The sequence below is a fragment of the Mycobacterium pinniadriaticum genome (genome assembly GCF_026242045.1).
In the GTDB taxonomy this organism is placed as follows: domain Bacteria; phylum Actinomycetota; class Actinomycetes; order Mycobacteriales; family Mycobacteriaceae; genus Mycobacterium; species Mycobacterium pinniadriaticum.
The window spans coordinates 1-56644 of the sequence record NZ_JAPJDO010000028.1 but is presented as its reverse complement, the minus strand read 5'-3'; the positions used below and the strand labels follow the sequence as shown (position 1 = coordinate 56644).

Below are 56644 nucleotides of genomic sequence, written 5' to 3'. Positions count from 1 at the left end.
TGCTGATCATCACCCGCAGTGCGGTCGCCGCCACTGTAATCGTCGGGACGGTGGTGGCATCCCTGGGTGCGTCGTTCGGCCTGTCGATGTTGGTTTGGCAGTATCTGATCGGTATCGAGCTGCACTTCATGGTGATGGCGATGTCGCTGATCATCCTGCTGGCGGTCGGGGCGGACTACAACCTGCTGTTGGTGGCGCGCTTCAGGGAGGAGCTGCATGCCGGGGTGAAGACCGGCATCATCCGCGCCATGGGCGGAACGGGTTCGGTGGTGACTTCTGCCGGCCTGGTGTTCGCCTTCACGATGATGTCGATGGCGGCCAGTGAGCTCAAGGTGGTCGCCCAGATCGGTACCACCATCGCCTTGGGCTTGCTGTTCGATACGTTGGTGATACGGGCGTTCATGACGCCGGCGATGGCGGTGCTGCTGGGCAAGTGGTTCTGGTGGCCGCAAGCCGTCCGGCCCAGGCCCATCCCGGCTCTTTGGCCGAAACCCGATGATGTCGTGCGAGATTCCGACGCTCCGGTATCCGACTGGGAGTCAGCCGAACTCGACGAGGTTCGTCGGGGCGCGCAACCGGCTCAGCATGGGGAGCCGGTATAAGGTACGTGCGGTCCATCGCAGAACCGTGCCGCGTCCCGCCGGCATCGGCAGTTCGCGCACTCCGCGGATGCCCGGACTGCTGCGGAGATCGCCATAGTCGTTGGCAGTGAACCAGAACGGCATCGGCGGAGCGGTGTAGTGCGGGCTCAGTTTGATACCGCGACGGCGCGAGTACGCGCTCAGAAACCGCGGGACGCTGTCGAACACCAGCCGGCCTCCGGGGAACCGGCTGGCGCAGGCGGTGATCAGGTCAAGGACCGCGTCGCGCTGCAGGTACTGGAACAGGCCTTCGGCGGTGATCAACACCCCGGCGCTCGTGTCGACCCGATCCATCCACGAGTGGTCGAGCGCGGACTGGGCACAGTAGTGCAGCCGATCTGAAGTCGGCAGTAACTGCCGGCGCAGCTCGATGATCGGCTCCAGATCGACCGATAGCCAGGTCATCTCACCGTTGTCGACCCGCCAGAAGCTGGTCTGCAGCCCTTCGGCGAGGGATATCACGGTGGCCCGCGGGTTTGCGGCCAGGAATCCGCGGGTGTACTCGTCGAATGCCAACGCCCGTAGGGCGGTCGCTTGGTGGGTACGGCCGAAATGGTGGTAGTCGTAGTCGAGGCTGTCGCGTAACGCGATCGCCATAGGGTCCTCGATGATGCCGTCCGGCCGAGCCGCCTCGGCCGCGCGCTGATACAGCGTAAGCACTGCCGTTTCAGACATTCCGTCGAGATGACGGGCGTGGATGACTGGCATGGACCCCACCGTACTAGCGCGCCCACCGACGGCAGGGCCCAGTTCCGCGGGAACTTTCCCGCGGACCCAACCGACTACCTGACGGATGAGAGGCGACGGCGATCCAGCTTGTCGCGCAACGAATGCTGGGATTTCGCTCAGCGCGCCAGGCAGGAGGTGACGTCGTGACCGCCCCGGTCTGGATGGCTGTTCCGCCCGAAGTGCACTCGACACTGCTGAGCGGGGGCCCCGGACCTGGATCACTGCTCGCTGCCGCCGGGCAATGGCAAGAGCTCAGTCTTGCCTACGGTGAGGCGGCAGCCGAACTGGCGCGGCTGCTGGCCGAGGTGCAGGCCACCAGCTGGCAGGGTCTTGGCGCCGCGCAGTATGCGGCAGCGCATGCGCCGTACCTGGCCTGGCTCGAGCGGGCTTCGGTCGACAGTGCGGCAACTGCGGCTGCGCACAACACGATCGCGGCCGCCTACGGCAGCGCGCTGGCGGCGATGCCGACCTTGGCCGAGCTGGCCGCAAATCACCTCGCACACGGTGTGCTGATCAGCACGAACTTCTTCGGCATCAACACAATCCCGATCGCCGTCAACGAAGCCGACTACGTGCGAATGTGGATTCAGGCCGCCGAAACGATGACCGTGTACCAGGCCATCACCGACGCGGCGACCGCGACGATTCCCCCGGCTGTCCCGGCACCCCATATCCTCGCGCCCGGCGGAGAGGCCGTGAGCGCGAGCCGAACCACGTCGAATTCGATCAGTCAGCTCATCAGGGACATTCGCGATTTCATCGCCGACCCGTACAAGTACTTTCTGGACTTCTTTGAAGGTCTCGGGTTCAGTCCGGCGGTGGCGGCCTTTCTCACCGCGATCGCCGCGGTTCTCTACGAGATTCTCTGGATTCCCTACTACGCCTCGTACGGTCTGCTGCTGCTGCCGTTCTTCCTTCCCGCGTTGAGCGCGTTGAGCGCCCTGAGCGCGCTGGCTCTGCTGCTCAACAGTGACGCGATGGCCGAGCCGCTTCCGGCTCCGGCGGACGGTGACGCCGGTCAACGTGTCGAGCCCAACTTCGGTGCGGGGGTGATGCTGGCTCCGTCGGCGGCCCCGAGCGCCGTCCCGCAGGCCGCCAACCCCGCGCCGAACACTTCGGCCCCGGCCCCGGCCGGCAGTCCCACTCCGTCGCCGGTGATCAGCTACGCGATTCCGCCCCTGACTCCGCCCGTGCTGGGCGCCGGACCCAGGGCGGGCGCCAAGGCGTCCGACTCGATAGGTGAGGAGGCCGCCGCCCTCGCCGCGGCGCGGGCGGCCACGCTCGCCCGAAGCCGCGGAAGCAAGACCAGCAGGCGCCGTACACGGGCACGCGGATACCGCTATGAATTCCTCGACGAGCCCGTCACTGTGGACGCCGATACCGCCGCCGACCGGTCACCCACGCCCGCGGCCAGCGGCCACGGGGCCGGCCCCCTCGGCTTCGCGGGGGCCGCGCCGAAGTCTGGTATCGCCGCTGCCGGATTGGCGCAGTTGTCCACCAACGGCGAAACCACCACAGTTCCATTGGTTCCCAGCGGCTGGATGGCCGACGACGCCGGCGCCCGGGAGCAGGAGTCGTGGCCAGTCGTGAGTTCTGGCGTCAACGCAGATGAAGGAGACGAGAGGGCAGATGACACTCAATGTCAAGGGTGAGGGTCTCGGTGCGGAAATCATCGGCATCGATCCCAAGAATCTCGACGAGATCACCAGAGGCGAGATCCGCGATGTCGTCTACCGGAACAAGCTCGTGGTCCTCAAGGATGTCCATCCCTCCCCGGAGGAATTCATCCGACTCGGACGAATCATCGGCGATATCGTCCCGTATTACGAGCCCATGTACCACCACCAGGACTATCCGGAGATTTTCGTGTCCTCGACCGAGGAAGGCCGGGGAGTCCCGAAAACCGGAGCGTTCTGGCATATCGACTACATGTTCATGCCCGAGCCCTTCGCCTTCTCGATGGTTCTGCCGCTCACGATGCCGGGACACGACAGGGGCACCTACTTCATTGATCTGAACGAGGTCTGGGAATCACTGCCGCCGGCCACACAGGACCCGGTCCGGGGAACGTTCAGCACCCATGACCCGCGACGCCACATCAAGATCCGCCCGACGGACGTCTATCGCCCGATCGGAGAGGTCTGGGCCGAGGTCTCCAAGACCACACCACCGATCAAGTGGCCCACGGTGATACGGCATCCCGACACCGGTGAGGAGATCCTCTACATCTGCGCCTCGGGAACCACGAAGATAGAGGACAGGAACGGCAACATCCTCGATCCCGCGATCCTGCAGGAACTCATGGCCGCGACCGGGCAACTGGATCCCGACTTCGCGTCCCCGTTCATCCACACCGAGCACTACGAGGTCGGCGATATCATGCTGTGGGACAACAGGGTTCTCATGCATCGGGCGAAGCACGGCACGGCGTCGGGTACGCTGACGAGCTATCGGTTGACGATGCTGGACGGCCTGGCGACACCGGGATACGCGGCATGAGCACCGCTGACCTGACACCGGTCGACGAACCCGCCACCACGACAGCCATCCCCGAGGATCTGCTGGTTCGGGTCTTGGAGCCATACTCGTACAAGGGATGTCGCTACCTTCTTGATGCGCAGTACAGAGCCACCGAAGACTCGGTCCTGGCGTTCGGCAACTTCTGCATTCCAGAGTCCGCGTACATCCGAAGCACCGGTCACTTCAATGCTGTCGAGTTGTTGCTGTGTTTCAATCAGCTCGCGTACAGCGCCTTTGCGCCTGCCATCATCAATGAGGAGATTCCGGTGTTGGTGGGCTGGTCGATCGAGGACTACTTCGACTACCAACTCCCGAGCATGCTGATCAAGACCAACTCGTCACGATTCAGAAGGCCGATCAACGCGCACAACTTCTCCGCACGGCTACTGTGCAAAGACTTCGAGGTCGTCGAACGAAGCTGGCGCTATCTGAGGGTCCCGTGCCTCATCGAATTCTGGGACTCCGACGGTGGCGCCGCTTCCGGCGAGGTCGAGCTAGCCGTCCTGAATATCCCCTAGTCCGCTGGACAGAGGTCGTCTCACAAAAATGTCTCAGCTATCACCTTCCGTCTTGAGTCGGATTCTCGAGCAGGCGAGGCAACGACCCGATGCCGTGGCGCTGCGGCGCTGCGACGGTGCGAGCATGCTGACCTATCGCGAACTCGTCGCCGAGATGACCGTATTGGCGGCTGAACTCTCGGCACAGTCGGCGACGAGGGGATCGAGGGTGCTGGTCGTCTCCGACAGCGGCCCCGAGACCTATCTGTCGGTACTGGCGTGCGCGAGAATCGGCGCCATCGCAGTCATGGTGGACGCTCGTCTGCCGGTGGCAACAATGGAACGATTCGCTCAGATCAGCGAACCTGCGGCGACTCTCATCACACCCGGGTCTGCGTTGCCAACCGAGGGCCTACCGGGTGTGCTGGGCGCCCTTCCGGCGATCGGTGTTCGGGCGCATTCGCCCGGTTTGGCCTCGGCACAATCAACGACCCTGCCCGACCAACCGGACACGGGTGCCGATGATCCGCTGGCGATGATCTTCACCAGTGGAACGACGGGGGAGCCCAAGGCCGTACTGCTGCCCAACCGCACCTTCTATGCGATCCAGGACATCCTGCGAGAAGAGCAGCTCGACTGGGTGGACTGGGTCGACGGGGAAACCACGTATTCACCGCTGCCGGCCACCCATATCGGTGGGCTGTGGTGGATCATCACCTGTTTGATGCGAGGCGGGCAGTGCATTACCGGAGGCGAGGGCACGTCATCCTTCCTCGGGATACTTGCCGACAACGAGGTCGCCACGACATGCGTTGTTCCGACCCTGCTGGCGCGACTGGTCGCCGAGATGAAGACCATGGGTGCCGGGCCGCCTTCGCTACGACTTCTGGGATACGGCGGCTCTCGCGCCATCGCGGCTGATGTCCGCTTCCTGGAAGAGACCGGCGTCAAGACCGCACAAGTCTACGGTCTGAGTGAAACCGGTTGTACCGCATTGTGTCTACCGACAGACGTCGGGTCGATCACGAAGATCGAAGCCGGCGCGGTGGGACGGCCGTACCCCGGCGTCGAGGTCTACCTTGACGACGCGGGCGCCGGTCCGCCTGCGCAGTCCGGTACCACGAACTCGGCGGCCTCGGGGACGCTCTGGATCAAATCGCCCGCGAGCATGCTGGGGTATTGGAACAACCCGGGTCGCACCGGTGAGGTCCTGGTCGATGGCTGGATCAATACCGGTGACATCCTGGAGCGCCGCGAGGACGGGTTCTTCTACATCAGGGGGCGATCATCGGAGATGATCATCTCCGGGGGCGTTAACGTCGCGCCCGACGACGTCGATCGTATCGCCGAGAGTGTCCCGGGTGTCCACGAAGCCGCCTGCTACGAAATCCCCGACGCCGAGTTCGGCGCTCTCGTGGGTCTGGCTGTGGTTACGTCGAAGCCCCTCGACGAGAACGAGACCCGTGCAATCAAACAGGCGATCGCGGCTGTCTTTCGACGTGAAGCCGAGTCGATGGCGCGGCCGTCGACCATCGTCATCGTCGCCGATATTCCCAGGACTCAGTCCGGCAAGGTCATGCGGGCATCACTGGCCACGTCGATCGGCCAAGACAGGACCGGAACGGTCGCTCGTGGTTGAGGCGTTGAGGGACCGGATCGCTGCCGCCGTTCGCGACGTGTTGTATGTCGAGGATTCGGATTTCTTTGACGGCGACGACACCGATCTACGGGAATTAGGCTTGGACTCGGTGCGATTCGTGCTGGTGATGAAGCAGCTCGGGGTGGATCGCGAATCAGATGCAGTGCCCCGGTTGGCCGATGAGTTGACGGTCGCGGCGTGGGTTCGGGTGCTGGGAAACCTCGATGGTCTCGGGTGAGGGTAGGAGTATCGACAGGATCCCACTGAGCAGGTCCCAGCAGAACATTTACCACGGTGTACTCCAGGACGATGATCCGGAGCTGTATCTGGTGGCCAGGAGCTACCGACTTCGTCCACTGGCGACGCCGGTAGTTCTGGCGGCCTTGACGGCGACCATCCTGAAGCATTCCATTCAGCTTTGCGTCCTGAGTGAAGGTCACGCCGCCGCGGACTACCCCGATCTCGTCCCCCGGCTGACGGCCGGCGACATCGTCACCGTCTGTCAAGGCGGGCCGGCGCCCGACGGGGATGCAGGCGAACTGCAACGCTGCTGGGCAGGAGGGATTCTGGACACGCCGCTCGTTCGGTATGTCGTGTGGACCGACCCGAACGGGCGGGCGTGCAGGCTTGACGCCTTCACCCACCACATTCTGCTCGACGGCGGTGCGACGGGGATCATCGAGAGCGATCTCGGGGAGTACCTCTCGAACGGTGTCCCAGCGGAAATGCCCTGCAGTGAAGCTGGTCTGGCCAGGATCGCGGTGGCCCACCAGCGTGAGGCGAGCAAGGTGGCGCAGGCTCATGAGCGGCTCGCCGCCACCGTGCAACGAGAGCTGGCCGAGGACGCGCGCCGAGGTGGCTACGGTCAGACCTCGGGCCAGACACCAGGCGCCGCCGCACGAGGGGTTCTCGGCGAGTCGGTCCGGATCTGCGGCCGCGCCTACGAGGAACTCGTCGAGCTGAGCGAGGCCGAACAGATCCCCCTCAACGTCCTGGTGACCACCGCGGCCGTTGCCGTCGATGCGAGCATCAAACAAGGCACCGTGAATCTGCTGATCCACGCGGCGGACAACCGATTCGGAGAACCCGATCTCGACGTCGCCACCTGTCTGGTCAACTCGGTGGCTCAACCGTCGCGCTTCGCCCCATTCGCCACGGTCGAGGAAGCGGTCCGAACCATTGACCGCGGTTACGTTCAGGCCGCCCGCCGCAAGTGGCTTCGCGAAGAGCACTATCGCAGGTTGTACATCGCGATCAACCGATCGGTTCAGGTAGAGGCGCTGACACTCAATTTCCTCGCCCAACCGTGTGCACCCGCGCTTCGTCCGCACTTGAGCGAGACCCCGGTGACAACGGCGATCGGCCCGGTCGAGAGCCTGACGGTGGCTTGCGTGCTGGACGAGGAACGTCGGTGTCTCGACATCGCCGTCTGGAGCCGAGCTGATCTGCCCGAGCAGGGCGTCGCGGTGGCTCCCCGGATCGCCGCCGCGCTCGAGGCGATGCCGTCGAGATGGCGTCAACCGATCGCATCGACGGTCGGCGAATGGTTCGGGGTCGACACCGACGGTGCACGGTGCCGGGCCATTCCGGACAGCCCGCCCGCACGGTCGACCAAGCCGGCGTGGTTTCTGGAGTCCACCGGCGAGCTCGCGCAGGATGTACGGCGACGCGAACACGTCGACCGGTGGATTGCCTGGCTGGTGACGAGCGGCGCGAACGTAGGCGATGTCCTGGTGTTCACCGACGACAACACCGATAAGACCGTCGGACTGATGATCGCGTGTCATCTCGCCGGCTGCGCATACAGTGCGTGCGACACCGACGGTGAGGTATCGGCTCGGGCGGAAGCCGTTGCGGCGCACAGTGACGGTGCCACGGCGCACATGATCGACGTAGACGCCGCAGATCTGCCGGACGACCGGGACGCCGGGCTCCGCGCGTTGATCGACCAGCGCATCGAGGAGGTGGCGGCCGACCCCGAGCTGGCCGACAAGACGGCCTACATCATGCCGACATCCGGTTCGACCGGGCAGCCGAAACTCGTGCGGGTGTTGCACCGCTCACTGGCCTCGTTCTGCGAGGCGGTGCGCGCGAACTACGGATGGGGGCGTGAGGACACCGTTCTGCAGTGCGCACCGCTGACATCCGATATCAGCGTCGAGGAGGTATTCGGGGCCGTGCGCTGCGGAGCGCGACTCGTCCGATCCGCAGCGATGAAGAACGGCGATCTCCACGCCCTCGCCGGGGATATCGTCGCCCGGCAGGTCACCGTCGTCGACTTGCCGACCGCGATCTGGCAACTGCTGTGCGAGGACGCCGCGGCGGTGGCGACGGTTCGACGCTCCCGGCTTCGGCAGGTCATCGTCGGGGGTGAAGCCATCCGATCGGGCGTGGTCGACAGATGGGTCGAATCGGTTGGTTCACAAGAGATCGCGCTCATCTCCAGCTACGGTCCGACCGAGGCCACCGTGGTAGCCACGTCTCTGCCGATCATCTCTGCCGGGGCGGTCGCGCCCGCGGCCACGCGGTTGCGGCTCGGCCGGCCGATGGTTCCGGACTCGGTGTTCATCGCCTTCGGCGAAGTCGTCATTACCGGAGACCTGGTCGCGTCGGGGTACCTGGGCGTTGACAGCCCTAGCTTCGGCACCGTGGCCGTCGGCCACGCTGAACCGCGCCCCGCCTTCGCGACAGCCGATCGGGTCTTCGTCGACGGTGACGGCTTTCCCGTCCTCGCCGGGCGCCGGGACGCCGTCGTCAAGATCGGCGGCACGCGCGTGGATACGGCCGACATCGTCGAGCGGGTCTGCGCAGAACCCGGTGTCACCGACGCGGCCGTCGAGCAGCGCAACGGAAGTCTCGGAGTCTGGTTCGAGACTCACCGGACCCGCGCCGGCTTCGAGGATGTCGCAGCAGCGACGCATATCAGAGCCATCTTGAGCGGTATGCGAGTGCCGTCGTTCTTCGTGGTCGGTTCGCCGAGCATTCCGCGGAAACCCAACGGCAAGGTCGACAGCGGCAGGCTTTCCGGTGTAACCCGAGGCACCGATACCGCGCACGGCGATCCGCGGGCGGTCGGGTTGGCCGAGATCTGGAGTCGTCAACTCGGGCGGGCGATCCGGTCGGACTCGTCGCTGTTGGGTGAAGGTATCGGTTCGCTGGATCTCATCAGGATCCTGCCCGAGACTCGTCGGTACCTGGGCCGGCACCTCTCGATCCTGGATCTGATCAGCGCCGACACCGCAGCCGACCTCGTTGTCGATACCCGGCCCGGCTTCGCCTGGATGGACGACGCGACGGCCGCCGAGATCGAGGGTGATCTCGCGGCGCTGCCTGATCAACGTCCGGCGGATCGGCAAGGGGACCGTCGGCACCCGATCAGCGAGCGGTCGCGCCCGATCGTCGTGTTGGGCGGGTCGGGAATCCTCGGGACCGGAATCGCTGAGGCGATCGTGGAGTCCAAGCGGTCCGGACGGCTGCGGGCCGATGTCATCATCGCCACCAGATCGTCACTGCCCCAACGAGATCCCTGGGTGTCCTTGGCCGCCATGGCCGGTGTGCGCATCGAAGCTGTGCCGGCCGGCTTCGGCCCCGCCGAACTGGACAGCCTGCTGCACGACACCGATCCGGCGACGGTGGTGAACTGCATCGGCAATACCAATGTGCTGGTGCCGTATCGGGAGCTTCGCGCCGCGAACATCGATCTTGTCGCGGCCGCGGTCCAGGGATGCGCCAGGAACGCCACCAGATTCGTGCATCTGTCGACGTTCGTCGTCAATGGCGACGTGTCCGTGCCACGGGTGACCGACCCGCGGGAGGCGCTCTATCCCTATGCGGCATCCAAGGCCGTTGCCGAGCTGCTGGTGGCTCGGTCACCGGCAGCGCTCGATTTCACCATCGTGCGGCTGCCCAGGGTGCTCGGCCAACCGGAACAGCTGGCCGATTCCGCCGATATCCTGACCGCGGTCGCCGATGCTTGTACCGCGTTAAATGCGTATCCATCAACAACATTGGCGGAGGAAGTGACCACGGGCCGAATGGCAGCCACCGCGATCCTGGGCCTGCTGCCCGAAGCCGGAGGGCCGCCGGCGCTGGGCGGCGGGATCACCGTATTGCGCGGTCAGACGGTGCCCTACGCGGAGTTTCTCAGTGAGTGCGGCCGCGACGAACTCGGCGCCGCAGAGTGGAAGGAACTGCTGGACCACAGCGAATGGGCAAGGAGCAATCCGCACAGGTGGTCGGCCATCGATGCCTGGATGACGCTGGGTGGGCGACTGGGGAGACGGACCTACGCCGAATATCTGACTGACCTTCCGACCATCGGCCTGGGCACGGAATCCGTGGGTGAACTCACGGTAACGGCCGAGCCACTGAGGGAACTGCTGACAGCAGAGTTCGCCTACCGGATGGCGGCAGACGCCCCGAGGAGTGAGGAATGACAGTGACGGAAGTGTTCGAAGGCCAGGACCGACGGATCCAACTCGACGTGACGGGCATGACGTGTCGGATGTGCGCGTCGCATATCGCAAAGCGACTCAACAAGGTCGACGGAGTCCGCGCGTCGGTCGACCTGACGACCAGGATCGCCACGGTCGATGCCCGTGCCGATGTCGACGTCGCTGAACTGTGCGACGTTGTGCGCAAGGCCGGCTACGGGGCCACGGAACGGCTGGCGGGTGCCGGCGATGTCGTCTCCCCGATTGATGCCGGCGTTCGTGGTCCGGTGCGGCAGCTGATCGAGTTCGCGTTGATGTTCCTCGGCTGGCTCGGCATTCGCCGACGCTAGCGGCCACATGTCCTGATCTGTGGGGTCCATGTCCTAGACGCCATGGCCGGGTTGGCCGACACTGAACCCATGGTGCGGTCGGTGGTGATTCTCGGCTTCCCCGGCGTGCAGGCGTTGGACCTGGTCGGGCCGCACGATGTGTTCACCGGTGCTGCGATGCTGACCGAGGGCGGGTACCGGGTCAGCGTCGTCTCGGTCGGCGGCGAGCCGGTTTCGACCGGCACCGGTCTGGCGTTCGTCGCCGAGGAAATGCCCGAGCCAGCGGGAATCGACACCCTGGTATTGCCCGGTGGTGCCGGTGTCGACGCCGCCCGCGCCGACCCGGCCACGATGGCCTGGATCCGCGGTGCGGCCGCCAGTTCGCGCCGGGTGGTCAGTGTGTGCACCGGTGCATTCCTGGCCGCGCAGGCCGGGCTGCTCGACGGCTGCCGGGCGACCACGCACTGGGCGTTCGCCGATCAGTTGGCCCGCGAATTCCCGGCTGTGCTGGTGGACCCCGAGCCGATCTTCGTCCGCAGTTCGGCCGGCGTGTGGACTGCGGCCGGCGTGGCGGCGGGCATCGACGTCTCGCTGGCGCTGGTCGAGGACGATTACGGTACCGAGGTCGCCCAGACCGTCGCTCGCTGGATGGTGCTGTATCTGCGCCGGCCCGGCGGACAGACACAGTTCGCCGCTCCGGTCTGGATGCCGCGGGCGCGCCGCCGGCCCATCCGCGAGGTGCAGGAGTCCATCGAAGCCGCCCCCGGTGCGGCACACAGCATCTCCGAGCTGGCGCGCCGCGCCTCGATGAGCCCGCGGCATTTCACCCGGGTGTTCACCGATGAGGTTGGTGAGGCCCCCGGCGCTTATGTCGAACGTGTCCGTACCGAGGCGGCTCGTCGTCAGCTGGAGGAGACCGACGACACCGTCGTCGCGATCGCCGCACGGTGCGGATTCGGATCGTCGGAAGCCATGCGCCGCAACTTTGTTCGGAGGATCGGCGTTTCACCCCACCAATATCGGAAGACCTTTGCGTAAGGATTGTCATGACTCAGATCGCAATCGTGCTGTATCCCGGTGTCACCGCGCTGGACTTCGTCGGCCCCTACGAGGTGCTGCACAACCTGCCCGACGCTCAGATCCGCTTCGTCTGGCACGAACCCGGGCCGATCGCCACGGATTCGGGGGTACTCGTCGTCGGGGTGACACATTCGTTTGACGAGACTCCGGCCCCAGACGTCATCGTTGTTCCCGGCGGTATGGCGACGATGGAACACACCCGCGACCAGAAGCTGCTCGATTGGCTCCGCCACGCGCACGAGACGGCAACCTGGACGACATCGGTGTGCTCGGGCTCAGTCATCCTCGCCGCGGCAGGCTTGCTGAAGGGCAAGCGGGCGACGTCACATTGGATGGCGTTGGCCGCATTGAAAGCGTTGGGCGCCACGCCGATCAACGACGAGCGGATCGTGCGCGACGGCGACATCGTCACCAGTGCCGGGGTATCCGCCGGTATCGACCTGGCGTTGTGGCTGGCGGGTCAGATCGGGGGCGACGAGCGCGCCAAGGTGATTCAGCTGTCGATCGAGTACGACCCGCGCCCGCCGTTCGACTCGGGGCATATGTCCAAGGCCTCGGCGACCACCAAGGCGACCGCCGGTGTCCTGATGACGAAGGGGTTGGCCAATCCCAGGCAAGTCAAAGCGATGACATCGTTGCTGTGGACGACCGCCATTGATACGGCCCGATCCCGGGTCCGCCGGAGTCGTACGGCCAAGGTGCGCAGCGCGATCAGTTGATCTGCCGTTCCAGGCCCGTCCAGAACCGCTCCCGCAGTGTGCGCCGAAGGATCTTGCCACTCGGATTCCGCGGTATCGTCTCGACGAAGTGGAACCTGCCCGGCACCTTGAAGCGGGCGAGGCGCTGAGCCAGGAACTGCTCGAGGTCATCGATCTGCAAGTCCGCACCCGGCTCGGCAACAACGAACGCGTGAACGCATTCGCCCCGCCGGGCATCGGGAGCGCCCACCACCGCGCTGTCGTGCACGTGGGGATGCGCGTTGATCGTCTTCTCGACCTCGGCGGGGTACACGTTTTCGCCCGCGACGATGATGAGATCCTTGACGCGGTCCCGGATCACGAGAAAGCCGTCGGGGTCCAGATATCCAGCATCGCCGGTGCGAATCCAGCCGTCGACGATTGTCTCGGCGGTTGCGACCGGGTCGCCGAAGTACTCGACCATTTGCGCCGGGCTGCGAAGGTAGACCTCACCGGAGCCTCCCGGTGGTAGTTGATGTCCGCGGGTGTCGCGGATGGTGACCCCGACTCCCGGATATGGTCGGCCGGCCGCTTGCAGACGTGCCCGGCCTGGCAGGTGTTCGATCGGCGGCAGACAGACTGCCGTGTTTCCGGTTTCGGTCAATCCATAGATCTGTGCGAATTCGCAACCGAAGGTCCGGATCGCCCGGGAGAGCAGGTCCGGGCCGATGGGGGAGCCGCCGTAGACGATCTTGCGAAGAGTGGCGAAATCGTAAGCCGATGAACCCGGCTCAGACAACATCATCAGCAGCATTGCCGGAACGAAGCAGCTAACGGTCACTCCGTTGTCGTGGATCGTCGCAACTGCGTCCGAGGCGTTGAACCGGGGGATCACTACGCTGGGTATCCCGCGGTTGAGTGCCTGCGTCGCCCACCACATTCCGCCGATGTGAAATCCGGGCAGGGCGATCAGACTGACATCGGAGTCCAGCCAATCGATCCAGTCCAGACCCGCGTCATCGAGGAGTTCCCGTACCGCCGCGAAGGTCCGGTGCGCCAGCACAACACCCTTGGGTCGGCCGGTCGTGCCACTGGTGTACATCTGCACGACCGGAGTGTCGCGATCGACCACGACCTCCGGAGTCGGAAGATCGGGTACACCATTCCGCCATGCGTCGAAGTCCGCTACGTGGATTACTCTTTCGGCTCCCAGATCGGTCCGATCGGTGACGAGGACACGGGCGCCCGCATGGTCGACGATGTAATCGACCTCCTCGGCGGCCAACCGCCAATTGACCGGAACCAGGACAGCGCCGATACGTGCGCAGCCGTAGAGCAACTCGTACAACGCCGGTGAGTCCTTGGCGACGTAGACGACCCGGTCGCCAGAACCCAGACCGGCGCCGGTCAATGCCCGGGACACGGCAAGCGATCGTCGGAGGAGTTCGATGAACGAAATCCGGGCCACCCCGCAGATCAAGGCGGTTCGTCCGCCCCCGATTCGCGCGTTTCGCTCGAGGGTGGACACCAGGTCGAAATGGCGTCCCACTAACGTGATTTCGCGGGCAGATCCACCAGCACGATTTCGAGATCGCCGAGAACACTCCCCGCGTTGTCGTCAGTGAACTCGATCGTGGTCTGCAGCGCCAACAGCGGGCGGGACCGGTGCCGAAACTCTATGTCGGTGATCGTCAGAGTTCCGTGATACGACCTCGCGTTGATCGGTTGCCGGAAGCGACTGGCCATCTCGCTGATCAGTACCGAGGGCAGCTGCCGCTGCCAGTAGTCGTCCAATGTCCAGCCGGTCAGCTCGGGGATCAGTCGGTCGCGGACCGAAGCCGCGAGTGTGTAGTAGAAGAGCTGGTTGTAGGAGATGATGAACTCGACCGCATTGAAGTGTCCGGTTTCCTCGATGTAACAGGACTGTTCGAACCCCAGATCGCCCTTACCGACGATCCGATCACCGTGGCGCGCGACCGTCGCCCGCTTGAGGTAAACGGTGTCCTTGGCGACGTACGGGGTCATTGTGCGATTGAGCAGAACCGCATCGTCATGAAGGAATTCGGTGAGGCTGGGTTCCGATGTTTGCGTCATGCCGCGACCTCGGCGCCGAGCGGGTATTCGTCCGTGACGGTGACCCGGTAGGACTCGGTGGGCTCGTTCGTCGGGTTGTGCAAGGCGCGATGGATCAGGGTCCGGTTGTCCCACAGCACGAGATCACCCGGTTCGTAGTTCCGTACGAAGATATTGGGATGTTCGTAGGTCTCGTCGAGTTGTCCTGACACAAAGAGAAGTTCGTCGATCAAGGATGGCGGGAGCGCGTTCCCGCCTGAGTCTTGGATCGCGTAGGTGAAGGCCTCCGATATGTAAAGAATCCGCTCGCCGGTGACGGGGTGGACGAGCACCGTCGGCCACGTTTGTGGTGGTGTTACCCGTTCGATGTCGGCGAGCACATCGCCGATCGGACGGTAGACGTCCGATGGGCGGATCTTCACGTAGCGGCGAGCGCTGTGCTTGCTGAACGTGTCAGCGATCGCATCCTTGAGCTGCGACGGGAGTCGCTGGTAGGCGTTGGCCATATTGATGAACCGGGTGCCGCGGGTGCCGGTGGGCAGTTTCTGCGGATAGAAGAATGTGAACGCGAAAGGCTCTGGCATGAACTGGTAATCGGCGTGCCAGAACCCACCTGTCTTCGGCACGCCGATCTGACCCTCGGTTCGGGTGAGGGTCGAGGAGACGAAGATCAGCTCGTTCTCCGGGTGGTGATACATGGGCTCGTAGTACGAAACCGGCGTGCCGAAGTGGCGGCCTAGTTCAACGAACGCTGCCGGCTTCAGGTCTTGGGCCTTGAGGACGATTATCTTGTCGGCGTAGATGTGGTGGCGAAGGGTCTGGATGTCATCGCTGGTCGCCACCGTCGGATCGAAGTCGTGCACCTCGATGCCGGCTTGTTCCTCGGATCTGGCGGTGAGCTGCATCAACAATCTCCCTGTCGCGGGGTGCGCCGGTGTGCGCGGGTCATGTCTGTCGTGCCGTCGGGTCGCGGAATAGAGCGGCATGGCGTCGAAGACTGTGGGAACGCATGCCACCCGCTCGGTTGTCGGTCGGCGTATTGGTCGTCACAGACTCGCGAGTAGTTCCCGGCAAGTGCGAGATTTCTCGCCGCGTCTAACCGGATGGGAAAAGTCAACGGCAGGATATACATTGAGCGTCGCGCCGAGCGTCACCAACGGTGCGGATCCTCGGCCATCGGCGCATGTCACGATTCGACCGTGGGGTGTACATCGGATCGCCGCTCGGAAGAAGGGCCCCTATGAGCACTCCAACGGACAATACTTTGGCGTACATGGACCAGGGTTCGTTTCTCGGGCTGCGGGCGCTGGGCCGCGGGCCGGTCATCCAGTACATCTGGATCTACGACGACGGTGTCGATCTCGAAGGTTTGCGTCGGTTTCAGCGCAATCTCCAGCACACGTTGGTCGCTCGCCTGATCGAACGCTCACCGCTGCCGTTCGGTAGGCATCGCTGGGTCTCCTATGCCGGGCCGTCCGACCTCGATGTCGCCGTAGCGCAGCGGCGCCGCGACGAAGTCTGGGACTGGGTCGACGAACGGTCCTTTGTCGCAATCGACCCCGAGTTCGGTCCGCCCTGGCATCTGGGGGTGCAGCCGCTCATCGGCGGTGGTGCCGCGGTGTCGCTTGCGGTTTCGCACACCACCGGTGATGCCGTGGCCGGGACGCTGGCCATCGTTGATGCAGTGAACGGCACCCGTCGTGACTACGGATTTCCGCCACCCGGCACACGGACTCGCGGACAGGCGCTTCGACAGGACATCGCCGTCACGGCACGGTCGGCGCTGAAGGTCCCGGCGGCAATCGGCGGTGGCCTACGGGTCGCCCGCGAACAGCAGGACGATGTGTCGACCTCGGTCAGGTCCTCCTCACCCGCGTCATCCTCGGCCGCGAGGACTCAGCGACTGGTGGTGCCCAGGGTCTACGGCTACGTCGACGGGCAGGAATGGGACGAACGCGCCAAAGCCCTGGGTGGCACCCGCAATGTCCTGTTCGCCGGATTCTGCGCGCGGCTCGGCTATCGTCTCGGCCGACTCGATGGCAATGGACGCATCGTGCTTTCCGTACCGGTCAGTGAACGCACCGCTGGCGATACCCGAGCCAATCCACTCAATTCCGTTACGGTGCTTGCCGACCCGAGCAGGGTCATCGAGAACCTGGCCGAGCTTCGTGTTGGGCTCAAACAGGCCCTCGTCGAACTCGGACAGAACGGCAACGCCTTACTGGCGCCCTTGGCGATGATCCCGTTCACTCCGAAGCTGGTGGTGCGCCGCCTGGAGAACCTGGTGCTGAAGGTCGGCAAGCCCGTCGGGTGTACCAACATCGGGGAATTGCCCCCCGAGGCGAACCGGCCCGACGGCACCGATGCGGACTTCTTCGGCACCCGTGGGGGTGAAGCGGGTGTCACCGCGGCGACCCTGGAACGGTTGGGTGGGCACCTGCTGGTGTCGGCCGCATCGCTGCGCGGCAAGGTGTGGTTCAGTGTGGCGTCGTGGGAGCCCGGTCGGGCCAACGACACAACCGCATTAACGGAGGTGGTGCGCGCAGCCCTCGGTGACTTCGGTTTCGAAGCGAGTCTCGAGGGTTAAACCGGCGGCATCGGATCGTATTGGATGTAGCGGCGGACCTCGCGGGCGCGGTCGGGGCTGGCGAGACGCGCGATCAGGTGCAATGCCATGTCGATTCCCGCCGAGACGCCGGCAGCGGTGATGACGTCGCCGTGATCGACGAAGCGCTCGGTGCGCCGGACATCAATGGTCGGGTCCAGCGTGGCCAGCCGGTCCAGCGAGGCCCAGTGGGTGGTGGCCGGGCGGTGTGCGAGCAGTCCGGCGGCGGCATAGACCAGAGAACCGGTGCACACGCTGGTCATCAGGGGCACTGCCGCGCGCTGACGGCGGATCCACTCCAACCAGGCGTCGTCCTGCAGGTGTGGGCGCACGCCTTGGCCGCCCGGGTGGATCAGCACCTCGAGGGGCGGCGCGTCGGCAAAGGAATGATGGGCGTGCACCACCAAGCCCTTGGCGCAGCGCACCGGGCCGCCGGTGGGTGACAGGCAGGCAACGCTGTAGCCGTCGTCGGGGAAGTGGTGAGTCCAGGCGGACAGCACCTCCCAGGGGCCGATCGCGTCCAGCTCCTCCACCTCGTCGAACAGCACGATTCCGATGCTCTTGGCCATACCCGTCATCCTTACCCGATGCTTGTCGGGAAACGCGACAAGCGCGGACCTGACGGGGGCGCGTAGCCTCTGCCAGGTGATCAACCTGGCCTACGAGGAAAACGGCTCCGGCGATCCGGTGCTGTTCATCGCCGGCACCGGCGGTGCGGGGCGCACCTGGCACATCCACCAGGTCCCGCAGTTCGCGGCGGCGGGCTATCGCTGCATCACATTCGACAACCGGGGGATCGGGGCCACCGAGAATGCCGGTGGTTTCGGTACCGAGCAGATGGTGGCCGACACGGCCGAGCTCATCGAGCAGGTCGTCGGCGGCCCGACCCGGGTGGTGGCGATGTCGATGGGCGCCTACATCGCCCAGGAGCTGATGCTGATCCGCCCCGATCTGGTCAGTCAGGCCGTGCTGATGGGCACCCGCGGGCGCTTGGACCGCATCCGCAAATCCATGCGCGCCGCCGAGGTCGAATTGTCCAGGTCAGAAATCCAGCTGCCCCCCGCTTATGCCGCGAAAGTGCGTGTGCTGGAGAACTTCTCCCCCAAGACGATCAACGATGAGAAGGCCATCGGGGACTGGATGGAGATGTTCACCGCGTTCCCGATCAAACGCACGCCGGGCCTGGCCGCCCAGCACGAGGTGTACCCCAAGGAGAACCGACTGGCGGCCTATCGGGCCATCCGGACCGAAGTGCTGGTCATCGGGTTCGCCGACGATCTGCTCACCCCGGCGGCGCTGGGCCGCGAAGTCGCCGACGCCCTGCCCAACGGCCGCTACGTCCAGATCGGGCACACGGGCCATCTCGGATTCCTGGAACGCCCGGAGACGGTCAACACCGCGATGCTGGACTTCTTCGCCGGGACGCTCGTCTAGCCACCCGCCGAGATCGACATTCTGTCGCGATCTACTCGCACTTTTGCGCCCGTTTGTGGGTTTGGGCGCATCTGGCGCGCTGTGACACGCTGTAGGAGTGAACCCATCGACGGCCCAGGCCCGTGTCGTCGTCGACGAGCTGATTCGCGGCGGCGTCCGCGATGTCGTTCTGTGCCCCGGATCCCGTAACGCCCCGCTGGCCTTCGCCCTGTCCGACGCCGACCGGGCGGGCCGGCTTCGCCTGCACGTCCGCATCGACGAGCGCACCGCCGGTTTCCTCGCGATCGGGCTCGCGGTGGCCGAGCGCGCACCGGTCTGTGTGGCGATGACGTCGGGCACCGCGGTGGCCAACATGGGACCCGCCGTCGTCGAGGCCAATTACGCCCGCGTGCCGCTGATCGTGCTGTCGGCCAATCGGCCCTACGAACTGCTGGGCACCGGCGCCAACCAGACCTTCGAGCAGCTCGGCTACTTCGGTACCCAGGTCCGGGCCGCGATCAGCCTGGGCCTCGCCGAAGACTCGACCGATCAGCTGGATGCGCTCAACGCGCAGTGGCGTTCGGCCACCTGCCGGGTGCTGGCCGCGGCCACCGGCGCCCGCACCGCCAACGCCGGCCCGGTCCAATTCGACATCCCGCTACGCGAGCCGCTGGTACCCGACGCCGAAGACCCGAGCCCCCGGTCCACCGGATTCCCGCCCGGCCGGCCCGACGGCAGACCCTGGACCTACAGCCCGCCGGTGGCCTTCGACCAGCCCCTGGACATCGACCTGACGCCCGACACCCTGGTGATCGCCGGGCACGGTGCCGGTGTGCACCCCAACCTGGCCGCGCTGCCCACGGTCGCCGAGCCGACCGCGCCACACGCCGCCAACCCGCTGCACCCGCTGGCGCTGCCGCTGCTGCGGCCCCGCCAGGTCATCATGCTGGGCCGTCCGACCCTGCACCGTCCGGTGTCGGCGCTGCTGGCCGACCCGTCGGTGCCGGTGTTCGCCCTGACCACCGGTCCCCGCTGGCCGGATGTCTCGGGCAATTCGCAGGCCACCGGTACCCGGGCCGAGACCCACGGGACGCCCAACCCGGCCTGGCTGCGCCGATGCGCCGAGGCCAACCGGCATGCGATCACCGCGGTGCGCGACCAGCTGGCCGCCCACCCGCTCACCACCGGCCTGCACGTGGCGGCCGCGGTGGCCGACGCGGTGCGCCCAGGGGACCAGCTGGTGCTCGGCGCGTCGAACCCGGTGCGCGACGCGGCCCTGGTCGGGCTGAACACCGACGGGGTGAAGGTGCGCTCCAACCGGGGGGTGGCCGGTATCGACGGCACGGTGTCGACGATCATCGGGGCGGCCCTGGCGCACCAACGGAGCCGGGAGGCCGGCGACATCGATTCCGGCAGGACCATCGGGCTGATCGGTGACCTCACGTTCGTGCACGACAGCTCAGGGCTGCTGATCGGCCCTACCGAGCCGACGCCGAAGAACCTGACGATCGTGGTGTCCAACGACAATGGCGGCGGCATCTTCGAGCTGCTCGAGCAGGGTGACCCGCGGTTCTCCGACGTATCGGCGCGGATCTTCGGCACCCCGCACGATGTCGACGTGGGCGCCCTGTGCCGTGCCTACCACATCGAGTCCCGCCAGATCGAGGTCGACCAGCTCGGTCCCGCGCTGGCCGAACCGCACGACGGTATGCGGGTGCTGGAGGTCAAGGCCGACCGCTCCTCGCTGCGTCAGCTGCACGCCGCGATCCGGGCGGCGCTGTGATCGGCAGGCTGTCCGCCCTGCTGAAATCGGCCCTGCCCCGGCGCAATCCCGACGTCGTCGACACGACCCAGCGAAAACTGTTGCGCTGGAGTAAATCTGCGGTGTGGATCATCATCGGTCTGGTCGCCCTGCAATCGGTGCTGTTGGTGGCCGGCGCCTGGCGCAACGACCGCCAGATCGAACGCAACATGGGCGTCGCGCAAGCCGAGGTGCTCTCGGCCGGCCCGCGCCGCTCGACGATCGAGTTCGTCACCCCCGACCGGGTCACCTACCGTCCCGAGCTCGGGGTGCTCTACCCCTCGGAGCTGGCCGAGGGGATGCGCATCTACGTCGAATACGACAAGAACAACCCGGATCTGGTTCGGGTGCAACACCGTACCGCCGCGCTCGCGATCATCCCGGCGGGCTCGATCGCGGTGGTGGCGTGGCTGATCGGCGGGATCGTGCTGACCGTGCTGGTGGTGGTGGAGCGCCGGCTGCCTCAGGTCGACATCAGCTTGGACAGCCAGTTGTTGTCATAGATGTCGACCTTGTCGTCGTTGGTCAGGTCGAACACCGTCGGTGTGCCGGTGTTGATCGGGTCGATCTCGTAGAGATACTCGAAGTTGGTGTCCTGCATCTCTTGCAGGTCCACTCCGGATTCACCCGCGCGAATCGCCTCGACCGCCGTGGATGAGACGCCGCTCTCACGGGCGATGTCGGCGATCTCGCTGTCCGATGGGCCCTGGCCCCGGGGATCCTGATGGCCCCAAAGGTCTTGTACGAAAGCCTGAAACGCTTTGGCCGAGGTGTCCGGTCCGGCCGCCAGGAACAGTGCGTTGCTCACCCGGTCGGAGTACCCGCCCGGCTTGTCATCCAGAAACGTCAGCGGCCGGTAGGTGACGACCAGCTGGCCGAGGTTCATGTACCTGGAGAGCTCGTCGCCGAAATCCTGCTGCAGATCGGCACAGTGGGTGCATTGCGGTTCGGTGTAGATCTCGATGTGCACCGGTGCGTCCGGATCGCCGGCGACGACGCCGACGCCGTCCTTGCTCACCGCGGTCGCCGGCCCGCGCGGATCCACCTGCGCCACACCGGTGATTTCCTTGCTGCAACCGGCGACCAGCACCACGAGCGAGAACATGAGCACAGACCAGTAGCGCATGCTCGCACGGTACCCCGTCCCACCAGTTTTTCGTGTCGTGTATGCCTGGGCGCAACCTCGCTGACAGGCGCCGCTGAGACTCTTGTTGCGTGCGCGTTGCGATTGTCGCCGAGTCGTTCCTGCCCAACGTCAACGGTGTCACCAATTCGGTGCTGCGGGTGCTGGAGCACCTCCGTCGTACCGGTCATGAAGCGCTCGTCATCGCCCCGGACACCCCGCGCGGTGAGCCGGCCGCCGAGCGTATCCACGACGGAATCCGGGTGCACCGGGTGCCGTCGAAGATGTTCCCCAAAGTGACGTCGTTGCCGCTGGGTGTGCCGCGGCCGCGAATGGTTCGAGTGTTGCGCGGTTTCGACCCGCACGTCGTCCACCTGGCGTCTCCGGCGCTGCTCGGATACGGGGGCCTGCAGGCGGCTCGGTACCTCGGCGTGCCGACGGTGGCCGTGTACCAGACCGATATCGCGGGGTTCGCCAAGAGTTACGGGATCGGCGCGGCTTCGCGGGCGGCCTGGGCGTGGAACCGGCACTTGCATTCCCGCGTCGACCGCACGCTGGCACCATCCACTGCAGCGATGGAAGATCTTGCGGCCCATGGTATTCCGCGTGTGCACCAGTGGGCCCGCGGGGTCGACGTGACCGGGTTCGCACCCTCGGCACGCGACGGCGAGCTGCGGGCGCGATGGTCGCCGTCTGGCAAGCCGATCGTCGGCTTCGTCGGACGGCTCGCGCCGGAGAAACACGTCGAACGGCTGGCTGCCCTGGCCCACCGCGACGACCTGCAGCTGGTCATCGTCGGCGACGGCGTCGACCGGGACAAGCTGAAAGCCTTGTTGCCGTCGGCGGTGTTCACCGGGGCGCTCTACGGCGAGCAGCTGGCCGCCGCCTACGCGAGCATGGACGTGTTCGTCCACCCAGGCGAGCACGAGACGTTCTGCCAGGCCGTGCAGGAGGCGATGGCCTCTGGGCTGCCGGTCGTCGCGCCCGACGCGGGCGGCCCCCGCGACCTGGTCGCGCCCTACCGCACCGGATTGTTATTGACGGTAGGGGAATTCGAAGACCGGCTGGCGCAGTCCGTCGACCATCTACTCGACGAGCGGGCACGCTATTCGCTGGCCGCCCGGCGCAGCGTCCTCGGCCGGACCTGGCCGGCGATCTGCGACGAGCTCATTGGTCACTACGAGGCGGTGCGGGCCGGGGAGCGCCGACGCCGGCGCATCCGCGCCGCCTGAGTCTTACCCGACCGTCCGATGGGGCTTGGCTAAATTGTTCCTGAGAACCCTTTCCATAGCTACCAGGCAGGGGCAGACTGAATGCCAAGCGGGGGAACGTCAACGCCGATACCAATCCCAAACCTCTCCACGACGGGGGACGTCTGATGAACGACGCGTCGTTTCGCCAAGACCTCTGTGAATTTGCCCTCGAACTCCGTAAGTTGGCTTATACCATGCCCGCTGGGCATGAGGACCGGCTGATTCACCTCAGCGAACGGATGGCCTCTCGCGCACGTCAATTACCACGCGTCGACGCGCACGCGATGTAATCAGCCCTGGGCCTCGACGGCGACCGGCTGCCACTGCTCCCAATTCGCAAGGCGGCTCTCATAGTCGGCCTTCGCCGTCTGCAACGGCGACTCTCCGAAGAACACCCGCAGCGGCGGGGTGGGCGCGTCCACGATCTTCAGGATCGCCGCCGCCGACGCCTTGGGGTTGCCGGGTTTGGACCATCGCTGGGCGCGGGCCTCGTCGACCTGGCGGTGCAGCTCGGCGTAGTCGGGCAGCTCGACCGATCGCTTCGAGGACGGGCCGGACCAGTCGGTGTCGAAGCCGCCCGGCTCGATCAGTGTCAGGTGGACACCGAACGGCGCGACTTCCTGAGCCAGCGCCTGCGAGAAGCCCTCCAGGGCCCACTTCGAGGCGTGGTAGATGCCGACGAGTGGGAAGGCGGTGATACCGCCGATCGACGACACCTGGATGATGTGGCCGCTGCGCTGGGCGCGCAGGTACGGCAGCGCGGCCTGGGTGACCCACAGCGCGCCGAAGACGTTGGTTTCGAGCTGGTCGCGTGCGTCGGACTCGGACAGCTCCTCGATGAAGCCGAAGTGGCCGTAGCCGGCGTTGTTGACGACGATGTCGAGGCGGCCGAAGCGGTCGTGCGCCTGCTTGACCGCGGCGAAGTCGGCCGCGCGGTCGGTGACGTCGAGCTGGATCGGCAGGATCGCGTCGCCGTATTTGTCGACCAGGTCGGTCAGCGTCGCGGTGTCGCGCGCGGTGGCGGCGACCTTGTCGCCGCGTTCCAGGGCGGCGATCGCCCATTCCCGGCCGAAGCCACGCGACGTGCCAGTGATGAACCAGATTTTTTCACTCACGAGTGTGTGCAACGCGTGAGCTGGCCCGTGATTCCCACTCGGGTAGCGTCGGCAGCGTGAGCCGCGCGACGCTGGACAAGGATCCCCGCGATGTGGCGTCGATGTTCGACGCCGTGGCGCGCCGCTACGACATCACCAACACGGTGCTGTCGCTGGGGCAGGACCGTGCGTGGCGACGTGCGACGCGGTCGGCGCTGGGCATCGGGCCCGGCGACCGGGTGCTGGACCTGGCGGCGGGCACGGCGGTGTCGACGGTGGAGCTGGCCCGCTCCGGTGCGTGGTGCGTGGCCGCCGACTTCTCGGTCGGCATGTTGCGGGCGGGCGCGGCGCGGCCGGTGCCCAAGGTGGCCGCCGATGCGACCAAGCTGCCGTTCGACGACGCCGTGTTCGACGCGGTGACGATCAGCTTCGGTCTGCGCAATGTCGTCGACCATCCTGCGGGCCTGCGGGAGATGGCCCGGGTTACCCGCCCCGGCGGGCGGCTGGTGGTGTGCGAGTTCTCCACCCCGGTGGTGCCGGTGTTCTCGTTCGCCTACAAGGAGTACCTGATGCAGGCGCTGCCGCGGGTGGCGCGGGCGGTGTCGAGCAACCCGGAGGCCTACGTCTATCTGGCCGAGTCCATCCGGGCCTGGCCCGACCAGGCGGCGCTGGCCCGGCAGATCCGGGACGCCGGCTGGTCGGACGTGCGCTGGCGCAACCTCACCGGCGGGATCGTCGCGCTGCACGCCGCGGTCAAGCCGTGATTTCGGCGCGTTTTCCTTCGCCTCCTGGCGGCGGGTGGGCGAACGAAAACGCGCCGAAATCGCGAGGATGTGCTCAGACGGGGAGGTCGATCCCCGTCCCGGTGTTGAAGTGCAGTGTCAACCGGCCGTCGGACTGGTCGACGAGCTCGGCCGCCAGCGCCTCCACCTTGGCGAAGTGCGCCCGGCGGGTGCTGCCTTCGACTTGGGCCTCTGACGTGGTGCTGAACCAGAAGTGGAAGTCCTTGTCGTCGGAGCTGCGCGATCCGAACACCGTCTGCAGGACCCCCAGATCGGGATTGTCGTGTTGGCCGTTGCCGCAGAACACATAGTGGTCGGCGGAGACGGTGTCGGCGAAGTTGTCGTCCATGTTGTGTTCGGAGCCGTGGTGCTGGACCTTGAGCACGTCGATGTGCAGGTGGTCGTCGCCGTGCCCCAGGAACCCGGTGCGGCGCAGTCCGTCGAGGATGAACTTCTGTTGGCAGTCTCCGGTGAGTAACAGCCGCCTTTCGCCCTCCTGCACCATGAACATCAGCGACGCGATGTTCGGAACGGTGACCCCCTCGAAGTCGGGAATCCCTTCCCAGTCGCGCAGGTCGAACGGGGAGTCCGTCAACGCGTCGGCGCTGAAGTCCTCGACGCGCTTCTTCAGCTGTGCCCGCAGCTTTGTGGCACGGTCGCGGTTGTTGCGCAGCCAGTGATTCCAGCCGTCTCGTAGATCTTTGAGCTCCTTCTCGGTGGGACCCAGCAGGGTGAAGGTCATCGAGCCCAGCGTGAACTCATCACCGGGACGGCCGGCATAGAGCAACCGGGAGGGCTTGTCGACCCCGGGGGGCTGGTTGACTGGGATGTCGAGTGCGTCCGCTGCGGTGAGACGTGAAATCTGAAGTGACTCAGAGATACCCGTAGCAATGGCCTGCATCCGGTCGGCGGCGTACATCAACTCCGGCACCGCGGTCCCGAACAAGGGTGGGACCATTGCGGTGAGCAGACTCTCGATTTCGCGTGCGGTGACGATGTCTTCGAGCCGTCGGTTGTTGGCGGTAATCTGATCGCGGAATCCGTTGTGCAGGATTCCTTTTACCACCGGTGGGCGTGGGCAGTGGGGCTCTCTGATCGGATCGTTGGTGTCGCGGTGGTGGTCGAAGACGCGCCATTCCACCTCGTCCTGCAGCAGTTGAAGGACACCATTGATGTGGTCGTTGTCGACATGCGAGATGTAGGCGAACTCAAGTTCGCGGCCCTGTTCGCGGAGTCCAGCGAGTTCGTGGCGGACCGAATCCCGCATGCTTGGCCCCATGCCGCCGTCGCATAGGACGAGCTCACCGGACTCACCTTCGAGAAGCAGGCAGTCACCCTTGTCGGATTGGAAGATCGTCAGTTTCATGGGAATACCGATCAGATTTCGATCCGCTGATTGATCAGGGCGGCCTCGTGTATCGCCGGCTCCGGGTCGATCGCCCCGAAACCCATGTCGTTGACCCACGCGTACGAGGCTCCCGGCAAAGGGGACGCGGTGCGTTGCAGGATCCCCACGCACTGTGCCGCTGTCAGGTCCTTGTTGGCCGCCAGCATCAAGCCGACGACACCGGCGACATAAGGGCTGGCCATGCTTGTCCCCGTCATGCCGGTCCACGGGGTGGTCTCGTCCGCAAATCCGTTGGCGGCGAAGATGTTCGTGCCGGGAGCGGCGACTTCCGGCTTGTAGCGCCCATCCCTCGTCGGGCCCTGGCTGCTGGAGACATTGATCCGCTCCCTGGCTTCGTCGAGGTTCGCCACCGCGATGACCCGCTGGCCGCATGCCAGTGAGGTGATCGAATGTGAGTCGACATTGGACCGTTCGCTGAAGAACGAGGGGAACCAGAACATCCGGCGGCCGCCGTCGCGGCCGATCTCCCTTGGGTCGTCGCGTTCGATCCAGGCGTCGAACCGGCCGTCGCGCACCTCGTCGCCGGTCAGACGTACCTTCCACACGCCGCAGGTAATGCCCCGGAAGTTCTTCCGGTCCAGGTTCGGGATGAGGTAAACCGAAATGTAGTTGCCGCCCGTGATCGGGTGGTAGAGCTCGTTGTAGATCGAGACGTTGACCCCGTCACGCAGCGGGCGGTTTTCTACACCCTGTCGCGGCTGGACCTCGATCCACTCCGTGGCGCCGGGCGGCTTCAGCGACACGGTGAAGCGGTCCTGCGCGCTGTACCAGATCTCCAGCTCGTTCTCCGACCAGTCTTCGATACCGTCACCGACGACGGTCCACTCGATGTCCACCTCGAGTCCACGCGCCGGGACGCGTCCGCTGGTATGAATGCGCCCTACGATCCAGCCGAGGTCGCCTTCTCCCTCGGCCTTCTCCTGACCGGCATTGCCAGCCGCCACACAGATCGCCCGGCCCGGCTGCGCCAGGTAGGCGTCGAGCCAGCGTGAGACACCGCCCGCCCCGTCGTGGGAGCCACCGTTGGTTCCCAGGCTGATGTTGATGCTGAGGGGAAGGTCCTCCTCCTTGGCGATGGCGAGCAGGTATTCGACCGCGTGGATGATCGAGCTGGTATCGCTGAACGTAGAACGCCGGCGCTCCAGGTCGTCTTTGGGTGCGGGGACGTCGAGTAGCACCGCCGCGATCTTCGCCTTCGGGCAGACACCGGAGTTCCCGGCGACGATGCTGGCTACATGGGTGCCGTGGGATCCCGGCTGCATCTGACTTTGTTGCTCAATCCAGGTCGCAGGCGGTAGACCGGGTTTCTTTGCGTCCTTGATGGCGGCGTTGAGGTGTTTTCGGCGGAACTCCGAGCCGCGCGAGAAGCCAGCCGGGGGCGGCCGGAAGTCGCCGCCCTGGTCCCAGATCGCCACGAAGCGGGTCTGGCCGTTCTCGTCGAGGAAATCGGGGTGGGCGAAGTCGAATCCGCCGACGTCGATGATTCCGATCAGCACGCCTTCCCCGCGCCCGTTCTTCTGGGCACTGCCGATCGCCTTGGAAGGTGGCCTCTTGGGGGCGGGGGCTTCGGCTGGCTGGGGATGGTCGAGCGCGAGCGGCTCCGAGGGTTGGATGAACGCGACCGCGGGGTCGCGCTGCAGACGTTCGAGTGCTGTGACCGGCACGGTGGCGCACAGCATGTTGCGCCGGGTGAGTGTCCCGGTGGCGACGGTGATCGCACTGGTCTGCAGCTGGTGGATCTCCGCTGCGACGCGCTCCATTCCGGCGGGCCTCTGATCGCCGGCGTCCTGCTGTTCGGGGAAGAAATCGATCACCACATTGACGTACGCCTCGGTCGGTTGCGGCGCTTCGATGATCTTAGGGCGCTTGGGAAGTAGACCCGACACCGATTCGATGCCGGCCGTCCAGCGCGGTTCCAGTGTTACCTGCTGGGCGAGCTCGGCATGGATCGGTGCAATCGGCACGCCTTTGGTCTCCAGTGAGATGTCGCTGGCCATCCGGGCTGATCCGTCGGAGCGGATCGCATTGACCACCTGACTGCTGTTGGCGGCGACTCGCAGCCAGGGATGCAGTTTGTGCGCGTAGTCGTCCGTGCGACGCATCGCTGTCCTCCTGCCCCGGTGCCGGACCACGACCCGGCAGCCGTCCTGGCGCTTTCGTAGCACAGCGCACCCGGCTGCACTCCGATTTCGACCAGAAGATCGATGAAATACGGCTGTCGCAGAAGTGAATTGGATCCGCTCGTGTGATTTCGGCGCGCTTTCCGCCGCTCAGCGACGGAAAACGCGCCGACACCGCTAGCGGCCGGCGTCGGCCAGTACCTGATAGCCGGCGTTGTAGCCCGGAATGAACGTGATGCCCGGCCCGCCGTGGCAGCCGGCACCGCCCAGGTAGAGGCCCTCGATCGGGATCGGCTCGTCGATGAACCCCTTGGGGCCGGGCCGGTTCGGTCCCATCAGCTCGGGCTGCAGCAGACCGTGGCAGAAGTCGCCGTTGGGCGCGGCGAACATGGTGTTCATGTGATACGGCGCGAACGTGATGTCGCGGATCAGGATGTCCTTGAAGTTCGGTGCGTACCGGGTGATCTTGTCGACAACCCGTTGCGCCATCTCGGTTTTCAGCTGACCATGCTGCTCGCGGGGCGCCTCGATGGGGAAGCCGTAGGCGTACACGCTCGCGGCGTGCTTGCCCGGCGGGGCCATCTCAGGGTCGCCGACCGTCGGCATCTGGATCGAGAGCGCGGGATTGTCCGGTACCTCGCCGCCACGGGCTTTCTCCCATTGGCGCTGCTGTTCTTCGGGCGAACCGAACATGCCCACCGACATCTGCATGCCGGGCTTGTTGAGGAAGTCGTAGGGCGCGGCGTACTCGGGTGGCCCGTCCAGGGCGAAGTGGATCTGCATGAAGGACGCCCGGTGGTCGCGACCGGCCAGCCGCGTCACCAGTGACGAGGGCAGGTGGTCGACGCCGACGAGATCCAGCAGCGTGGTCTCCGGTGCCAGGTTGGACACCACGATCGGCGCGGTGATCACCTCGCCGTCCTTGAGGCGCACCCCGGTGACGTGGGCGTCCTCGACCAGGATCTGCTCGACCTTGGTGCGATAGCGCATCTCGCCGGCCGCATCGATGAACAGGTCGCGCAGATGGTCGGCGAGCACGCCGATTCCGCCCTTCAGTTTGGTGGTCATCTGGCCACCCTCCGGGGGCATTGCCATCGCGAACGCCAAACAGGTTGCGCTACCGGGGGTATACGGACCGCGGTAGGTGGAGTTCACCGCCAAGAAAGCCAGCATGCCGCGGATCACGGCGTGCTTGTCCTTGTCGGGCAGGAATCGGTCGACGACGTCCATCGCCGAGCCGAACAGCATCTCGTGGATGGCGCGTCGCTCGTTCTCGTCCGCGGCACAGGCGTACATCTCGTCGATGGTCTTCGGCAGAGCCAGCGGGTCGAAGCGGCCGAGTGCCTTGCCGGGGCCGGTGCTCCAGGCGTACAGGTTGGCCATGGCCATCACGGCTTCCATGCCGTGCTTCTCGTTGAGATGGGTCATCATCGCCATCGGGTCGCTGTGGAAGATCATCGCTTCCTCGCCGTGTTCCCCGAGGTTGACCGACATGACCTCCGACTCGATGGTCGGCAGGGTGTCCAGGCCGAGCTCGCTGTTGATCTTCTGCGCGGTGGGGAAGCGCACGGATCCGGCGATCTCGTACTTGAACCCGTCGATCAGTTCGACGGTGGCCGACATGCCGCCGCTGTAGGTGTTGGCCTCCAGACACAGCGTGCGCAGCCCCGCTCGCTGCAGCACCACCGCCGCGGTCAGCCCGTTGTGTCCCGCCCCCACGATGATCGCGTCGTAGTCAGTCATGCGGCGCAGCCTATGCCGCGACCGCCACGATTGGGCCAAGTTTTGTCAAATTTGTCATTTCGTTCTGCCGCGCTGCACCGATCGACGGCGGTGTGATCGGATGGCCTCGGAGGTTTCCGACATGTCGACTGTGCTCGTGACCGGGTTCGGTCCTTACGGCACGACACCGCACAACCCGGCCCAGCTGACCGCCGAGGCTCTCGACGGGCGGGTCATCGTCGGGGCCGCGGTGACCTCGCGCATCGTGCCCAACACCTACTTCGAATCCATCGCCGAGGTGGTGCGGGCCGTCGAGGAGGTACATCCCGACGTGGTGGTCATGCTCGGCGAGTACGGCGGGCGGGCCATGATCACCGTCGAACGGCTGGCCCAGAACCTCAACGACTGCGCCCGTTACGGGCTGGCCGACAACGCCGGGGTGGTCCTCGACGGCGCACCGACAGTGCCCGGCGGTCCGGTCGCCTACCACGCCACAGTGCCGGTCAAGGCGATGGTGCTGGCCATGCGCAGCGCGGGTGTTCCGGCCGATATCTCGGATGCGGCAGGCACATTCGTCTGCAATCACCTGATGTATGGGATGCTGCACCACATCGCCACCCACGACCTGCCGATCCGGGCGGGCTGGATTCACCTGCCGTACCTGCCCGAGGTCGCTGCCCTGGACCGCAACCTGGGCCAGCCCAGCATGTCGGTGGAGACCGCCGCTGCCGGCGTCGCGGCCGCTATCGAAGCCGCGCTGCTCAATCCCGTCGATGTGGACCGGCCGGTGGCGTCCCGGCTGTTGATCTAGGGCCATGAGAATCCGACTGTTCGCCGCCGTTGTCGCGGTCGTGCTGGCCGGGTCCGGCTGCGCGGGCCGCGAGGCGCCATCGCCGGCCTGGGCCAGTTTCACCGAGCTGGGGCTGACCAATGTGCCGATGAAGCCCGGCGCCAACGTCCGGGTGTTCGACGAGGCATCGGTCAACGCCCACGACCTGATCCGCTACGACAAGACGGACGGTTATCTCACCCTCGAGCCGGGCACCTACCGGGTCGACGGCTGGTCGCTGACGACCTTCGGCTACGAGCTGACGCCCGAGCAGCGGGCCGCGGCGTTCTCGGCTCCCGGTTATGCGTATCTGTGGAATGCGGACGAGAACAAGTTCGCGATCCTGGGCTCCATGCAGGACCCACTGGATTCGCAGCCGAGTGTCCTCGACGGCATCGTCGAGGTCCCCAAGACCACCCGGTACTACCTGGCTCACCAGAACGGCCGCAACGTTTCCGGGATATACCTACAGGTCTACGACCCCAGGGCGACCATGCCGGACGGGTCGGTCTCGACCAACCACGCCTTCGCGCAGCTGGTTGTCGAACGGCTGTAGTCGGCGGTCAGCGGAAGGGCTTGCGCCGGTCCAGAATTCGCGATCCCATCCCCGCGGTTCGCCATACCCGCGCCACCAGGTCGGCGTCGTCGTCGGTCACCAGGTTGCCCATCACCCGCACGGCGACCTCCATCAGGCGCGACGACCGCATCGCGATCGGCCCGGTCAACGGCAGGAACCGCGGCAGCGTCAGCAGCAACCCCAGCCGCCGGGCCACCGAGAAGCCGCGCCCGTAGTGCTCCTGCAGCAGGGCCGGCCACGCCAGCGTCAGATCGCCGGAGCCCAGCATCTCGGCGGCCAGCCGCCCGGTCTCCAGCCCGTAGTCGATGCCCTCGCCGTTGAGCGGGTTGACGCACGCCGCGGCGTCGCCGACGAGCACCCAGTTCGGCCCGGCCACACCCGAGACCGCCCCGCCCATCGGCAGCAGGGCCGAGGACACTTCGCGCGGCGCACCCTCGAAACCCCAGGAAGCCCGCTTGAGGTCGGTGTAGTGCTTGATCAGCGGCCGCAACGCCACATCGGCGGGCCGTTTCGCGGTGGCCAGCGCGCCCACACCGATGTTCACCTCGCCGTTGCCGAGCGGGAAGATCCAGCCGTAGCCGGGCAGCACCTGCCCGGCTCCGGCTCGATTGCCGGCACCGCCGGCGGGCGAACGCAGTTCCAGGTCTGAGGAGATCCACGGCTCCGACGACCGCGGGGAGGCCAGATACCCCCGCGCCGCCACCCCGTACACCGTCTCCTGGTGCCACTGGCGGCCCAGTATGCGACCGAACGGAGACCGCGCGCCGTCGGCCACGACCACCCACCGGCACGACACCCGGGATCCGTCGGCAAGTACCACCGCGTCCACCCTGCCGCGGGAATCGACTGACACGTCAACGGCTTTCATGCCGAGCAGCATCGACGCTCCGGCGTCCTCGGCGACCTTGCGGATCCGATCGTCCAGTTCGGTTCGGGGAACCGCCGAACCGCACGACGGGAAGGACGGGCCGGGCCAGGGGACCTCGACGTCGGCGCCGAACCCGGACAGCCGCAATCCGTGATGGCGGATGTGGCCGTCGAGCCAGTCGCCGAGCCCCAGCCGCTGCAGCTCCAGAACCGCGCGGGGGGTCAGCCCGTCGCCGCAGGGCTTGTCGCGGGGGAACTCGGCAGTGTCGATGACCAGCACGTCGTGCCCGTGACGGGCGGCCCAGGCGGCCGCCGCCGAGCCAGCGGGTCCGGCCCCGACGACGACGACATCCCCGGGTCGCTCCGCTCCTGCCCGCCGGACCTCATCCCCGGGTCGCTCCGCTCCTGCCCGCCGGACCTCATCCCACCGGTCTTCCATGCCCCCAGTATGTTGGCAGGGTGAGAACTCCGGCGACGGTGGTAGCAGGGGTGGACTTCGGCGACCCGGTGTTCGCCGAGAGCGTGCGCGCCGGGGTGGGCCGCGTCGAAGAGCTCATGAGCACCGAACTCCGCGGCGGCGACGAGCTGATGACCGAGGCCGTCGTGCATCTCTTCGAAGCCGGCGGCAAGCGGTTCCGGCCGTTGTTCACCGTGCTCTCGGCGCAGATCGGTCCCGACCCGGACACCTGGCAGGTCACCGTGGCGGGTGCGGTGATCGAGCTGGTGCACCTGGCCACGCTGTACCACGACGACGTGATGGACGAGGCGCAGATGCGCCGCGGGGCTCCCAGTGCCAACGCTCGCTGGAGCAACAACATCGCGATCCTGGCCGGCGACTATCTGTTCGCGACGGCGTCGCGGCTGGTCAGCCGGCTGGGTCCGGATGCGGTGCGCATCATCGCCGAAACCTTCGCCCAGCTGGTGACCGGGCAGATGCGTGAGACCAAGGGCAACACCGGGGGCGTCGATCCGGTCGAGCACTACCTGAAGGTGGTCTACGAGAAGACCGCCTGCCTGATCGCGGCGTCGGGCCGATTCGGTGCCACGTTCGCCGGGGCCACCGAGGACCACGTCGAGCGGTTGAGCAGGCTGGGCGGCATCGTCGGCACGGCGTTCCAGATCTCCGACGACATCATCGACATCGACAGCGATCCCGACGAGTCGGGCAAGCTACCCGGCACCGACCTGCGCGAAGGTGTGCACACCCTTCCGGTGCTGTACGCGTTGAGCGAAACCGGAGCCGACGCCGACCGGTTGCGGGAGCTGCTGAAGGGCCCGGTCGAAGACGACGACGTCTTGGCCGAGGCGTTGGCTCTGCTGCGGGCCGGTGACGGCATCACCAAGGCCAAGGCCACCGTGCAGCGCTACGCCGACCAGGCCGCCGCGGAGCTGGCCGGACTGCCCGACGTCCCGGGCCGTCGCGCGCTGGCCTCGCTGATGGATTACACGATCAACCGGCACGGCTGACGGCGATTCGCGGAACCCGACCGTCGGTCCGAGGCGTTAATCTCCGGTGAGAGAGCGTTTGCTCGTAGGAGGAATTCGATGACCTGGCATCCGACCGCCAACACGTTCAAGACGTTCACGCTGCTCGTCGGGATGTCGGCGCTGATCGTCTTCATCGGTTCGCTGTTCGGCCGCAACGTCATGTTCCTGGCCCTGATCTTCGCCATCGGCATGAACGTCTACGTGTACTTCAACTCCGACAAGCTGGCGTTGCGCGCCATGCACGCCCAACCGATCACCGAGTTGCAGGCGCCGCAGATCTACGCCATCGTGCGCGAGCTGGCCACCACCGCACACCAGCCGATGCCGCGCCTCTACATCAGCGACACCGCCAACCCGAACGCGTTCGCCACCGGCCGCAACCCGCGTAACGCCGCGGTGTGCGTCACGACCGGGATCCTCGACCTGCTCAGCGAGCGTGAGCTGCGCGCGGTGCTCGGCCACGAACTGTCGCACGTCTACAACCGCGACATCCTCATCTCGTGTGTGGCCGGTGCGCTCGCCTCGGTGATCACCGCGCTGGCCAACCTCGCGATGTTCGCCGGGATGTTCGGCGGCGGCAATCGCGAAGGTGGTGCGAATCCCTTTGCACTGCTTCTGGTTTCACTGCTCGGGCCGATCGCCGCGACACTGATCCGGTTGGCGGTGTCTCGCTCGCGGGAGTACCAGGCTGACGAGTCCGGGGCCGAGCTCTCCGGTGATCCGCTGGCGCTGGCCTCGGCGCTGCGCAAGATCAGCGGCGGCGTGGAAAGAGCCCCGCTGCCGCCCGAGCCGCAACTGGCCGACCAGGCTCATCTGATGATCGCCAGCCCGTTCCGCGCCGGCGAGAAGATCGGCAAGCTGTTCTCCACCCATCCGCCGATCCCGGACCGCATCGCCCGGCTGGAACGGATGGCCGGGCGCTAAACGGGCTTGGCTGCTATTCGCCGGCTGGCGTCGGGGTCGCCACCTTGCCCGTCCCGGAGCCGGCCGCGCCGCGGTTGAACATCTTGTTCAAGGTGTTGTTCACGGTGTCCGAGACCCGCGTCAGCACGTCGTTGACCAGCGTGTCGGCCTTGTCGGACAGGCTCGGCTGGGGACCCGACGAACTGGTCGGTGCCGCCGAGCGTCCCGGGGTGAAGTCTGGTGCGGGGCGCACCACGTTCAGTCGGGGCCCCGCGCTGGCGGCCGCTGGCGCGAGCGGCGGGTCCGCGGGTGTCGGGGCCGGGGGCTCCGCGGCCGATGGGGCCGGGGTGGGTTGTGGCACGGGCGCCGGCGCCGATGCCGGTGCCTCGCTGCGCGTGGTGTCCAGGTGACCGAGCACGGCGGCGCCGAGCATCCGGTAGGTGACCACGGTGATGTCGTCGATGCGTTCGACGACCGCGACGACGCCGTCGGGGTAGGTGAGGGTGGTGATCCGGGTGCGGGGATCGGTGCGGCAGGTGGTGGTGCCGGTGCAATCCACCCCACCGGAGCGGTCCACGGACGGCTTGGAGTCGTGGGCGGTGAGCGCGTCCGGGTCGGCGAAGACGTTCAGTACTTGCGTTTCGGCGCGAGCGTCGAATTCATAGTTGATGTGAAAGACGTTGCCCGACTGGTCGGTTGAGTCCAGTAGTTCGGCGAGCGTGGCGGCGTCGCCGGGACCGTCGCCGATGGTGAGCACCTCTTCCTCGGCGTTGCCCTGCATGGCGCCGTACAGGCCGATCGGTCCGCCGAGGTAGTTGGCGTACAGGAAACCGCCGTCAGCGGGATGCCTGAATTCGCCGTCGAAGATGTCGACCATGGCGTCACCGGTCGGGTTGGTGGCGGTGCCGTGGATGATCAGTGCGGCCAGGTCGACGTCAGGGGTGGTCAGGGCCTGCGGTTGGGTCGAAGCCAGGAGCATGGTCGCCAGGGCGAGGCTTACCGCCGCTGCGCCCCCGCGCAGCGCGCTCCTCATGTGTTCCCCAACACGCGAACGGACTCTCCAGATCGAGCCGGAATCGTTCCAAGTGTAGGCCCGCGGCGGTCGACAATGTAGGGAAAAATGCCGGTCGGAGTCGCTGGGTTCGGTAACGAATCGGGGTCACCCGGTCGAAGGATGGGGTGGATGTGCAAACTGCGCCATGAGTGGCGCTTACGTAGGGTGTGGTGATGCTGAGCAGAATCCTGATCGGCCTTGTGAGCGCCGCGGGGGCGGCGGCGATCGGTGTGCCGGGTGTGGCTTCGGCCGATCCCGAGCCCGCACCGGCCCCGGTCCTTCCCAACGTCAACGCCTACACCCCGGTGAGTCCGGTCGACTACACCGCGATGAGCGGCAACTGGTATGCCTTCGCCGGCCCGCCCGGTGTGACCTGCATTCTGGACAAGACGAACGGCAGCTACGGCTGCAGCGGCCCACTGCCCGGCGCGCCCAACGGCGCGAACCTGGTCAGCGGTGGCCCGGTCGGCGAGCCCGGCTTCTCGAGCACGGGCGCGCCGGTTTTCGCCGCCGCGGGTGAGGTCAAGCCGTTGCCGCCGAACACCCGGCTGAGCTACCGCGACATCAGCTGCGGCGTCGACGGCGGCGGTGTGGTCGCCTGCGTGAACAGCCACGACCAGGTCGGCTTCGTCGTCGGACCGACGGCCACGTTCACCTCAGGCCCCAGCCCGATGCTGGATCGCCCGAACAACTCCAACCCGTTGTTCCCGTCGTTCCCGGGCTGAGTTTCGGCGCCGCTCATCCATTCAGAACTCTGAGCGCGATCCAGGCCCGGATAGTCGCGCTGCGTTCTGAATGGATGCGCTTCGACTAGAAGTGTGAGTCGTTGACTTCGTGGCCGGGCTTCTCGGCCATCAGGCCGCGGTAGGCCTGCTCGACGTTGGCGCCGTGATTGACCACGGCGTCGACTTCCCGGGCGATCGGCATGTTCAATCCGTACTTCTCGGCGAACTCCATGATCACGCTGGCGGCCTTGACACCCTCGGCGACCTGGTTCATCGAGGCGATGATTTCCTCGACGGTCTTGCCGGAGCCGAGCTCCTCGCCGACGTGCCGATTGCGGCTGCGCTTGGAGGTGCAGGTGACGATCAGGTCGCCCATGCCGGCCAGGCCGGAGAAGGTGTCGCGTTGGCCGCCGACGGCTTCGCCGAGTTTGGACATCTCGCGCACGGCCCGGGCCATCACCATGGCCCGGGTGTTCTCCCCGATGCCCAGCGAATAGCCCATGCCGACCGCGATGGCGTAGACGTTCTTCAGCGCGCCGGCCATCTCGACGCCGATCACATCGTCGGTGGTGTAGACGCGGAACCGCTTGGTGCGGAACATCTTTGCGAGGTTGGCGGCCAGATGCTGGTCGGGCATGGCCAGCACGGCCGCGGCCGCATAGCCGTCGGCGACCTCGCGGGCGATATTGGGTCCGGCCAGGATGCCGGCCGGGTGGCCGGGCAGGACCTCGTCGACGATCTGGCTCATCCGCATATTGGTGCCCTGCTCAAGGCCCTTGACCAGGCTGACGACCGGCACCCAGGGCCGCAGTTCTCGACTCAGCTCGGCGAGCACGCCGCGGAAACCGTGCGACGGTACGCCCATGACGACGACGTCGGCGCAGTTGGCGGCCTCGGTGAAATCGGTCGTCGCGCGCAGGGTCTCCGAGAGTTCGACATCGTCGCCCAGGTAGCGGGAATTACGGTGGTTCTCGTTGATGTCCTTGGCGGTCTCCTCCGAACGCACCCACTGCAGCGTCGGGCCGCGACGGGCGCAGATGGACGCGACGGTGGTGCCCCAGGACCCGCCACCGAGTACGACGACTTTGGGTTCGCGGCGATCAGGTGTCATGGAGTTCAGGGTATGGCGAATACCCGGTTGTTCATGGGGAGTTCGCGCAATGATGCTCCCCGCGTCGTGATGTCGGCCGCCATGCCGTGGCAACAGCCGCGGTGCATGCTTGGTGCCATGACGCGAGAAGAACTGACCGAACAGATCGTCGTCGCTCGCCTGGCCAAGGGCCTGACATGGCAGGAGCTGGCCGACGCGATCGACCGTCCCGTCATGTGGACCACGTCCGCGCTGCTGGGCCAGCATCCGATTCCGCCCGAGCAGGCGTCGGTGCTCGTCGACCTGCTGGGACTGGACGAGGCGGCGGTACCGGTGCTGGCGGCGGTGCCGATGCGCGGCGGACTACCGAGCGCGGTGCCGACCGATCCCACGATCTACCGGTTCTACGAGGCGCTGCAGGTGTACGGCGGGGCGATCAAGGAATTGATCCACGAGCAGTTCGGTGACGGGATCATGAGCGCGATCAACTTCAGCGTCGCGCTGGAGAAGAAGCCGCACCCTGGCGGTGACCGGGTGGTCGTGTCGTTCGACGGCAAGTTCCTGCCGTACGACTGGACCGCCGCGGACTAGCCAGTCTTCGTCAGGGCTTCACAGCCAGGTCCGCGACTTCCGCCAAGCTGTAGTTGTCGCGAGTAGTAGTCGTCGCAATAACGACAGGCTCGGACAACGACCCATCGTGGTCCCGACGACCGGTTATCCCGCCGCCGGCACAGGACTGGCGACCCGGCCGAAGGTCATGTCTTCGTCGACCTTGTCAACGAAGTGGTAGTCGATGGCGTCGGCGAGGTAGTTCTGCCGCACCACCCACGGCCGCTTGGTGCCCGACTTTGGCAGCGCGTGCAGGTTGCGCAGCACGTAGCCGGCCTGGATGTCCCAGGCGAGCTTCTCGGCGATCGGTTCACCGCCCGGGTGCGGGAAGGCGTGGGTGTAGCCGCGGGTGTTCATGTAGTCGATGAGCTCGGCCGCCGCGCGTGCGGTGATGTCTGCGCGCAGGGTCCAGGAGGCGTTGGTGTAGCCGATGCACCAGATCAGGTTGGGGACGTCCTCGAGCATGTGCGCCTTGTAGGAGAACCGGTCCTGCGGCTTGATCTCGTTGCCGTCCAGGGTGATTCGAACGCCGCCGAGGGCCTGCAGCTGCAGGCCGGTGGCGGTGACGATGATGTCGGCGTCGACGTGCTGGCCCGATTTCAGCATGATGCCGGTCGCGTCGACGTGGTCGATGTGGTCGGTGACCACCTCGGCGCGGCCGTCCTTGATCGCGTCGAACATGTCGCCGTCGGCCACCAGGCACAGCCGCTGGTCCCAGACGTTGTAGCGCGGCTTGAAGTGCACGTCGACCGGATAGCCGGCGGGCAGGCGGCTGGCGTTCTGGGCTCGGATGATCTTTCTGGCCAGGCCGGGTGCGGTGCGGGCCAGGAACCAGACGACGCTTTCGAACGCGACCGCGAAATAGCGGGCGAACGCGTGGGAGAACTTGCGGGGGAACACCTTCCGCACGGCTTCGATGAGCGGGTTGACCCGTGATCCGGCGAGCAGATAGGTCGGTGAGCGCTGCAGCATGGTCACCTTGGATGCCTTCTGCGCCAGCGCGGGGATCAGCGAGATGGCGGTGGCCCCGCTGCCGATGACGACCATCTTCTTGCCGGTGTAGTCGAGGTCTTCGGGCCAGAACTGCGGATGCACTTTCGTGCCGGTGAACGTCTCCAGGCCGGGGAAGTCGGGGGTGTAGCCCTCGTCGTAGTTGTAGTAACCGGACCCGAAGAACACGAAGCGGCCGCGGTAGACCTTGGGCGTCCCGTTCTCGGTGGTGTGCACGGTCCAGGTGTCGGTGGCCGAATCCCAGTCGGCAGAGGTCACGTGGGTGTGGAAGTGGATGTGGGGGAGGATGCCGTGTTTTTTGGCGGTGTCTTCCATGTACTCGCGGATGTGGTCGCCGTCGGCGACACCCTCCTTGCGGGTCCACGGCTCCCACGGCCAGGACAGGCTGAAGATGCTGGAGTCCGAGCGCACCCCGGGATAGCGGAACAGGTCCCAGGTGCCGCCGATTCGTTCGCGGCGTTCGAGGATGACGTACCGGACGCCGGGGTTGCGCTCGGCGATGCGGTAGGCCGCACCGATCCCGGAGATCCCGGCTCCGACGATCACCACGTCGTAGGACCCGCCGTCCTGTTCTGCGGGTATGGGCTGGATCTCCGGGGTAGCGGTCATCGCGGTCCTCGCTTGGCGTGTGTGGTGATAGTCACCACATTAGGCACTGACCGGTTGGTCGGGCGAGGGGCTTTGGTCTACCGATAGTTCACGAACTGTAGGGCCACGTCCAGGTCGGCGCCCTTGAGGAGGGCGATGACGGCCTGCAGGTCGTCGCGCTTCTTGGAGCTGACCCGGATCTCCTCGCCCTGGACCTGGGTCTTGACGCCCTTGGGGCCCTCGTCGCGGATGAGCTTGTTGATCTTCTTGGCGTGCTCCTGATCGATGCCCTGCTTCAGGCCGCCGGTGACCCGGTAGGTTTTGCCGCTGGCCTGCGGATCTCCGGCGTCGAAGGCCTTCATGGAGATGTCGCGGCGCACCAGTTTCTCCTTGAAGACGTCGACGGCGGCCTTAACCCGCTCCTCGGTGGAGCTGACGATCTCGATGGCCTCCTCGCCCTTCCAGGCGATGGTGGTGTCGGTGCCGCGGAAGTCGAACCGGGTGCTCAATTCCTTGGCCGCCTGGTTCAGCGCGTTGTCGACCTCCTGGCGGTCGACCTTGCTCACGATGTCGAACGATGAATCCGCCATTGGACTCGCTCCCTTCGGTTGATCGGCCGGTTTGTATCTGGGGTACATCCTCGTTGTACTCTGCTACTCGCACCAAACCGGATCCCCGGTGCGGCGCACCCAGGCAGGTTGCCCGAGCGGCCAATGGGAGCGGACTGTAAATCCGTCGGCGAAAGCCTACACAAGTTCGAATCTTGTACCTGCCACACTGGTCAGGCCCCCTTTCGAGGGGGCCTGATGTGTTCGAGTACGCCCAAATTGTCACGGATTGTCACAACTGGCGCGAAACTCTGCGCCGCTGTGCTCAACGGTTCGGGCTTCACTGCCGATGGCAGCGATTGGGACACCAGGGTGCCGCGGCCGGTTCTCTTGGATATGTGACGCCCTGCCACTCGAGGTCGCAGCTTGGGCACAGCCACCACACCCGCTTTCCGCTGGCGTACGACACAGCCTCGGTGTGAGCGCGCCGTTGCGCGAAAGATGGTATTCGGCGGCGATATTTGGGTGTCACTCTTCCAGAGGAGTGGCCGGGCTTCGGCGTGCTCCATGCACCCAGACTGGACTTGGGTCCGCAGGCTGGACATCCGTTCCCCTATGGCCCGGCTTCCGATCACTGCCCTCCAGCTGTTGCCCGCCTACCGGGGCAGCGCCACCCATGCTTTCTGTGCGCTCACAATGGTCACGTCGTGGTCGACGACAGGCGCGTGACGGGTAGCGGGGTTCGGCAATCAGACCGGCTGGTCGCGGGAACTCGCAACGTTCGAGAGGCTTTGTGCGGCGACCGACAGGGCCTCCGGTTTGGGGTTTACGTAGGTCTGCATCGTGAACGATTTGGACGCGTGTCCGAGCCACGCCGAAATTACCGCTATTGGGACGTTACTCAGGTGCATCAACGTGCCGCAGGTGTGCCGCGCGTCGTGTAGCCGCACATGTCGGACGCCGGCAGCCTTGAGCATGCGTTCCCACCGCGACGTGAGCGCGTGCGGGCTCAGCTCCCGGCCGGCATTGTCGACGACGACATATCCGTTGGTGTGGTACGCCTCGCCCAACATCAGGCGATCGGCGGCCTGGACGGCGCGGGCGGACTTGAAGGCCGCGAACAGGTGATCGGGCAGGGGCAACGTGCGCTGCCCCGCTTGCGACTTCGGGTCACCCTTGACGACGATTTGCTTCCCGAAGCGCAAGCGGGTTGGTGCGACCTTCAGCGTCTTGGATTCGAGGTCGATGTTGTCCCATCGCAACCCGGCAATTTCGCCGCGCCGCAGACCGCACAATGCCAACTGCCACGCCACCTCGTACCGGTCATCCTTGATATGGTCGAGTATCTGCTGGACCTCGGCTGCGGTGAGTGTGTCCGCCTTCTTCGGGTCAGACGGGATCCGATCTACCAATGCGGCCACATTCCGCACCACGTGCCCCTGCTTTGTCTCGCCCTCGATCACCGCGGTGAGCAGCCCCAGTAGGTAGTTGACCGAGCGCGGTGTCCACGGCTTGCGGGTCTTGCCGGTCGGTGATTTCAGGCCGCCTGCGCGTAGCGCGGCTACCAGGTCATCGATATCGCGCTTCGTCAGCTTCTGTAGCTCGATGCCGCCAAGCTGGGTGACTACCACGGTGAGTTTCTCCCGGTAGCCGTGAAGTGTTGACAGTTCGCGCCCGTATGCGCGCTTAGCGGCCAGCCAGTCTTCACACGCCTGCTCGACCGTGCGGTTCGACGGATGCACGAAGATGCCCTTCGCGACGCTGCCCTGTACCTCCGCCAGTTCCTTTCGGGCTTCAGCTTCAGTGGCGTAGCGCTTGCGGAATTGCTTACGTTTCCCGTCCACCGCGCCGACGTCAACGGTCAACTGGTAGCGCACAACTGGCCGCCCGCCGGCACGCCGGGCCAGTTGTACGCGTTTGATCTGAGGAGGTAATTGGCGGCGCTCAACCATCGTCACCACCGGCTAGCGCGACAGAGTAGCGTGGGGAGTCACTAGGCGACCTCTGTGTGTGCGGCGATGAACCGGTTGATCTCCACCGCGCTGACTCGCCGGCTGCCGCAGATGCGCACCCAGCACAGTTCACGGGCGTCGAAGAGTCGATAAACGGACGACCGACTGATCCGCAGCGCTGCGGCGGCCTCCGAGATCGTCAAGAGCTGGCCTGCTCCGGCCTGCGTCACATCGACTATTGGACTGTCGCCCAACAGGTCCAGGACCCTGTCATCGTTGTCTGACATAGTGTTTCCTTTGTTGCGATGTGTACCTGAACGGATCAACCGACGCGGCCGCCCGCAGCGCGATGCTCCGTCGCAGGTTGTTCCATGTTGGCCACGGTAGGACTGATCGATTCGAACCGTCTACACGTGCAACGTGATTCGACGACAGATTCATCAAATGGGTCTGAAATCAACCATTTTCGTCCGGCAGTGTTGAACATGTGGAGGTTTGTATCGTCCTCTCGCGCGGGTTCCGGGCGAGACGACGCCGCCCTCGTCAAAGGCCATGTATGTCAAAGGGCATGCATTAGGTCCTTGCGTTCGGTCATGTCTCCCACGTGCGTTGCGGCGGTAACGAATCAGGGCGCCGGCGTCCCTACTATCTAGGGATTGGCAATCGAGACGTCTCGGCAGATCCTGTTACGTGTCTTACTCGCTTGAGCGGCAGGCGAACTCAGCGCCTCGTTGTTCTCGGCAAGGCCGGTCGATTCCTGGCGATTCCCGACCATTTTGGGCGAATAAACGACAACTGGAGGGAGCTGCAGGTAGGCGGCCAAGCAGCTACAGCTTCCTCGCCGGGGCCGTCATCTAGCTCCTCTGATGAGGCTTTTGCAAAGGTAGCCTTCCGTCCGCGCCCTGCTGCCAGGAACTTCACACAGCGAGCTATCTAGTAGTTTCTCGCTATTTCCCAATGATTTTCGTCATTAGCGATGAATAAACGATGGGTTGGCGCCCTTGGTGCGGGTGCCCCGGGGAGAGCTCCCTCGTCCCCAGCAGCGAGACGTCTGGCTGCCGCCCGTCTTGGAGTCGTCGAGAGCCGTCACGCGACCAATGGATTGCTCACGCGCTCGTCGAGCGTCCCACGCTGCGGTGGGGCGTTCGCGACCAAGTTCCAGTTCCAGTTCGGTCAATGGAGCGAGCACTCCGGGCCGCCATGTGTCAGCGGTCACGTAATTTCCCCAGGTTGAGGGGTTGTCCGTCACGTAATTCCCGACGGTTTTAGGAGAGCCTGCAAGCCCTCCTCGTCGCGGTCCCGAAAGGTGTTTTGAACTGGCGATTTAGCGTCATTCGGCACCACTCGAAACCACGGCGTGTCGCGGATCCACCGACCGAGCACCGACCACAGATCAGCGTGTGCCATCCGTTCTAGAGCTGCTCGGTGGCGGGGTCCGGCCTGACGGCGAGGCGACAACCCGGGCTGTGCTTTTGCAACGCCTTCCGGACGCGACGCCAACGAATCGCCCCCGATGGATATCAGTGGTTATCCACGAAAAACTCCTCCATTTTCATCAGATGAATCATGGGTTTAAGCCCGGTGTCGATTGGCTGCGCTGTGGCGTGATCGTCAAAGCCATTGTTGGACTGCAGTTTTAGGATGATTTGTTGTAGATGGGGGAGTGCCCGTCTGTGGGATGGGGCCGACACGCCGAATTGAGTGGCGTAGAGGTGGCACGCTTACCTGCGTCGATGTGGTAATGATTCAGAGGATGATTCAATGATTCATTGAGTGAGACCGTCTGGAGGCCCGTCTTGCCCGTCGATCTCAGCGGTCGCGTGTACGTCATCGGCTCGGTTCCGGTGCTCCATCCGGAGGCCCAGACGGTCAACGAGATCCTCGAGGGGTGGCGCAACCAGCAACTGTGCCGCAACTTGGATGCTGACACGGTTGCGGGCCGGGCCCGCCTCGTGGAGCGCTTCATCGATCACACCAACGAATTCCCGTGGACCTGGACGCCGACCATGGTGGAGGAGTTCTTCAGCGATCTGCGCTCGGTGAAGCGGCGAAAGCAGTCGACGGCACGGGGTTACCAGAACGCGCTGCGGATGTTCTGCTCCTATGTCAGCGACCCCGACTACGGGTGGGATCGGGTCTGCGAACAGCGGTTCGGCACCCACCCCGCTCAGGTGTTCTTCGAATGGAACACCGCCACCCACGTCCAAGACAACGAACAGTCCCCGACGAAGCGGGCCTTCACCAAGCACGAGTTGCAAGACTTCTTCGACCACGCCGACGACCGAGTCGCGGTGATCGCGGCCTCGTCACGGAAGGGTTGGCTGCCGGCCTACCGCGACGCGACGATGTTCAAGGTGGCCTACGCCTACGGGCTACGCTTCAACGAGCTGCGCCATCTGCAAACGGTGGATTTCTCCCGCAATGCCCATGCCGGCGAGTTCGGTCGCCATGGCGTCGTTCAGGTGCGCTACGGCAAGGCCAAGAAGGGATCCCCGCCCAAACGCCGCGGCGTCCTCACGGTGTTCAGCTGGACTCCGGAGGTGATCACCGACTGGCTCGCTCACGGGCAGGCGTGCATGGGCTCTGGGCTGGATCTGTTCCCCAGCGAACGAGGCACGTTGGTTGCCGAGAACACCCTGTTGCGCCGGTTCCGTCGCTACTGTCGCGATCTTGAGTTGCCAGAAGGTTTGGATCTGCACTCGCTGCGCCGCTCGTATGCCACCCACCTCATAGAAGACGGCTGGGACGCCAAGTTCGTCCAGGACCAGATGGGCCACGACCATGCCAGCACGACGTCGCTCTACACCTGCGTGTCCAGTGATTACCGGGTGAGCACATTGCGGCGGGCCTTGGATGGCGCCATCGCGAACGCACTGTCGTCCAGCCCGGAGAGTTCATGAAACGCCAAGTCGACTACACCTGGAGGCTGGCCGAGCTCATGGCCGCCCGCGGGATGCACACCAGCACGCAGCTCATCCCGCTGCTGTTGGAGCGGGGGATTCAACTGTCACGACCGCAGGTTTATCGCGTGGTTCATCAACGCCCCGAACGGATTTCCCTGCAGATGATGGCAGCACTGTGCGACATCTTGGGCTGCGGGGTGGAGGACCTGGTGACCGTGACCGCCAGCGACGTCCGTCGACGCAAAGCGTCCTCGGGCCCGCAGGCCGCAGCCAAACCCAACGTCGTCGAACTCAACAAGGCGGTGCGACCTCGGCGAGCCAGGGTGATCGACGATGACGATTAGCCCCAACAGGCGCTCGACCAAACGGGGCCGCCCGCTCGTCACTGACGGTGAGTTCCGCTGCAGCCGATGTCAACGAATGGCCAACCAGCGCAGAGCCTCCTGGCCCGGCGAACAACTGTGCTACAGCTGCTTCTACGCAGCGATGCACACCCGCGGTATCTGCCCCCAGTGCGGCCACGATGGCATCCTTCCCGGACTCGCCGACGACGCCGACAGGCGGCCGATCTGCTTGTCGTGCGCAAAGATTCCTGGCGATTTCATCTGTCGAGGCTGCGGAACCGACGGCGCCTTCTACCGGCGCGGAACCTGTGCCCGCTGCTCCCTTCGCCAGGACCTGACCGCGTTGATGATCGACGGCGCTCCACACCAAGACGCCATGGCCCCGATCGTGGAGGCGTTGTGCCGGGTGCAGCGGCCCGAAAGCATCCTGAGCTGGAAACGCTCGCCCCGAGTACGAGGGCTGCTGACCGGTCTGGCCAACGGGGAGATCCCCTTGACCCACGTGGGCCTCGACGAAGCCGGTTCCGACGAAGCGGTCAACCATCTGCGCAGCATGCTCGAACACGCCGGTGTGCTGGCCGCGCGTGATGAACCGCTGGCCCGGTTCGAGCGATGGCTTTCGGTCAAGCTCGAGGTCCTAACCGAGCCGGCGGTGCGTGGACCCGTCGAACAGTTCGCCACCTGGCATCACCTTCGACGGCTACGTCAGACAACGGTTCCCGGCCAAGACTCCGCGGCCCCCGTGCGATACGCCAAACAAGAAGTCACCGAGGCCATCAAGTTTCTGACGTGGCTGCACAGCACCCATCACCGCACCCTGGCCACCTGCCTGCAACTCGACGTCGATGAGTGGCTGGCATCGGGTCCCACGACGCGATCAAAGATCCGAAACCTGCTGGCCTGGGCGAAGAAAGCTCGGCTGAACAGGTCAGTGCACATCACTCATCGGCAGGCTCCTCCCAGCCGATCGCTCACCCAGCTGCAGCGTCTGGGGTGGCTTCGAGAACTGCTTGCCGGGGATGCCGAAACGCTGCCTTACCGCGTCGCCGGAACCCTCCTGCTGCTGTTCGCTCAGCCCCTGACCAGGATCGCGGGGCTGCCGATGTCGGCGGTAACGATCACCGACGATGACGTACAGATCTCACTGGGTCGCGAGCCGATCCCCGTCCCGCAGCCCTTCGCCGACATGCTCATCCACCACACCGGCAGCCGGCCCAATCTCAGGGCCGCCGGTGGGATCGCCATCAGCCCGTGGCTGTTTCCCGGTTTCCACGCCGGCCGGCACGTGGCCCCACAAGTGATCAGGGAAAGACTCGAACGGCTGGGCATCGATCTGCTCGGCGCTCGAAACACCACCTTGCAAAGCCTCGTCGGCGCGGCACCGCCGCCCGTAGTCGCCGAACTACTCGGCTACAGCTACGCCACAACTCAGCTCCACGCCGAGATCGCAGCCCAGCCCTGGGCCCGGTACGTCACCAAACCCTCGCCAACGGCTCCTTGAACCCCACTCCGAGGAGCGGTTCTACCGCTGACATTCGTGAAAGGTTTTGAGCCCCGACTCAACCCCCCTGGGACCCGTCGCCGGAGCCGTCAGCCGGCGCCAGACGCTGCCGGTCGCGCCGAAGCCCGGTCCAGCAAATTGCCTTCCCTGTCGCACACGCGCTCATCGTCCCGCTGCATGTCCGGCCAGAAGCACTGACCACCTGGACGATCTACCGCGCCCGACAGTTACTGCGAACCGATGACTACTGACTCGAATACGACCGGACCAAATAGGGAGGCTTACCGGTACTCGCGTGTCGTCTACAGGTCGAGCGGGGAGGTGCCCCGGCGTGCGGGAATTTACGCTGTGGTGCGGATGGCGATCTGAGCGCAACCGATAACCGGCCGGAATCCCACCCGTGACTCCCAGCAGCCTGCGCCCCCCAGTCCAACAACCGCAGGCGCAGTCGGGGTAGCCCAGGGCGGTGGTGCTGAGCTCGAGGATCCAGCGTTAACCCTCGTCGAGCGGATTGCCCTGCCCCTCGTCGACGCGCGTGCACCACTGTGGGGTTCCTGCTGCCGTTTTGAGCGGCGCCAAACCGGGAAAACCTGTGATGTCCGGAGAGCCCGGTGCTGACTTCTTGACCTGGTGCCGCCGCACGGCTGGCTTATGAATCTGGTGTCGGCGGGCCGCTCGGACGCGGGTGAGGCGATGGTGAACATCAAGCTTCTATTCGTGTCGGCGCCGCAGGGTCGCACAGACCCCGTGGGCGATGCCCGGTGCCTGGCCAACTTGGATACGTACCACCGCACGGTTGGTTCCTATGGAGGCATGCCGACACCGGGCAGCCCTGCCCACTACCAAATCCGGCGCCGCCCGCCAGGGAGTTTGTGAGCCGTGGACGCGGTCATCGGCGTCGACGCTCACAAGCGCAGCCACACTCTGGTAGCGGTGAATCCTCTGGGCCGCAAGCTCGCTCAGCTCACAGTCGCGACCACCGACGAGGGTCACGGCGAGGCACTGCGGTGGGCGCGAGCCCGGTTCGGCCGCGACGTGGTGTGGGGGGTGGAAGACTGCCGCACGCTCACCGCGCGCCTAGAGCGAGACCTGCTAGCCGGAGGGCAGAAGGTGATTCGGGTGCCCCCTCATCTGATGAGTCGCTCGCGCGCCTCCTCACGCGAGCTAGGCAAGTCCGGCCCTATCGACGCCCTCGCGGCGGCGCGGGCGGTGCTGCGCGAACCCGATCTTCCGGTGGCCTGCCACGACGCGTGCTCGATGGAACTTCGGCTGCTCGTGGACCGCCGCGAGGACCTCGTGCAGCACCGCGTCGCCCTCATCAGCCGCATGCTCGAGCGCATCCACCAGCTCGACCCGGCCTGGGCGGAGCCTCGCAACTGGGAAAGCAAAAAGCCCCGCGAGGAGCTGGGAGCCTGGCTAGCCACCCAACACGGGCTGCTCGCCGAACTCGCCCGCGACGAATTCCATGAGATCGTCGGGTTCATCGATGCCGCGCAGGCGCTGGAGGGCCGCATCGCCGGGCGAGTCCGTGAGGCGGCGCCCGCGCTGCTGGGCATCCAGGGCTGCGGGAATCTGACGGCCGCCAAAATCGTGGCCGAGGTCGCCGGGATCGACCGGTTCAAGAGCGAGGCCGCCTTCGCCCGACACACCGGGGTGGCGCCCATCCCGCATTGGTCGGGGGATACCGCCCGCCTGCTGCGGCCCATCCGGCACGGCAACCGTCAACTCAATGTTGCGCTGCACCGCATCGCCATGGTCCAGATCACCCACCCCGGCCCGGGCCGCGATTATTTCCAGCGGCGGATCGACGAGGGCGACAGCCGCCAAGGGGCGCTGCGCTCCCTCAAGCGGCGCCTCTCGCGGGTGGTCTACACGCGGATGAAGGCCGACAGCCGCAACAGCGGCCGCGGCCGGCATTTTCCGACCTTGCCGCGGGTGATGATGCTGCCGCTGGCCGACCTCGCCTCGGCCACACAGGCGCCCCCCGAGCGTGCCTGTGCCGGACGGCCGCGGGCGCTGGACTCCTACCAGGCAGTGCTGGCCTGTCGGATGCGCAGCTACGGCGAAAAGCCGGTCTCCATCGCCACCCAGCTGGGTGTCTCAGTCTCCACGATCAAACGGGCGCTGGCCGCTGCGACAGCCGGCTGACTACCACCTGAGCTACCGCAACAGGACTCCCATGTTTACGCCTCCACGGCAAGGCTCGCCCTCCCCAGTTGTGCTCGGGATCCAGCGATTGCATACCGATTTTTTACGGTGAGCTTCAGCCGCATCACGGTCGATGCGGCCACGACAAGAGGAATCATCTGTGAAGACCGACTCAGGTATCCGACACATCTTTGTCTTCGACGCTCCGTCGCCCGAGGCGCTGGAAGAGATGTCGGCCAACTACTACCAGGAATGCCAGATCGTCGGCGCCGCCAGCGTCGAGATCGAGCTGTTCGACGACAGCACCGTAGTGCTGTCGGCCACGCGGTACCTGCCAACCGGTGTCACCGTGCATGCCAGTGTGGCCGGTGACCGTCTCCAGGTGACGTGCACTCGCCCCGATGGCCAGCGCGTCATCATGCGTGAGTTCACAGACTGGGCGCGCTACACCGTCCACCGCGGCACTCGACAATGACCCCAGTGGGGAGTGTCCCCACGGGATCCCAGAGGCGGAAGTTCGGTGTGGGTGGCTGTCCGGGCCCGGGCGGCGTCATCCCCAGTGCCGGGAGGCTGGATCCCAGCTCCCGGTGGCGGTGGCTGTCAGGATCGGGGCAACGAAGGCATGTAGGAGCGTAAGCGCATCATCGAGGCGGTTGAGGTTACGGGGGAGTAGTGGTGTGGCCAGGCGGTTGTAGCCGCTCACCCATTGTGGGCCGGGTGCTGGTAGGTCGGCAGGAATGGTGATCCGGCGGCGGGTCTGTTCTGTTGTGAGCGCTGCTGTCACGGTGTTCGCGGCAAGTTCAGTACCGGTGCGTTGGTCGATGATGATGACCAGGTCGACCAGGTCGCGGAACCGTGTGGACGGTAGGGCTGCGGCGCCGTGGGTTTCATACATTGCGCAGATCTTGTCAGCCACCTGGTGGGCCAGTGGGATGGTGAGAAACGCCGGGAGATCGTCAACGTCGTCGACAGTGATGACCGGATCGGGCCGCACGATGTCAAGGGTGGCGAACCTGGGGCGGCGCGTGATGTCGACAGGGATGGTGTCGATTGTCGTAACGCCCAGTCGTGCAGTGATTTTCAGTGAGAGGTGGTCCTCGTCGCGGGCTGGCATGACTTCTATGTCGAAGGCGAACGGGTCGGGCGCCGGGACGGTGCCGACGAGCTTGGCGAGCTCGGCGGCTACGGTAGCCAGGGTGTGCGGGTAAGCGAAGTCGACGTCTCGGGAGTGGCGGGCGCCCGGGATGCGGGCCAGCAGTGCTGAGCCGCCCAAGAGCACCCACTTGGGGTTCGTTGCGGCGTAGACGCGGGCCAGAAAGCGCTGGGTCAGGTAATGACGGCGCAGCTCGTTGACGGGGCGGCCCGAGGCTTTGGCCGCGGCCCTGAGTCGTGTTTCGACGGCGGCGTGAAACGCTGCCGGTGTCGCGTATCGCGGCGTCATGCGGTGTCCGGTGGCGGGCGTCGCAGGCCGTAGAGATCGGTCGCACCCATCAGTTCGTGGTCGACGACGAGCTGGTCGGCGGCTCGGCGGAAAGCGGTGCCGCCCAGGTACCGCGTTGCCGCCGTATTGAGCTGATCTGTCAGCCAGGTGTCCTCGATGTCGTCGAATTGTGCTGCGGCAGCAATGGTTTTGGACAGTCCAGTCTGAGCGAGCAGTGTCTTGACCAGGGTGCGACCGTCGCCAAGTGGGGCGCCGTATTGATGGGCGTAGGGCCGCAGCGCGGCCGCAGCGTTGAGGTAGGTGATCTTGGCGTGCAGGATTGCGTCTCGGACCACCCCGCCGAGGTGGCCTCCGTCGGTGGCGGCCGCGGCCAGATCAGCCAGCGTGACGCCAACAGTGGTGGTTGGGAGCCCGCCAATCACCTGCCAGTCCGACTGCTCAAGGGCCCGTTTGTAGAGACGGGTGTCAGGGTCGCGCGTGCGTTTCCCGGCGGACAAGGTGAATTCGTTGAGGTCGGCGTCGAGATCGCCGAGCTGATGCAAGCGCGCCGCCGAACGATGCGACACGACCCCGACCGGGTCAGAGCGGCCGAGACGATCTGCGGCGGTGGCCTCGGGGTCGAGGGTGAGCCAGCTCACTTTGAGCTCGGTGAAGGGGTCCGGGGGCACGCCGGCGAGGCGGTAGACCCCGTGGTGGAGGCGGTGCAGGATGCCACTATGGGCCATCCGAGTCAGCTGTTGATGGGTAAGCCCGACGTGACGGGCCTGAGCGGTCGTGACCAGGCCCCACTGGCCAGCGGCAACATCCGCCAGCTGAAGGTACCGTTCCGATGCCGCCACAGCACAATACTACACAGTAGCGCCATGTATTGAGTTCACCGATGTCAGTATTGTGCAAAACCGCCGAGGGCGAGTGGTGGTGTGTGTCTGGTCGCGACAGACGGTTGATCGTGCCCCATAGATTGGGGGCGGGTCTCAGACTGTCGTCGCCGCCAGCCTCGCCGCGCCTGACAGAGTCGGCAGTTATCGGCATTTGTGGTGCGATCGCGGTGATAGCGGCGCTGTGGAGTGTCCGCTCATGCACCTCGGTGAGATCGCCCGTATCGAGGCGCCCGGTTGCGGTCTTCTGCAGTTCTTCAACTCCGTACACAATCATCCCGCCGCCGCTGTTCGCCATTGCAGCAACGTCTTTGGGGAAATCGTTGTAGGGGAGTCCCTTCGCGGGCGGAAGCTCCCTCTTCCAGTCGAGGTCGTCGGTGTCGGCAGCGCCCGCTTCGACTGCCGCGGAAAGGATCTCATCAGTCAGCGAGCTGGGTTGCCGCCCCAGAATTCGGTGCAGCGGGGTGAAGGCCATCGCACAAAGGTAAAGGGAGGGACCGACGATTCCGGCGGGCCATGTCGCCCTCTGCGCGAGTTAGGCCGGCGGCTCAACTCCGCCGGCCGCACACCACTCCCTGAACGGGGCTCCCAGTCTGTCCTGTACCTGCTCCTGCGGCACATTCGTATACCGCGCCAACGCCCGGAGATGGGTCCGCGTCGCGATCGCGGCCAGCACCGTGACCTTAGCCGTCGTCCCAGGCGACGAGGACAGACCTCGTGTCGGCACGTCGAACCTGGACCGCCCGGCCGGGATGGACTCGGACACACCAGATTGAATAAACCGCCCGTGGGTTGCCGCCGACAACAATGTGTACGGCTTGTCGACCTGATCTGCTCCCAGACCGGACGACTCGAACACATCGCGCACGATGCGGGATTCTGACGGCGGCCTTGCCCCGTCTTCCTGGTCGGCTCGGACAAGGTGAGGCGCCCGCGAATTGCGCGCCGTCTTTTTCTTCGGTAAGAGCCGCAGGCCCGCCGTCGCCCCGACCGCGGCAAGGTCGTCCGTTTTCGCGGCAATGTCAGGGGTCGAATCCGGATCGGTGAATTCCCAGGGAGCTCCGTAAAGGGCCACTAGCTCTTCGTTCAAGTAGCGCTGCAGGCGATCCTCTCGAGTGGGCGCGCTGATGATCAACCACGCCTTCGCGGCCGTCACGACACATGTCCGGGCCAACGGGTACGGCGAAAAGAAGACTCCGTCCGCCCTTAGAGCTGCGGCCATCCCGCGATGGAGATCGCACTGCGCGGCGACCGCGTAGAGCTGCATCGTCGCCATTCGGGTTACAGCCTGTGTGGTCAGCGTGCCGCGGTGTAGTTCATCGGCTGCGCAATCGCGCAGGCCCTCGCTGCCGATCGAGAAAGGAAACTCGAAGTCAACGGCGAGCAGTGTGTCCACCGCGTCGGTGAACCGGAGAATGATCTCCGACAGGTTCACGTATGGGGCGGCGGGCACGCCGCGCCTGCGGATATTCGCCTTGGAAGTCATGTGCTGGAACGTACACAGCGGGCGTGCAGGAGCCGATCGTGTGTAGCGGCGGTGCAATCCATCGCTGTCGACTGCAGACGCGGTCCGCGTGGCCTACCGCATCTGGATGCGGTGACGCTGTGAGGCGCTCTGTGGGTTTACCGGGTCACGTTCTTGCCGAGGAATTCGCGTAGCCGCGCCGCGCTGTCCCAGAGGAGGCCTTGGCCGATGAAGTAGCCGACAACCCAGTCTGGGCCGCACCCGGCGTCGGCCAGTTTCTGGCCATATGTACGCGTCATTGTGCCCACGTTAGTCTTAACGTCCGCCCAGCCGTTGTTCCCGTACATCCTGAGCTTGTCGAGGGTCTTCTCGATCTCTGATGGCGGAGCGGAAACGATCGCTCCGGTGAGGACATGCTTGGCGCCCACAGCGGCGGCCCAACCCGCCAAGCGCGGATGCCCCTCCGCAGGGTCACCCTCCGTCGCCAGTAACCGGATCCGACTCTTCCGAGCACCTGCCATCCCGTCGGCGAGCCGTCGAAGACTGGCCCACGGGACGAATTCGACGCTGCTCGCCTCGACCGCCCGCGATACGTCCGCTTGCTCCTCTTCGGAGTACGGACGGGGAAGCCAGAGGCACTCCGGGGGATCAGAAGGATCGAACATGGGTCGAACCCTATCTCGCCGTGGAGTGTTGCGGATTTTCTGGAGCCCCAATTGCTAGCAGCCACACTCACTGCAGACGACCTCACATCGGCTGTGAAGCGCGCCAGAGGGTTTGGTGTGTCGTCCCTTTCCATCCAGCCAGCCACGTCGCGGGTGAACGCGACCGTACGACGGGCAGCACTGACAGACCTGAAGCCGATCGAAGGAATCACCCTGGCCACTCGACTGCTCACCGGACGCGGTGGCGCCCCGAACCAGACGGACGGTCAACGACCGCTTCGAGGATCCGCTGTTTGTTGCGGATCAGGAGTGATGATGATCCCTGGTGAGGCATGGTGACGACGCCCGAAACAATAGACCCATGACAGATCCCCACGGCCTCGTGAGGCAGATCGAGCGGTTCGTTCAGGAACTGCCGACGATGACACCCCCCGATGCCGAACGCCGGCTCCTTCCGCTGCTCACGCCCATCATGGCGGCACAAGGGTTCGACGTCGTACAGCGGCCTGGGCCCGAGTCAGGATTCGACTACGTCGGCACCGCCGCCCCCGACAGCGGGAAAGAAGGACTGCTTGGCGTCGAGTACAAGCACCACAGGCGGCCTCTAGATATCACGGAGATGATCGGATCGTCGGGCTCGCGGGGCGAACTGCCGTCGGCCGAATAGTCTTCATTGGCCGGTCAGGCTTCACCGCCTCTGCGCGAGAGCGGGCTCGGCAGAATCCCGTCGCGGTAGAACTTCTCACACCCGACGACTTACTCGCCGTAGCCCGTTCGGCTGCCTCGGCTGGCGGAGAACCAGAACTTCGGATCGCCGCCCTCATACGCCGCGTCAGTGAGGAAATGGCCACGATGTGGCCCACAACCCGGATGCTCTCGACCACCTGGAATGGCGCGACCTCGAACGGATGGTGGCTGCAGTCCTAGACAGCCTCGGCTTCGAAGCAGAACTCACACGCGCGTCCAAGGATGGTGGAAAAGACATCATTCTGACGCTGCACACCGAAGCGGGCACCACGACCTACATCGTCGAACTCAAGCACTGGCGTTCGGGTAAGCGGGTCGGCGAGAACAGCGTTCGGAATTTCGTGAACGTCGTAGCGCGCGAGCATCGCGATGGGGGTCTGTTTCTCTCCACCCATGGTTTCGCCGACAAAGCGTTCGAGTCACTCACAGAAATCGAGAAGACGACAGTTCGGTTCGGAGGTAAGACAAAAGTGGTAAATCTGTGCCGGTCATTCGCCAGAGTGGGCGCCGAACTATGGTCACCCGACGACCAAGGCCCTGCCCAACTCCTGCTGTCCGACACGATCAATACTTGAGGGGCAGCGCAAAGTGTCGAGGGCTCCGTGACAGATCAATCACCTTGCAGTACAAGGAAAGTAATCCGACCGGGGTGACGATGTGGTTGATAGTGGTGGATTCGACCGTTGTGTCATCCAGGGGAGTGTCCTCGTTTCGCGACGGTCTCAATTGAGCAAACGTAGTGCAGCGTGGCCGTGCCGCCGGGGAGGATCTCCGCACGGTCGCTCTAGTGTTGGCGACCATGCTACGACTGAACAGCTACGCGAGCCGCTGGCGCGCGGCGCTTCACCTGATCGCGGCGGTAGGGGTGCTGGTGGCCCTGGGGCTACCAGTCGCGCCGGTTGCTTACGCGGGCGTGGCGACGGCGCAACTGTCGGTGACATCGACATGGCAGACGGGCTTCATCGCCCGGTTCGTCATCACCAACCCAACGGCCGCGCAGCTCACGGACTGGAAGCTGGAATTCGACTTGCCGCCAGGCGAATCCATCTTCCACAGCTGGAATAGTGCCGTCACCCAATATGGCACGCACTACGTGCTTACGCCGGCGAACTGGAATCGCATCATCCCTCCGGGTGGCACGGCCGCCGGAGGCTTTCGCGGTGTGCTGAGTGGCACGTACTCACCTCCGGTGAACTGCGTCCTCACTGGACAGTCCTACTGCATCGGAGCGTGACGTCGGCACAATGGGGCAGAAGCACGAAGGGGGACAGTAGATCTCGCCACTCCTGGCCCGTTCGGCAGTCGTCGGATTTCTGGCATCCGCCGCCGCCTGCGTCCAGATGTGTCCGCCTCGCTCGAGAAGAGCGGACTACCAATAACATGCGAGCCGTCCGAGGTTCGTATGGAGACAGGCGATCCCAGCGCATCGGCCAAGTCGGGTTCGTCGTGTGAACCCAGACGCTCGATCGGGCGGATCGCGCTCACCGTGTGTTGGCGTCTCTGTCCAGTCTGTCGAACCGCCGCGGTTCGCTCGTCTGAATAGCTCTGCGTGCCGCGCGCGCCAGTGTGTGCGGGCACCGGGCGGGGTGCACGGATCGGCGAAGGCGAACACCGCGCTCGAAACATAGTCGGAAGTGATTGTGACGGCCTGAAACAAGGGAGTCATCAATGGTCAGTTGCTGCATCGCGACGATTAACATCAGGCCAGCAGCCGCAGAGAGGAATGGTAGCGCCGCGTCAGAGGATCCTGGGTCCGGACTCGCGGGGCCGGTTGAGCACGCGAATTGCGGCTTGGCGCGTTCTGGCAGGCGGCAGGTCGGGCAATCGTCGACGCTGGGCACGTGGCGGTGCAGCTCGGCCGTCCACGAAGCGGAAGTGGTGGCGTGCAGCAGGATCGGCTCACCGAGAGCGGCGGCGTGCGCTCGCACTCCCCGCTCGTTCGCTAAGGGCAGCAGCAAGTCGGGTCGTTCGGGGTCGGTTGCGATCCACTGGTCGAACCACATTGGCACCGAAGGTCCGCTGAGGAGATCCGCCAGGATGACGGCCTTCGCGCGGGGTTGGGACGCCGGCAATCCGGCGGGCCAGCCGGCGTCGGACGCCGTCATTCCCAGGCATCGATTGGTGTTGGAGATGGTGGCGTCGTCACCGTCGATCGTCGTCCAGGTGCCGTGGTGTCCGAACTCCTGAGCCCACCAGCCGACTGCGTGCGCAACGGCGCCGGCGCCGATCACCGTCACGTCGCCCGCGTCGATGGGTCCGGTTGGGGTTCCCCCGAGATCGTGGAGGGTTCCTTATGCCGCTTGCGGCTTGGTCTTGGATTCCCTGATCTCGTAGTTGACGGGCGATAACCCGTCGGCGGAGCTGTGCCGGCG

53 protein-coding genes, 1 tRNA gene and 2 pseudogenes (1 of these 56 cut by a window edge) are annotated in these 56644 nt (G+C 65.6%); 32 read left to right on the top strand and 24 right to left on the bottom strand.

What is annotated here, in order from left to right; translation table 11 throughout:
• A protein-coding gene (locus ORI27_RS24370; protein ID WP_265999640.1) for an MMPL/RND family transporter crosses the window boundary here: on the top strand, positions 1-602 show its final stretch. 2338 nt of this gene lie to the left of the window's left edge; 602 of the gene's 2940 nt are visible here — the last part of the coding sequence; its start codon lies off the left edge, out of view; its stop codon occupies positions 600-602.
• Here ORI27_RS24370 and ORI27_RS24365 read toward each other — a convergent pair.
• Positions 540-1349 carry a class I SAM-dependent methyltransferase gene (locus ORI27_RS24365; RefSeq protein WP_265999639.1) on the bottom strand — a complete coding sequence of 270 codons (810 nt, stop codon included), beginning with the start codon at positions 1347-1349 and terminating at the stop codon, positions 540-542. The two genes, ORI27_RS24370 and ORI27_RS24365, sit on opposite strands and share 63 nt — an antisense overlap.
• A gap of 182 nt (positions 1350-1531) precedes the next feature.
• Here ORI27_RS24365 and ORI27_RS24360 point away from each other — a divergent pair, with 182 nt between their 5' ends.
• The 9 genes from ORI27_RS24360 (at position 1532) to ORI27_RS24315 (ending at position 12587) form a co-directional block, all read left to right on the top strand.
• Positions 1532-3022 (top strand): PPE family protein, encoded by a 1491-nt coding sequence (locus ORI27_RS24360; protein ID WP_265999665.1) that lies wholly within the window; start codon positions 1532-1534, stop codon positions 3020-3022.
• Positions 3000-3869 carry a (3R)-3-[(carboxymethyl)amino]fatty acid oxygenase/decarboxylase gene (scoE, locus tag ORI27_RS24355; protein WP_265999638.1) on the top strand — a complete coding sequence of 290 codons (870 nt, stop codon included), beginning with the start codon at positions 3000-3002 and terminating at the stop codon, positions 3867-3869. Before ORI27_RS24360 ends, scoE (ORI27_RS24355) begins: the two co-directional genes overlap by 23 nt.
• Entirely contained in the window at positions 3866-4408 is a 543-nt protein-coding gene (locus ORI27_RS24350; protein WP_265999637.1) for an FcoT family thioesterase, read from the top strand. Before scoE (ORI27_RS24355) ends, ORI27_RS24350 begins: the two co-directional genes overlap by 4 nt.
• A gap of 28 nt (positions 4409-4436) precedes the next feature.
• Positions 4437-6026, top strand: coding sequence for a fatty acid--CoA ligase FadD10 (fadD10, locus tag ORI27_RS24345; RefSeq protein ID WP_265999636.1), 1590 nt, complete (start codon positions 4437-4439; stop codon positions 6024-6026).
• A 4-nt stretch (positions 6027-6030) separates the two neighbouring features.
• Positions 6031-6264, top strand: coding sequence for an acyl carrier protein (locus tag ORI27_RS24340; RefSeq protein WP_265999635.1), 234 nt, complete (start codon positions 6031-6033; stop codon positions 6262-6264).
• A complete protein-coding gene (locus ORI27_RS24335; protein ID WP_323055662.1) occupies positions 6251-10462 on the top strand; it encodes an AMP-binding protein in 4212 nt (1403 codons plus the stop codon). Before ORI27_RS24340 ends, ORI27_RS24335 begins: the two co-directional genes overlap by 14 nt.
• On the top strand, positions 10459-10809 hold the full coding sequence (locus ORI27_RS24325; RefSeq protein ID WP_265999634.1) for a heavy-metal-associated domain-containing protein: 351 nt from the start codon (positions 10459-10461) through the stop codon (positions 10807-10809). The genes ORI27_RS24335 and ORI27_RS24325 overlap by 4 nt, the downstream gene beginning before the upstream one ends.
• 69 nt (positions 10810-10878) lie before the next feature.
• A complete protein-coding gene (locus ORI27_RS24320; RefSeq protein ID WP_265999633.1) occupies positions 10879-11826 on the top strand; it encodes a GlxA family transcriptional regulator in 948 nt (315 codons plus the stop codon).
• Between the two features lie 8 nt (positions 11827-11834).
• Entirely contained in the window at positions 11835-12587 is a 753-nt protein-coding gene (locus tag ORI27_RS24315) for a DJ-1/PfpI family protein (RefSeq protein ID WP_265999632.1), read from the top strand.
• On the opposite strand, the gene ORI27_RS24310 is transcribed toward ORI27_RS24315, so the two are convergent.
• The 3 genes from ORI27_RS24310 to scoE (ORI27_RS24300) are packed head-to-tail and all read right to left on the bottom strand — an operon-like array spanning position 12580 to position 15523.
• Positions 12580-14094 carry an AMP-binding protein gene (locus tag ORI27_RS24310; protein WP_266074021.1) on the bottom strand — a complete coding sequence of 505 codons (1515 nt, stop codon included), beginning with the start codon at positions 14092-14094 and terminating at the stop codon, positions 12580-12582. The two genes, ORI27_RS24315 and ORI27_RS24310, sit on opposite strands and share 8 nt — an antisense overlap.
• The gene (locus ORI27_RS24305; RefSeq protein WP_265999631.1) at positions 14094-14639 is read right to left on the bottom strand and encodes an FcoT family thioesterase; all 546 of its coding nucleotides are present in this window, start codon (positions 14637-14639) and stop codon (positions 14094-14096) included. The genes ORI27_RS24310 and ORI27_RS24305 overlap by 1 nt, the downstream gene beginning before the upstream one ends.
• The gene (gene scoE, locus ORI27_RS24300) at positions 14636-15523 is read right to left on the bottom strand and encodes a (3R)-3-[(carboxymethyl)amino]fatty acid oxygenase/decarboxylase (protein WP_265999630.1); all 888 of its coding nucleotides are present in this window, start codon (positions 15521-15523) and stop codon (positions 14636-14638) included. Before scoE (ORI27_RS24300) ends, ORI27_RS24305 begins: the two co-directional genes overlap by 4 nt.
• Before the next feature lie 335 nt (positions 15524-15858).
• Between scoE (ORI27_RS24300) and ORI27_RS24295 the strand changes: the two genes are divergently transcribed.
• Positions 15859-17205: a hypothetical protein gene (locus ORI27_RS24295; protein ID WP_265999629.1), complete on the top strand. Its 1347-nt coding sequence runs from the start codon at positions 15859-15861 to the stop codon at positions 17203-17205.
• Here ORI27_RS24295 and ORI27_RS24290 read toward each other — a convergent pair.
• Positions 17202-17792 (bottom strand): DJ-1/PfpI family protein, encoded by a 591-nt coding sequence (locus ORI27_RS24290; RefSeq protein ID WP_265999628.1) that lies wholly within the window; start codon positions 17790-17792, stop codon positions 17202-17204. The genes ORI27_RS24295 and ORI27_RS24290 overlap by 4 nt on opposite strands.
• Positions 17793-17868: 76 nt before the next feature.
• On the opposite strand from ORI27_RS24290, the gene ORI27_RS24285 reads away from it, so the two are divergent.
• From ORI27_RS24285 to ORI27_RS24275, 3 genes are all read left to right on the top strand, one after another.
• The gene (locus tag ORI27_RS24285; RefSeq protein ID WP_265999627.1) at positions 17869-18657 is read left to right on the top strand and encodes an alpha/beta fold hydrolase; all 789 of its coding nucleotides are present in this window, start codon (positions 17869-17871) and stop codon (positions 18655-18657) included.
• A 97-nt stretch (positions 18658-18754) separates the two neighbouring features.
• On the top strand, positions 18755-20419 hold the full coding sequence (gene menD, locus ORI27_RS24280; protein WP_265999626.1) for a 2-succinyl-5-enolpyruvyl-6-hydroxy-3-cyclohexene-1-carboxylic-acid synthase: 1665 nt from the start codon (positions 18755-18757) through the stop codon (positions 20417-20419).
• On the top strand, positions 20419-20940 hold the full coding sequence (locus ORI27_RS24275; protein WP_265999662.1) for a DUF3592 domain-containing protein: 522 nt from the start codon (positions 20419-20421) through the stop codon (positions 20938-20940). Before menD ends, ORI27_RS24275 begins: the two co-directional genes overlap by 1 nt.
• On the opposite strand, the gene ORI27_RS24270 is transcribed toward ORI27_RS24275, so the two are convergent.
• Positions 20901-21563 carry a DsbA family protein gene (locus ORI27_RS24270; RefSeq protein WP_265999625.1) on the bottom strand — a complete coding sequence of 221 codons (663 nt, stop codon included), beginning with the start codon at positions 21561-21563 and terminating at the stop codon, positions 20901-20903. The two genes, ORI27_RS24275 and ORI27_RS24270, sit on opposite strands and share 40 nt — an antisense overlap.
• An 89-nt stretch (positions 21564-21652) precedes the next feature.
• Between ORI27_RS24270 and ORI27_RS24265 the strand changes: the two genes are divergently transcribed.
• Positions 21653-22792 carry a glycosyltransferase family 4 protein gene (locus ORI27_RS24265; RefSeq protein WP_265999624.1) on the top strand — a complete coding sequence of 380 codons (1140 nt, stop codon included), beginning with the start codon at positions 21653-21655 and terminating at the stop codon, positions 22790-22792.
• A gap of 311 nt (positions 22793-23103) precedes the next feature.
• Here the strand turns inward: ORI27_RS24265 and ORI27_RS24260 are convergent, their stop codons facing one another.
• Positions 23104-23928: an SDR family oxidoreductase gene (locus ORI27_RS24260; protein ID WP_265999623.1), complete on the bottom strand. Its 825-nt coding sequence runs from the start codon at positions 23926-23928 to the stop codon at positions 23104-23106.
• A 56-nt stretch (positions 23929-23984) separates the two neighbouring features.
• Here ORI27_RS24260 and ORI27_RS24255 point away from each other — a divergent pair, with 56 nt between their 5' ends.
• Positions 23985-24671: a demethylmenaquinone methyltransferase gene (locus tag ORI27_RS24255; RefSeq protein WP_265999622.1), complete on the top strand. Its 687-nt coding sequence runs from the start codon at positions 23985-23987 to the stop codon at positions 24669-24671.
• A gap of 73 nt (positions 24672-24744) precedes the next feature.
• On the opposite strand, the gene ORI27_RS24250 is transcribed toward ORI27_RS24255, so the two are convergent.
• The 3 genes from ORI27_RS24250 to ORI27_RS24240 all read right to left on the bottom strand — a co-directional run bounded on the left by ORI27_RS24250 (position 24745) and on the right by ORI27_RS24240 (position 29960).
• Positions 24745-26055, bottom strand: a complete 1311-nt coding sequence (locus ORI27_RS24250) for a ComEC/Rec2 family competence protein (protein WP_265999621.1) — start codon at positions 26053-26055, stop codon at positions 24745-24747.
• An 11-nt stretch (positions 26056-26066) separates the two neighbouring features.
• A complete protein-coding gene (locus ORI27_RS24245) occupies positions 26067-28199 on the bottom strand; it encodes a S8 family serine peptidase (protein WP_265999620.1) in 2133 nt (710 codons plus the stop codon).
• 195 nt (positions 28200-28394) lie between these two features.
• The gene (locus ORI27_RS24240) at positions 28395-29960 is read right to left on the bottom strand and encodes a phytoene desaturase family protein (protein WP_265999619.1); all 1566 of its coding nucleotides are present in this window, start codon (positions 29958-29960) and stop codon (positions 28395-28397) included.
• A 121-nt stretch (positions 29961-30081) separates the two neighbouring features.
• Here ORI27_RS24240 and pcp point away from each other — a divergent pair, with 121 nt between their 5' ends.
• Both pcp and ORI27_RS24230 read left to right on the top strand, forming a co-directional pair.
• Positions 30082-30750, top strand: a complete 669-nt coding sequence (gene pcp, locus ORI27_RS24235; RefSeq protein ID WP_265999618.1) for a pyroglutamyl-peptidase I — start codon at positions 30082-30084, stop codon at positions 30748-30750.
• Between the two features lie 4 nt (positions 30751-30754).
• A complete protein-coding gene (locus ORI27_RS24230) occupies positions 30755-31324 on the top strand; it encodes a hypothetical protein (RefSeq protein ID WP_265999617.1) in 570 nt (189 codons plus the stop codon).
• A gap of 7 nt (positions 31325-31331) precedes the next feature.
• On the opposite strand, the gene menJ is transcribed toward ORI27_RS24230, so the two are convergent.
• Complete coding sequence (menJ, locus tag ORI27_RS24225) at positions 31332-32651, bottom strand: menaquinone reductase (protein WP_265999616.1); 1320 nt, start codon at positions 32649-32651, stop codon at positions 31332-31334.
• A gap of 20 nt (positions 32652-32671) precedes the next feature.
• Here menJ and grcC1 point away from each other — a divergent pair, with 20 nt between their 5' ends.
• Together grcC1 and htpX are read left to right on the top strand one after the other, a co-directional pair.
• Positions 32672-33679: a nonaprenyl/(2E,6E)-farnesyl/geranylgeranyl diphosphat synthase gene (gene grcC1 / locus ORI27_RS24220; RefSeq protein ID WP_265999615.1), complete on the top strand. Its 1008-nt coding sequence runs from the start codon at positions 32672-32674 to the stop codon at positions 33677-33679.
• 78 nt (positions 33680-33757) lie between these two features.
• A complete protein-coding gene (gene htpX, locus ORI27_RS24215; protein WP_265999614.1) occupies positions 33758-34624 on the top strand; it encodes a zinc metalloprotease HtpX in 867 nt (288 codons plus the stop codon).
• Between the two features lie 13 nt (positions 34625-34637).
• On the opposite strand, the gene ORI27_RS24210 is transcribed toward htpX, so the two are convergent.
• Positions 34638-35636, bottom strand: coding sequence for a hypothetical protein (locus ORI27_RS24210; RefSeq protein ID WP_265999613.1), 999 nt, complete (start codon positions 35634-35636; stop codon positions 34638-34640).
• A 194-nt stretch (positions 35637-35830) separates the two neighbouring features.
• Between ORI27_RS24210 and ORI27_RS24205 the strand changes: the two genes are divergently transcribed.
• A complete protein-coding gene (locus ORI27_RS24205) occupies positions 35831-36382 on the top strand; it encodes a hypothetical protein (RefSeq protein WP_265999612.1) in 552 nt (183 codons plus the stop codon).
• 85 nt (positions 36383-36467) lie between these two features.
• On the opposite strand, the gene ORI27_RS24200 is transcribed toward ORI27_RS24205, so the two are convergent.
• Positions 36468-37493, bottom strand: coding sequence for an NAD(P)H-dependent glycerol-3-phosphate dehydrogenase (locus ORI27_RS24200; RefSeq protein WP_265999611.1), 1026 nt, complete (start codon positions 37491-37493; stop codon positions 36468-36470).
• 117 nt (positions 37494-37610) lie between these two features.
• Here ORI27_RS24200 and cynS point away from each other — a divergent pair, with 117 nt between their 5' ends.
• Entirely contained in the window at positions 37611-38063 is a 453-nt protein-coding gene (cynS, locus tag ORI27_RS24195) for a cyanase (protein ID WP_456085465.1), read from the top strand.
• 123 nt (positions 38064-38186) lie between these two features.
• On the opposite strand, the gene ORI27_RS24190 is transcribed toward cynS, so the two are convergent.
• Both ORI27_RS24190 and ORI27_RS24185 read right to left on the bottom strand, forming a co-directional pair.
• Positions 38187-39701 (bottom strand): flavin-containing monooxygenase, encoded by a 1515-nt coding sequence (locus ORI27_RS24190; protein WP_265999610.1) that lies wholly within the window; start codon positions 39699-39701, stop codon positions 38187-38189.
• Between the two features lie 77 nt (positions 39702-39778).
• Positions 39779-40270, bottom strand: coding sequence for a YajQ family cyclic di-GMP-binding protein (locus ORI27_RS24185; protein WP_265999609.1), 492 nt, complete (start codon positions 40268-40270; stop codon positions 39779-39781).
• Positions 40271-40372: 102 nt separating this feature from the next.
• Between ORI27_RS24185 and ORI27_RS24180 the strand changes: the two genes are divergently transcribed.
• A tRNA-Tyr gene (locus ORI27_RS24180) sits at positions 40373-40455 on the top strand.
• Positions 40456-40568: 113 nt separating this feature from the next.
• Here ORI27_RS24180 and ORI27_RS33205 read toward each other — a convergent pair.
• From ORI27_RS33205 to ORI27_RS24170, 3 genes are all read right to left on the bottom strand, one after another.
• Positions 40569-40697, bottom strand: coding sequence for a zinc-ribbon domain-containing protein (locus ORI27_RS33205; protein WP_407666418.1), 129 nt, complete (start codon positions 40695-40697; stop codon positions 40569-40571).
• 280 nt (positions 40698-40977) lie between these two features.
• On the bottom strand, positions 40978-42180 hold the full coding sequence (locus ORI27_RS24175) for a tyrosine-type recombinase/integrase (protein WP_265999660.1): 1203 nt from the start codon (positions 42178-42180) through the stop codon (positions 40978-40980).
• Positions 42181-42221: 41 nt separating this feature from the next.
• Positions 42222-42467, bottom strand: a complete 246-nt coding sequence (locus tag ORI27_RS24170) for a helix-turn-helix domain-containing protein (RefSeq protein ID WP_265999608.1) — start codon at positions 42465-42467, stop codon at positions 42222-42224.
• A gap of 1509 nt (positions 42468-43976) precedes the next feature.
• On the opposite strand from ORI27_RS24170, the gene ORI27_RS24165 reads away from it, so the two are divergent.
• The 6 genes and pseudogenes from ORI27_RS24165 to ORI27_RS24145 all read left to right on the top strand — a co-directional run bounded on the left by ORI27_RS24165 (position 43977) and on the right by ORI27_RS24145 (position 49551).
• Entirely contained in the window at positions 43977-45080 is a 1104-nt protein-coding gene (locus tag ORI27_RS24165; protein ID WP_265999607.1) for a tyrosine-type recombinase/integrase, read from the top strand.
• The gene (locus tag ORI27_RS24160; RefSeq protein ID WP_265999606.1) at positions 45077-45427 is read left to right on the top strand and encodes a helix-turn-helix domain-containing protein; all 351 of its coding nucleotides are present in this window, start codon (positions 45077-45079) and stop codon (positions 45425-45427) included. Before ORI27_RS24165 ends, ORI27_RS24160 begins: the two co-directional genes overlap by 4 nt.
• Before the next feature lie 76 nt (positions 45428-45503).
• On the top strand, positions 45504-46928 hold the full coding sequence (locus ORI27_RS24155) for a recombinase XerD (protein ID WP_265999605.1): 1425 nt from the start codon (positions 45504-45506) through the stop codon (positions 46926-46928).
• Positions 46929-47807: 879 nt separating this feature from the next.
• Positions 47808-48827, top strand: a pseudogene (locus ORI27_RS24150) (IS110 family RNA-guided transposase); the annotation flags it as partial.
• Positions 48807-49076 (top strand): helix-turn-helix domain-containing protein, encoded by a 270-nt coding sequence (locus ORI27_RS33295; protein ID WP_456085466.1) that lies wholly within the window; start codon positions 48807-48809, stop codon positions 49074-49076. The pseudogene ORI27_RS24150 and the gene ORI27_RS33295, both read left to right, overlap by 21 nt.
• Before the next feature lie 160 nt (positions 49077-49236).
• A complete protein-coding gene (locus tag ORI27_RS24145) occupies positions 49237-49551 on the top strand; it encodes a hypothetical protein (RefSeq protein ID WP_265999603.1) in 315 nt (104 codons plus the stop codon).
• Positions 49552-49626: 75 nt separating this feature from the next.
• Here the strand turns inward: ORI27_RS24145 and ORI27_RS24140 are convergent, their stop codons facing one another.
• The 5 genes and pseudogenes from ORI27_RS24140 to ORI27_RS24120 form a co-directional block, all read right to left on the bottom strand.
• Positions 49627-50517: a nucleotidyl transferase AbiEii/AbiGii toxin family protein gene (locus ORI27_RS24140; RefSeq protein WP_265999602.1), complete on the bottom strand. Its 891-nt coding sequence runs from the start codon at positions 50515-50517 to the stop codon at positions 49627-49629.
• Positions 50514-51356: a type IV toxin-antitoxin system AbiEi family antitoxin domain-containing protein gene (locus tag ORI27_RS24135; RefSeq protein WP_265999601.1), complete on the bottom strand. Its 843-nt coding sequence runs from the start codon at positions 51354-51356 to the stop codon at positions 50514-50516. The genes ORI27_RS24140 and ORI27_RS24135 overlap by 4 nt, the downstream gene beginning before the upstream one ends.
• A 187-nt stretch (positions 51357-51543) precedes the next feature.
• Positions 51544-51870 (bottom strand): annotated as a pseudogene (locus tag ORI27_RS24130) (AlbA family DNA-binding domain-containing protein); the annotation flags it as partial.
• Positions 51871-51930: 60 nt separating this feature from the next.
• Positions 51931-52881, bottom strand: a complete 951-nt coding sequence (locus ORI27_RS24125) for a hypothetical protein (RefSeq protein ID WP_265999600.1) — start codon at positions 52879-52881, stop codon at positions 51931-51933.
• 137 nt (positions 52882-53018) lie between these two features.
• A complete protein-coding gene (locus ORI27_RS24120) occupies positions 53019-53525 on the bottom strand; it encodes a hypothetical protein (protein ID WP_265999599.1) in 507 nt (168 codons plus the stop codon).
• Positions 53526-53886: 361 nt separating this feature from the next.
• On the opposite strand from ORI27_RS24120, the gene ORI27_RS24115 reads away from it, so the two are divergent.
• From ORI27_RS24115 to ORI27_RS24105, 3 genes are all read left to right on the top strand, one after another.
• Positions 53887-54192, top strand: a complete 306-nt coding sequence (locus ORI27_RS24115; protein ID WP_265999598.1) for a hypothetical protein — start codon at positions 53887-53889, stop codon at positions 54190-54192.
• 187 nt (positions 54193-54379) lie between these two features.
• Positions 54380-54847, top strand: coding sequence for a restriction endonuclease (locus ORI27_RS24110; protein WP_265999597.1), 468 nt, complete (start codon positions 54380-54382; stop codon positions 54845-54847).
• A gap of 224 nt (positions 54848-55071) precedes the next feature.
• A complete protein-coding gene (locus ORI27_RS24105; protein WP_265999596.1) occupies positions 55072-55506 on the top strand; it encodes a cellulose-binding domain-containing protein in 435 nt (144 codons plus the stop codon).
• A gap of 247 nt (positions 55507-55753) precedes the next feature.
• On the opposite strand, the gene ORI27_RS24100 is transcribed toward ORI27_RS24105, so the two are convergent.
• Positions 55754-56509, bottom strand: a complete 756-nt coding sequence (locus ORI27_RS24100) for a ubiquitin-activating E1 family protein (RefSeq protein ID WP_265999595.1) — start codon at positions 56507-56509, stop codon at positions 55754-55756.
• Positions 56510-56644: the final 135 nt, after the last annotated feature.

Bases quoted from the DNA above. Each gene is read 5' to 3' on its own strand.
- ORI27_RS24365 (WP_265999639.1), bottom strand. From the start codon at position 1,349: ATGCCAGTCATCCACGCCCGTCATCTCGACGGAATGTCTGAAACGGCA.
- ORI27_RS24360 (WP_265999665.1), top strand. From the start codon at position 1,532: ATGGCTGTTCCGCCCGAAGTGCACTCGACACTGCTGAGCGGGGGCCCC.
- scoE (WP_265999638.1), top strand. From the start codon at position 3,000: ATGACACTCAATGTCAAGGGTGAGGGTCTCGGTGCGGAAATCATCGGC.
- ORI27_RS24350 (WP_265999637.1), top strand. From the start codon at position 3,866: ATGAGCACCGCTGACCTGACACCGGTCGACGAACCCGCCACCACGACA.
- fadD10 (WP_265999636.1), top strand. From the start codon at position 4,437: ATGTCTCAGCTATCACCTTCCGTCTTGAGTCGGATTCTCGAGCAGGCG.
- ORI27_RS24335 (WP_323055662.1), top strand. From the start codon at position 6,251: ATGGTCTCGGGTGAGGGTAGGAGTATCGACAGGATCCCACTGAGCAGG.
- ORI27_RS24325 (WP_265999634.1), top strand. From the start codon at position 10,459: ATGACAGTGACGGAAGTGTTCGAAGGCCAGGACCGACGGATCCAACTC.
- ORI27_RS24320 (WP_265999633.1), top strand. From the start codon at position 10,879: ATGGTGCGGTCGGTGGTGATTCTCGGCTTCCCCGGCGTGCAGGCGTTG.
- ORI27_RS24315 (WP_265999632.1), top strand. From the start codon at position 11,835: ATGACTCAGATCGCAATCGTGCTGTATCCCGGTGTCACCGCGCTGGAC.
- ORI27_RS24305 (WP_265999631.1), bottom strand. From the start codon at position 14,639: ATGACGCAAACATCGGAACCCAGCCTCACCGAATTCCTTCATGACGAT.
- scoE (WP_265999630.1), bottom strand. From the start codon at position 15,523: ATGCAGCTCACCGCCAGATCCGAGGAACAAGCCGGCATCGAGGTGCAC.
- ORI27_RS24295 (WP_265999629.1), top strand. From the start codon at position 15,859: ATGAGCACTCCAACGGACAATACTTTGGCGTACATGGACCAGGGTTCG.
- ORI27_RS24290 (WP_265999628.1), bottom strand. From the start codon at position 17,792: ATGGCCAAGAGCATCGGAATCGTGCTGTTCGACGAGGTGGAGGAGCTG.
- ORI27_RS24270 (WP_265999625.1), bottom strand. From the start codon at position 21,563: ATGCGCTACTGGTCTGTGCTCATGTTCTCGCTCGTGGTGCTGGTCGCC.
- ORI27_RS24250 (WP_265999621.1), bottom strand. From the start codon at position 26,055: ATGAAACTGACGATCTTCCAATCCGACAAGGGTGACTGCCTGCTTCTC.
- ORI27_RS24245 (WP_265999620.1), bottom strand. From the start codon at position 28,199: ATGCGTCGCACGGACGACTACGCGCACAAACTGCATCCCTGGCTGCGA.
- ORI27_RS24240 (WP_265999619.1), bottom strand. From the start codon at position 29,960: ATGACTGACTACGACGCGATCATCGTGGGGGCGGGACACAACGGGCTG.
- pcp (WP_265999618.1), top strand. From the start codon at position 30,082: ATGTCGACTGTGCTCGTGACCGGGTTCGGTCCTTACGGCACGACACCG.
- ORI27_RS24230 (WP_265999617.1), top strand. From the start codon at position 30,755: ATGAGAATCCGACTGTTCGCCGCCGTTGTCGCGGTCGTGCTGGCCGGG.
- menJ (WP_265999616.1), bottom strand. From the start codon at position 32,651: ATGGAAGACCGGTGGGATGAGGTCCGGCGGGCAGGAGCGGAGCGACCC.
- htpX (WP_265999614.1), top strand. From the start codon at position 33,758: ATGACCTGGCATCCGACCGCCAACACGTTCAAGACGTTCACGCTGCTC.
- ORI27_RS24210 (WP_265999613.1), bottom strand. From the start codon at position 35,636: ATGAGGAGCGCGCTGCGCGGGGGCGCAGCGGCGGTAAGCCTCGCCCTG.
- ORI27_RS24205 (WP_265999612.1), top strand. From the start codon at position 35,831: ATGCTGAGCAGAATCCTGATCGGCCTTGTGAGCGCCGCGGGGGCGGCG.
- ORI27_RS24200 (WP_265999611.1), bottom strand. From the start codon at position 37,493: ATGACACCTGATCGCCGCGAACCCAAAGTCGTCGTACTCGGTGGCGGG.
- cynS (WP_456085465.1), top strand. From the start codon at position 37,611: ATGACGCGAGAAGAACTGACCGAACAGATCGTCGTCGCTCGCCTGGCC.
- ORI27_RS24190 (WP_265999610.1), bottom strand. From the start codon at position 39,701: ATGACCGCTACCCCGGAGATCCAGCCCATACCCGCAGAACAGGACGGC.
- ORI27_RS24185 (WP_265999609.1), bottom strand. From the start codon at position 40,270: ATGGCGGATTCATCGTTCGACATCGTGAGCAAGGTCGACCGCCAGGAG.
- ORI27_RS24175 (WP_265999660.1), bottom strand. From the start codon at position 42,180: ATGGTTGAGCGCCGCCAATTACCTCCTCAGATCAAACGCGTACAACTG.
- ORI27_RS24170 (WP_265999608.1), bottom strand. From the start codon at position 42,467: ATGTCAGACAACGATGACAGGGTCCTGGACCTGTTGGGCGACAGTCCA.
- ORI27_RS24160 (WP_265999606.1), top strand. From the start codon at position 45,077: ATGAAACGCCAAGTCGACTACACCTGGAGGCTGGCCGAGCTCATGGCC.
- ORI27_RS24155 (WP_265999605.1), top strand. From the start codon at position 45,504: ATGGCCAACCAGCGCAGAGCCTCCTGGCCCGGCGAACAACTGTGCTAC.
- ORI27_RS33295 (WP_456085466.1), top strand. From the start codon at position 48,807: ATGAAGGCCGACAGCCGCAACAGCGGCCGCGGCCGGCATTTTCCGACC.
- ORI27_RS24140 (WP_265999602.1), bottom strand. From the start codon at position 50,517: ATGACGCCGCGATACGCGACACCGGCAGCGTTTCACGCCGCCGTCGAA.
- ORI27_RS24125 (WP_265999600.1), bottom strand. From the start codon at position 52,881: ATGACTTCCAAGGCGAATATCCGCAGGCGCGGCGTGCCCGCCGCCCCA.
- ORI27_RS24120 (WP_265999599.1), bottom strand. From the start codon at position 53,525: ATGTTCGATCCTTCTGATCCCCCGGAGTGCCTCTGGCTTCCCCGTCCG.
- ORI27_RS24115 (WP_265999598.1), top strand. From the start codon at position 53,887: ATGACAGATCCCCACGGCCTCGTGAGGCAGATCGAGCGGTTCGTTCAG.
- ORI27_RS24105 (WP_265999596.1), top strand. From the start codon at position 55,072: ATGCTACGACTGAACAGCTACGCGAGCCGCTGGCGCGCGGCGCTTCAC.